Origin of the sequence: Metabacillus sp. cB07 (assembly GCF_016839225.1) — a bacterium.
In the GTDB taxonomy this organism is placed as follows: domain Bacteria; phylum Bacillota; class Bacilli; order Bacillales; family Bacillaceae; genus Bacillus_P; species Bacillus_P indicus.
The window spans coordinates 2911368-2969038 of the sequence record NZ_CP069296.1; the positions used below are offsets into that span (position 1 = coordinate 2911368).

53 protein-coding genes, 1 other RNA gene and 2 other annotated features (2 of these 56 cut by a window edge) are annotated in these 57671 nt (G+C 46.5%); of the genes, 6 read left to right on the forward strand and 48 right to left on the reverse strand.

The window, feature by feature from the left end:
* The 20 genes from JOJ89_RS15015 to JOJ89_RS15115 all read right to left on the reverse strand — a co-directional run.
* Window positions 1–1609 carry the 5' portion of a peptidoglycan D,D-transpeptidase FtsI family protein gene (locus tag JOJ89_RS15015; RefSeq protein WP_203288195.1) on the reverse strand. 134 nt of this gene lie to the left of the window's left edge, so 1609 of the gene's 1743 nt are visible here — the first part of the coding sequence; its start codon is at window positions 1607–1609; its stop codon lies off the left edge, out of view.
* Between the two features lie 57 nt (window positions 1610–1666).
* A complete protein-coding gene (gene greA / locus JOJ89_RS15020; RefSeq protein ID WP_029279487.1) occupies window positions 1667–2140 on the reverse strand; it encodes a transcription elongation factor GreA in 474 nt (157 codons plus the stop codon).
* Between the two features lie 277 nt (window positions 2141–2417).
* A complete protein-coding gene (gene udk / locus JOJ89_RS15025) occupies window positions 2418–3053 on the reverse strand; it encodes a uridine kinase (protein ID WP_029279486.1) in 636 nt (211 codons plus the stop codon).
* Window positions 3054–3057: 4 nt separating this feature from the next.
* Window positions 3058–4326 (reverse strand): peptidase U32 family protein, encoded by a 1269-nt coding sequence (locus tag JOJ89_RS15030; protein ID WP_029279484.1) that lies wholly within the window; start codon window positions 4324–4326, stop codon window positions 3058–3060.
* A gap of 33 nt (window positions 4327–4359) precedes the next feature.
* Window positions 4360–5289 (reverse strand): peptidase U32 family protein, encoded by a 930-nt coding sequence (locus tag JOJ89_RS15035; protein ID WP_203288197.1) that lies wholly within the window; start codon window positions 5287–5289, stop codon window positions 4360–4362.
* The gene (locus JOJ89_RS15040; RefSeq protein ID WP_203288199.1) at window positions 5282–5944 is read right to left on the reverse strand and encodes an O-methyltransferase; all 663 of its coding nucleotides are present in this window, start codon (window positions 5942–5944) and stop codon (window positions 5282–5284) included. Before JOJ89_RS15040 ends, JOJ89_RS15035 begins: the two co-directional genes overlap by 8 nt.
* Window positions 5945–6125: 181 nt before the next feature.
* Window positions 6126–7253 carry an endolytic transglycosylase MltG gene (gene mltG, locus JOJ89_RS15045; RefSeq protein WP_203288201.1) on the reverse strand — a complete coding sequence of 376 codons (1128 nt, stop codon included), beginning with the start codon at window positions 7251–7253 and terminating at the stop codon, window positions 6126–6128.
* 202 nt (window positions 7254–7455) lie between these two features.
* On the reverse strand, window positions 7456–7743 hold the full coding sequence (locus tag JOJ89_RS15050) for a DUF1292 domain-containing protein (RefSeq protein WP_029279476.1): 288 nt from the start codon (window positions 7741–7743) through the stop codon (window positions 7456–7458).
* Window positions 7744–7774: 31 nt separating this feature from the next.
* On the reverse strand, window positions 7775–8191 hold the full coding sequence (ruvX, locus tag JOJ89_RS15055; RefSeq protein ID WP_029279474.1) for a Holliday junction resolvase RuvX: 417 nt from the start codon (window positions 8189–8191) through the stop codon (window positions 7775–7777).
* Window position 8192: 1 nt separating this feature from the next.
* Window positions 8193–8459 (reverse strand): IreB family regulatory phosphoprotein, encoded by a 267-nt coding sequence (locus tag JOJ89_RS15060; RefSeq protein ID WP_029279472.1) that lies wholly within the window; start codon window positions 8457–8459, stop codon window positions 8193–8195.
* 112 nt (window positions 8460–8571) lie between these two features.
* Entirely contained in the window at window positions 8572–11205 is a 2634-nt protein-coding gene (gene alaS / locus JOJ89_RS15065; protein ID WP_203288203.1) for an alanine--tRNA ligase, read from the reverse strand.
* A gap of 68 nt (window positions 11206–11273) precedes the next feature.
* Window positions 11274–11482, reverse strand: a binding site (T-box leader).
* A gap of 45 nt (window positions 11483–11527) precedes the next feature.
* Window positions 11528–12589, reverse strand: coding sequence for an AI-2E family transporter (locus JOJ89_RS15070; RefSeq protein ID WP_203288205.1), 1062 nt, complete (start codon window positions 12587–12589; stop codon window positions 11528–11530).
* Window positions 12590–12870: 281 nt separating this feature from the next.
* Window positions 12871–13062, reverse strand: a complete 192-nt coding sequence (locus JOJ89_RS15080) for a hypothetical protein (RefSeq protein ID WP_029279465.1) — start codon at window positions 13060–13062, stop codon at window positions 12871–12873.
* Between the two features lie 14 nt (window positions 13063–13076).
* Window positions 13077–13577: a PRC-barrel domain-containing protein gene (locus JOJ89_RS15085; RefSeq protein ID WP_081414170.1), complete on the reverse strand. Its 501-nt coding sequence runs from the start codon at window positions 13575–13577 to the stop codon at window positions 13077–13079.
* 2 nt (window positions 13578–13579) lie between these two features.
* Window positions 13580–15955, reverse strand: a complete 2376-nt coding sequence (gene recD2, locus JOJ89_RS15090) for an SF1B family DNA helicase RecD2 (RefSeq protein WP_203288207.1) — start codon at window positions 15953–15955, stop codon at window positions 13580–13582.
* A gap of 15 nt (window positions 15956–15970) precedes the next feature.
* Window positions 15971–16624: a tetratricopeptide repeat protein gene (locus tag JOJ89_RS15095; RefSeq protein WP_203288217.1), complete on the reverse strand. Its 654-nt coding sequence runs from the start codon at window positions 16622–16624 to the stop codon at window positions 15971–15973.
* A gap of 69 nt (window positions 16625–16693) precedes the next feature.
* Window positions 16694–17809, reverse strand: a complete 1116-nt coding sequence (mnmA, locus tag JOJ89_RS15100; RefSeq protein WP_029279457.1) for a tRNA 2-thiouridine(34) synthase MnmA — start codon at window positions 17807–17809, stop codon at window positions 16694–16696.
* A 23-nt stretch (window positions 17810–17832) separates the two neighbouring features.
* On the reverse strand, window positions 17833–18972 hold the full coding sequence (locus tag JOJ89_RS15105) for a cysteine desulfurase family protein (protein WP_203288219.1): 1140 nt from the start codon (window positions 18970–18972) through the stop codon (window positions 17833–17835).
* Window positions 18973–18986: 14 nt separating this feature from the next.
* A complete protein-coding gene (gene cymR / locus JOJ89_RS15110; protein ID WP_029279454.1) occupies window positions 18987–19403 on the reverse strand; it encodes a cysteine metabolism transcriptional regulator CymR in 417 nt (138 codons plus the stop codon).
* An 18-nt stretch (window positions 19404–19421) separates the two neighbouring features.
* On the reverse strand, window positions 19422–20087 hold the full coding sequence (locus tag JOJ89_RS15115) for a YczE/YyaS/YitT family protein (RefSeq protein ID WP_203288222.1): 666 nt from the start codon (window positions 20085–20087) through the stop codon (window positions 19422–19424).
* Between the two features lie 166 nt (window positions 20088–20253).
* Between JOJ89_RS15115 and JOJ89_RS15120 the strand changes: the two genes are divergently transcribed.
* On the forward strand, window positions 20254–21516 hold the full coding sequence (locus JOJ89_RS15120; protein WP_203288224.1) for a replication-associated recombination protein A: 1263 nt from the start codon (window positions 20254–20256) through the stop codon (window positions 21514–21516).
* 47 nt (window positions 21517–21563) lie between these two features.
* On the opposite strand, the gene JOJ89_RS15125 is transcribed toward JOJ89_RS15120, so the two are convergent.
* The 5 genes from JOJ89_RS15125 to JOJ89_RS15145 form a co-directional block, all read right to left on the reverse strand.
* Window positions 21564–22328 (reverse strand): tRNA threonylcarbamoyladenosine dehydratase, encoded by a 765-nt coding sequence (locus JOJ89_RS15125; RefSeq protein WP_029279449.1) that lies wholly within the window; start codon window positions 22326–22328, stop codon window positions 21564–21566.
* A gap of 633 nt (window positions 22329–22961) precedes the next feature.
* Window positions 22962–23150, reverse strand: a non-coding RNA gene (ssrS, locus tag JOJ89_RS15130) — 6S RNA.
* Between the two features lie 62 nt (window positions 23151–23212).
* Window positions 23213–24991, reverse strand: coding sequence for an aspartate--tRNA ligase (aspS, locus tag JOJ89_RS15135; RefSeq protein ID WP_203290360.1), 1779 nt, complete (start codon window positions 24989–24991; stop codon window positions 23213–23215).
* A 19-nt stretch (window positions 24992–25010) separates the two neighbouring features.
* Window positions 25011–26273 (reverse strand): histidine--tRNA ligase, encoded by a 1263-nt coding sequence (gene hisS / locus JOJ89_RS15140; RefSeq protein ID WP_029566762.1) that lies wholly within the window; start codon window positions 26271–26273, stop codon window positions 25011–25013.
* A 56-nt stretch (window positions 26274–26329) separates the two neighbouring features.
* Window positions 26330–26563, reverse strand: a binding site (T-box leader).
* A gap of 56 nt (window positions 26564–26619) precedes the next feature.
* On the reverse strand, window positions 26620–26793 hold the full coding sequence (locus tag JOJ89_RS15145) for a hypothetical protein (RefSeq protein ID WP_203288226.1): 174 nt from the start codon (window positions 26791–26793) through the stop codon (window positions 26620–26622).
* A gap of 135 nt (window positions 26794–26928) precedes the next feature.
* Between JOJ89_RS15145 and JOJ89_RS15150 the strand changes: the two genes are divergently transcribed.
* Window positions 26929–28659 carry an N-acetylmuramoyl-L-alanine amidase family protein gene (locus JOJ89_RS15150; RefSeq protein WP_203288236.1) on the forward strand — a complete coding sequence of 577 codons (1731 nt, stop codon included), beginning with the start codon at window positions 26929–26931 and terminating at the stop codon, window positions 28657–28659.
* A gap of 73 nt (window positions 28660–28732) precedes the next feature.
* Here the strand turns inward: JOJ89_RS15150 and dtd are convergent, their stop codons facing one another.
* From dtd to JOJ89_RS15190, 8 genes are all read right to left on the reverse strand, one after another.
* The gene (gene dtd / locus JOJ89_RS15155; RefSeq protein ID WP_203288238.1) at window positions 28733–29176 is read right to left on the reverse strand and encodes a D-aminoacyl-tRNA deacylase; all 444 of its coding nucleotides are present in this window, start codon (window positions 29174–29176) and stop codon (window positions 28733–28735) included.
* A gap of 16 nt (window positions 29177–29192) precedes the next feature.
* Window positions 29193–31385: a RelA/SpoT family protein gene (locus JOJ89_RS15160; protein ID WP_029279436.1), complete on the reverse strand. Its 2193-nt coding sequence runs from the start codon at window positions 31383–31385 to the stop codon at window positions 29193–29195.
* A 164-nt stretch (window positions 31386–31549) separates the two neighbouring features.
* Window positions 31550–32062, reverse strand: coding sequence for an adenine phosphoribosyltransferase (locus tag JOJ89_RS15165; protein ID WP_029279434.1), 513 nt, complete (start codon window positions 32060–32062; stop codon window positions 31550–31552).
* A 16-nt stretch (window positions 32063–32078) separates the two neighbouring features.
* Window positions 32079–34421: a single-stranded-DNA-specific exonuclease RecJ gene (recJ, locus tag JOJ89_RS15170; RefSeq protein WP_203288239.1), complete on the reverse strand. Its 2343-nt coding sequence runs from the start codon at window positions 34419–34421 to the stop codon at window positions 32079–32081.
* A 597-nt stretch (window positions 34422–35018) separates the two neighbouring features.
* Window positions 35019–35363 carry a LapA family protein gene (locus JOJ89_RS15175; RefSeq protein ID WP_203288241.1) on the reverse strand — a complete coding sequence of 115 codons (345 nt, stop codon included), beginning with the start codon at window positions 35361–35363 and terminating at the stop codon, window positions 35019–35021.
* 189 nt (window positions 35364–35552) lie between these two features.
* Window positions 35553–35987: a cell wall hydrolase gene (locus tag JOJ89_RS15180; protein ID WP_029279428.1), complete on the reverse strand. Its 435-nt coding sequence runs from the start codon at window positions 35985–35987 to the stop codon at window positions 35553–35555.
* 112 nt (window positions 35988–36099) lie between these two features.
* Window positions 36100–38349 carry a protein translocase subunit SecDF gene (secDF, locus tag JOJ89_RS15185; RefSeq protein ID WP_203288243.1) on the reverse strand — a complete coding sequence of 750 codons (2250 nt, stop codon included), beginning with the start codon at window positions 38347–38349 and terminating at the stop codon, window positions 36100–36102.
* A gap of 37 nt (window positions 38350–38386) precedes the next feature.
* On the reverse strand, window positions 38387–38683 hold the full coding sequence (locus JOJ89_RS15190) for a post-transcriptional regulator (RefSeq protein ID WP_029279425.1): 297 nt from the start codon (window positions 38681–38683) through the stop codon (window positions 38387–38389).
* A 142-nt stretch (window positions 38684–38825) separates the two neighbouring features.
* Here JOJ89_RS15190 and spoVB point away from each other — a divergent pair, with 142 nt between their 5' ends.
* Window positions 38826–40388, forward strand: coding sequence for a stage V sporulation protein B (gene spoVB, locus JOJ89_RS15195; protein WP_203288245.1), 1563 nt, complete (start codon window positions 38826–38828; stop codon window positions 40386–40388).
* Between the two features lie 3 nt (window positions 40389–40391).
* Here the strand turns inward: spoVB and JOJ89_RS15200 are convergent, their stop codons facing one another.
* Window positions 40392–41042, reverse strand: coding sequence for a DUF421 domain-containing protein (locus JOJ89_RS15200; RefSeq protein WP_029279423.1), 651 nt, complete (start codon window positions 41040–41042; stop codon window positions 40392–40394).
* A gap of 151 nt (window positions 41043–41193) precedes the next feature.
* On the opposite strand from JOJ89_RS15200, the gene JOJ89_RS15205 reads away from it, so the two are divergent.
* Window positions 41194–41571, forward strand: a complete 378-nt coding sequence (locus JOJ89_RS15205; protein WP_029279421.1) for a TIGR04086 family membrane protein — start codon at window positions 41194–41196, stop codon at window positions 41569–41571.
* 51 nt (window positions 41572–41622) lie between these two features.
* On the opposite strand, the gene yajC is transcribed toward JOJ89_RS15205, so the two are convergent.
* The 11 genes from yajC to nadB all read right to left on the reverse strand — a co-directional run bounded on the left by yajC (window position 41623) and on the right by nadB (window position 53197).
* A complete protein-coding gene (gene yajC / locus JOJ89_RS15210) occupies window positions 41623–41907 on the reverse strand; it encodes a preprotein translocase subunit YajC (protein ID WP_029279419.1) in 285 nt (94 codons plus the stop codon).
* Between the two features lie 83 nt (window positions 41908–41990).
* Window positions 41991–43136, reverse strand: coding sequence for a tRNA guanosine(34) transglycosylase Tgt (tgt, locus tag JOJ89_RS15215; protein WP_029279418.1), 1146 nt, complete (start codon window positions 43134–43136; stop codon window positions 41991–41993).
* Between the two features lie 27 nt (window positions 43137–43163).
* Entirely contained in the window at window positions 43164–44192 is a 1029-nt protein-coding gene (queA, locus tag JOJ89_RS15220; RefSeq protein WP_203288247.1) for a tRNA preQ1(34) S-adenosylmethionine ribosyltransferase-isomerase QueA, read from the reverse strand.
* Window positions 44193–44222: 30 nt separating this feature from the next.
* Window positions 44223–45224: a Holliday junction branch migration DNA helicase RuvB gene (gene ruvB, locus JOJ89_RS15225; RefSeq protein ID WP_029279414.1), complete on the reverse strand. Its 1002-nt coding sequence runs from the start codon at window positions 45222–45224 to the stop codon at window positions 44223–44225.
* A gap of 11 nt (window positions 45225–45235) precedes the next feature.
* Complete coding sequence (ruvA, locus tag JOJ89_RS15230) at window positions 45236–45844, reverse strand: Holliday junction branch migration protein RuvA (RefSeq protein ID WP_029279412.1); 609 nt, start codon at window positions 45842–45844, stop codon at window positions 45236–45238.
* A gap of 133 nt (window positions 45845–45977) precedes the next feature.
* The gene (locus JOJ89_RS15235; RefSeq protein ID WP_051827304.1) at window positions 45978–46526 is read right to left on the reverse strand and encodes an intercompartmental signaling factor BofC; all 549 of its coding nucleotides are present in this window, start codon (window positions 46524–46526) and stop codon (window positions 45978–45980) included.
* A 396-nt stretch (window positions 46527–46922) separates the two neighbouring features.
* Window positions 46923–47654: a YhcN/YlaJ family sporulation lipoprotein gene (locus JOJ89_RS15240; protein WP_203288249.1), complete on the reverse strand. Its 732-nt coding sequence runs from the start codon at window positions 47652–47654 to the stop codon at window positions 46923–46925.
* A gap of 208 nt (window positions 47655–47862) precedes the next feature.
* Complete coding sequence (gene safA, locus JOJ89_RS21295; protein ID WP_277987830.1) at window positions 47863–49500, reverse strand: SafA/ExsA family spore coat assembly protein; 1638 nt, start codon at window positions 49498–49500, stop codon at window positions 47863–47865.
* A 183-nt stretch (window positions 49501–49683) separates the two neighbouring features.
* A complete protein-coding gene (nadA, locus tag JOJ89_RS15250) occupies window positions 49684–50793 on the reverse strand; it encodes a quinolinate synthase NadA (protein WP_203288251.1) in 1110 nt (369 codons plus the stop codon).
* 15 nt (window positions 50794–50808) lie between these two features.
* Window positions 50809–51639, reverse strand: coding sequence for a carboxylating nicotinate-nucleotide diphosphorylase (gene nadC / locus JOJ89_RS15255; protein ID WP_203288253.1), 831 nt, complete (start codon window positions 51637–51639; stop codon window positions 50809–50811).
* On the reverse strand, window positions 51626–53197 hold the full coding sequence (gene nadB, locus JOJ89_RS15260) for an L-aspartate oxidase (RefSeq protein ID WP_347401501.1): 1572 nt from the start codon (window positions 53195–53197) through the stop codon (window positions 51626–51628). The genes nadC and nadB overlap by 14 nt, the downstream gene beginning before the upstream one ends.
* 93 nt (window positions 53198–53290) lie before the next feature.
* Here nadB and JOJ89_RS15265 point away from each other — a divergent pair, with 93 nt between their 5' ends.
* Window positions 53291–54433: an IscS subfamily cysteine desulfurase gene (locus tag JOJ89_RS15265; RefSeq protein WP_029279399.1), complete on the forward strand. Its 1143-nt coding sequence runs from the start codon at window positions 53291–53293 to the stop codon at window positions 54431–54433.
* Between the two features lie 6 nt (window positions 54434–54439).
* Window positions 54440–54976: a transcription repressor NadR gene (locus JOJ89_RS15270; protein ID WP_203288257.1), complete on the forward strand. Its 537-nt coding sequence runs from the start codon at window positions 54440–54442 to the stop codon at window positions 54974–54976.
* Window positions 54977–55011: 35 nt separating this feature from the next.
* Here JOJ89_RS15270 and pheA read toward each other — a convergent pair whose 3' ends face one another.
* From pheA to obgE, 3 genes are all read right to left on the reverse strand, one after another.
* Window positions 55012–55869: a prephenate dehydratase gene (pheA, locus tag JOJ89_RS15275; protein WP_203288259.1), complete on the reverse strand. Its 858-nt coding sequence runs from the start codon at window positions 55867–55869 to the stop codon at window positions 55012–55014.
* A gap of 17 nt (window positions 55870–55886) precedes the next feature.
* Window positions 55887–56330, reverse strand: a complete 444-nt coding sequence (locus JOJ89_RS15280; protein ID WP_029279393.1) for an ACT domain-containing protein — start codon at window positions 56328–56330, stop codon at window positions 55887–55889.
* A 75-nt stretch (window positions 56331–56405) separates the two neighbouring features.
* A protein-coding gene (obgE, locus tag JOJ89_RS15285; protein ID WP_029279391.1) for a GTPase ObgE crosses the window boundary here: on the reverse strand, window positions 56406–57671 show its 3' portion. 21 nt of this gene lie beyond the right edge of the window; 1266 of the gene's 1287 nt are visible here — the last part of the coding sequence; its start codon lies off the right edge, out of view — the gene reads right to left on this strand; the stop codon is at window positions 56406–56408.

Below are 57671 nucleotides of genomic sequence, written 5' to 3' on the forward strand. Positions count from 1 at the left end.
AATACCCTGCAAACCATTTGTGGACAGTTTTATGTCCTGTTTCAGCCGTGCCTGACTTTCCCGAAACTTCAAATGGCAGCGACTGAAATCTTCTGCCGGTTCCGTCCTTATCTGTTACAACCAGCCTGAGCAAATGCTGCAGCTTGGAGGCTGTGTAAGGAGAGATCCCATCACCTTCCATATCCTGATCCGGAAATTCAAACATGGTTGTCCCGTTTTTATAAAGAATGCTGTCAGCAATCTTCACCTGCTTTTTTTCTCCTCCGCGCGCAATTGTCGCCATCATGTTCGCTGCAGCAAGCGGGGTTACGCGGACATTTTTCTGCCCGATTGCCGTCTGTGCCACAGCACGAAACGCTCCTTTATCTCGCGGGTCATCCCAAATGGAAGGAGACTTCTCTTCAGGAAACTGCCTGAACTGGTTATAATGAAACACATTTCCGCTCCAGCCATTTTTTTCAGTCAGGCCTAATTTCCCTGCAAATTCCTCAATGGTCTTTTTGTCTTTTTTAATCAATTCATCAGCTGTCGTTGTAAACGTGTAGTTGCAGCTTCTTGCAAAACTGCGTTCAAAGTTGAGGATTCCCATATCAGAATCATCGTCATGTTCACCATACATATCCAGCTGGCAATTATACGAATTTTTCAGCTTCAGCCCGCTTTCAATCGCAGCAGCGGCGATGACCGTTTTAAAAACGGAACCGGGAATTTGCGGAGTCAGCATATGGTTTGTGTGTGAACCGGAGTCAGACCTTTCAAGCGCCGGTTTGCTTACCATCGCCAGCACTTCACTCGTTTCAGCGTCCAGGAGCACAAGTCCTCCTTTTTTGATGCCGTATCTCGTGACGATTGCATCCGCCATTTTCTGAATTCTGCTGTCAATGGTCGTTTTGACGCTTACAGGATAAAAGGGATTTGCGTTTGCAATATACTTGACGTTTATGCCAAAGAGCGGATTTCCATCGCCGTCCACATGGTATAAAAGCTTTGTTTCTGCATCCGGAAGCAAAAATTCATCAAATGCTTTTTCAAGCCCGGTAAAGCCGACCTGCGTTTTGGAGGAAAGCTCCTTCTTATCAGGGTAGCGTTCTCTCAGTACATCCGGACTTTCTCCCGTGATGCCGATGATATGGTTTGCTGCTTCATCCTTCTTTTTTGCCTGCTGGTAAATGGCGAAAACCCCAGGGATCTCTAGGTCATTGATCGTATCCATTTGGGACTCAGTCAAGGTTATGCCCTCTGCAGAACCCATGATCAGCGGTTTGTCAGCATCCTCAAGCATGTTTTTAAGGGCAAAAGCAGAGTATCCGGTTATCTGCGCCAGTTTTTCTTTCGGCCACTCAATGTTTTTCAAAAACGGGAACAATACGAGTTTGGGTTCCTGAAAATTTCCGACAGGAAGGAGATTTCTGTCCACAAACCGGCCGCGGCCGTCGTCAATCATGACTTCCTGCGTTCTCTGTCCGACACTCTCTTCAATTAAATTGACATTTTCTCCCCCAAAGGACTCTGTGTTTATAAGCTGGATGTCTGCAAGCCTTGCAATCAGCACAAGCATGCATATAAAAATAAAAGCGCCCGTCCATTTCATTCTCTTCTTCATTATCATCAAAAAAACACCTCGCCTTTGACTAGTGTCGACGAGGTGTTTTCTTATTAAACCTTCTTACTTAACGTTTGTGATTCTTACTTGCATTTCTCCGCCCGGAGTCTGCACGTTTACTTCATCTCCAACCTGACGGCCCATGAGGCTCTTTGCGATTGGGGAATCATTAGAGATTTTGCCTTCAAATGGATCTGCCTCAGCGCTTCCGACGATTGTATATGTTTCTTCATCGCCGTTTGGAAGTTCAATAAATGAAATGGTTTTGCCGAGAGTGACAACATTTGAATTAGCATCATCCACAATGATTTTAGCATTGCGGATCATATTCTCAAGTGTTGTAACGCGTCCTTCAACAAAAGCCTGTTCTTCTTTGGCTGAATCATATTCCGAATTCTCAGACAGGTCTCCGAAGCTGCGTGCAATCTTGATTCTTTCTACTACTTCTTTACGTTTGACCGATTTTAAGTATTCAAGTTCCTGCTCGAGCTTTTCTTTACCTTCAAGTGTCATAGGAAATACTTTTTCTTGTGCCATGATCTCACTCCTTCTAGTATAACTGCCCCCAAAATCAATTGGTATGTAAGACTGCACTGTGATAACGGAGGAGCTAGATCTGCTCCCGCCCGGTTTATGCATATTATTTGCTTTATGTAGCTTAAAAGCAAGCCCTGGGCTTGCTTTTAAGACATCGTACTTTTCCCGATGAAGCTTTCTGAACATAAGAGTTTTAAATCCGGTTCATAAAAGCTGTGAGAAACTTTAACAGCCTATACATAATATGGTCACAGTACTCTTTATCTATGCTATGTTATTACAAAATTGCGTTTAGTTCAAGAATTGTTTGAATCTTTGTAACCATAAGGTCGATGGCCACATGGTTCTGGCCGCCTTCAGGTATGATAATATCCGCATAGCGCTTTGTCGGCTCAATGAACTGGTTATGCATTGGACGGACAACGGAAACATACTGCTCGATGACAGAGTCAATCGTTCTTCCGCGCTCTTTTATATCACGAAGCATGCGTCTGATAATCCTGATATCTGCATCTGTATCAACGTACAGCTTAATATCCATCAAATTTCGCAGTCTCTCGTCCTCAAGAACGAGAATGCCTTCAAGAATAATAACGTCTTTAGGCTCAACGAGCAGGACATCTTCAGAGCGGGTGTGAAGCTTGTAGTCATAGACAGGCTTGTTGATGGCTTCGTAATTTAAAAGCTGTTTAATATGCTCAATCAAAAGCGTGTTGTCAAAAGCAAGCGGGTGATCATAGTTTGTATTCAGCCTCTCCTCAAACGGAAGATGACTTTGATCTTTATAATAAAAGTCCTGCTCCAGCATTAAGATGGAATGGCCTTTAAAGTAATCATAAATAGACTTTGTCACACTGGTTTTTCCGGAGCCTGAGCCCCCGGCTACCCCAATGACAATGGGCTTTTTCCCCATCGGTTCACTTCCCCTTCCGCATCATGTTATTTGGGAAGACTTTTCGGTCTGCTTTAAACGTCACAATTTGCAGAGGGTGGCGGGCTGCATCAAGAACATTTCCGTCTTCATCCCACAGCTGCTCAATTTTTTGCGTGAAGTTTTCCATTTCAGGGCCAAAGAATTCAACTTCGTCTCCCGGCTTGAAATAGTTGCGCTGCTGCAGTGTAACCATTCCGGTCTCTTCATTGTAATCAAGAACAAGCCCAACGAAGTCAAACGTTGTTTTCTTGCCGTGAATGCCGAACATTTGCTCCTCTGTTCCTGGAACACCTTCAAAGAAAGCAGGAGCTGTGTCGCGGTTTGCACACTTATCAAGCTCATCAAGCCATTCTTTTTGGATAACAAAGTTTTCAGGATCAGCGCAATAGGCATCGATGACCTTGCGGTAAACACTGACAACCGTTGCAACATAGTGAATGGACTTCATGCGGCCTTCAATTTTCAGGCTGTCAATTCCAAGCTCGATCATTTTCGGAATCGACTGGATCAAATTTAAGTCTTTCGGACTCATGGCAAACGCAGCGTCATCCTGGTCGAACAAAGCTTCTTCACCATTACCTGAGAGCTTGTAAAGATCGTAGTCCCAGCGGCATGACTGACAGCATCCCCCGCGGTTTGAATCACGCGCAGTCATATGATTGCTCAGTACGCAGCGTCCTGAATACGCGATGCACATCGCTCCGTGGATAAAGGTTTCAATCTCAATATCAACTTTTTCTTTCATTTCTTTTATTTCTTCAGCGCTTGTTTCACGCGCAAGCACAACTCGCTCAAGTCCCTCTTCTTTCCAGAACTGAACAGCTTTCCAGTTTGAGAGAGACTGCTGTGTGCTTAGATGCACTTCAAGTTTCGGAGCTACTCTGCGGCATGTTTCGATAATCATCGGATCAGCCACGATAATGCCTGAAACGCCTGCTTCCTGAAGGCCCATAAGGTACTCTTCAAGCCCGTCCATGTTTTCGTTATGGGCAAAAATGTTGGTCGTAACATAAATTCTTGCACCGTATTTGTTTGCAAACTGCACTCCTTCAGCCATTTCTTCCAATGAGAAATTATCTGCATTAGAACGGAGGCCGAATTCTTTTCCGCCGATAAAAACGGCGTCTGCGCCGTAGTGAACGGCAATTTTCAATTTTTCGAGATTGCCTGCCGGTGCAAGCAATTCCGGTTTTTTCACAATGACGCGTTTGCCGTCTATGATTTGTGAAATGTTATCTGCAGCAGTCACCATCATTTATTCCTCCTTGTTTCTTGCAAGCTTCTATTAATAAACGGTTTCTTTAAAGAAAAATCCTGTATCGAGCGGTCGGTTTTCAGGCTGAATGTCTTCAATTTCTGAAAGAAGATCATCTTTTACATTTTCATACTCATCGCGGTCTTCCACGCAGAGATCGATTGCCTTGCGGTATTTTTTGGTTACCTCAATCAAATACTCAGACGTTTGAAGGACACCGTCAATTTTGAATGAGTCAATGCCGGCATCAACCATGTCAGAGAGCTCATCTATGATGCACATATCGTTCGGGCTCATGATGTGCGTGCCGTTTTCATCCTCATAAATCGGATATTTGTTGCTGCGTTCTTTGTCGTGCAGGAACATCGCTTTTTCGCTTTGGATGTTTTCGATTTTCATTGCTTTTCCCTGGTATTCGAAGTAGTTTCCGATGAGTGAACGCTTGGACTGGAACATGCATGTCATTCCGTGGACCTGAACTTCAATTTCCACTTCTGCCTGTTCTTTCGTGTCGATAATCGTTTCCATGCTTAACTCACGTGCAAGAACTGCCCGTTTTGCGCCTTTTCTTCCCCAATAATTGCATGTATACCAGTTTGTAGCCGTCGTTTCCGTATTCCAGTGAAGAGGAAGCTCAGGAGCAGCTTCTCTTGCCGCCATGAGAACGGCTGGATCTCCAAATAAAACAGCATCCACGTTGATTTCTTTCAGAAAACGAAGATAGTCATAAAGCTCTTCTACCTTTTCGTTATGAAAAATCGCATTCATAGCGGCGTACACTTTTACATTTTTCGAGTGGGCAATGGCGGTCGCCTCTCTCATTTGGTCACGGTTGAACTCACCTGCAAGTCTGAGCCCGAAGCGCTGTTCTCCGAGAACAAAAGCAGTGGCTCCTGCATCTGCAAGGGGGATTATATCTTCCATCTTGGTTGGTGTGACAATTAATTCCGGTTTATTCATCTTGTTCACCTCGTTTTATACTTACGGCCATTCCGTCTCCGACAGGAAAAATCGCTGTGTGATAGGAAGGATTTGACATCAGCCATTCATTATAGCTGCGGATTTTCCTGAGCAGCGCACGCCGTCTCCGGTGAAACGACATGTCCTCCTCTTCATTCGCAACAAGTCCTTTAAACAGGACGTTGTCCGTTATGATGCAGCCGCCTTCAGAGAGCATCGGCTCATACATTTCAAAAAATCTCATATACTGCCCCTTAGCGGCATCAATGAAAATCACGTCATACGGTCCTTTTTCTTCAATCTGCTCTTTCAGCTGGAGGGCGTCGCCGTGGAGAGCGGTTATTCTGTCACTGAGTCCGTTCTCCGTGATATTCTGGGATGCCTGTTTGTAGCGTTCTGCATTTCGCTCAGCCGTCACAATCTCCGCTTGCGGCAGCGCTCTGCACATGCGGATGGCAGAGTAGCCGATGGCTGTGCCGATTTCCAGTATTTTTCTTGGCTGTTTCAGCACAAGGAGACTGATCAGAACTTCGATCCCTGTCTTTTCCATAATCGGAACGACGTTTTGTTCTGCATATTCCTCCATCTTTCTGATGGATTCATCCTGCTCGGGAAGAAGGCTTTCTATATATGTTAAAATTGTATCGTTTTCCATTGTCTTCTCCTTTAAACGCCGCACTGGCGGGCGTTCAGGTCTATCTTATCTCATGAAAATAAGAGTTCTACCGAAGAACTCTTGGCTGTATTTATCGTTTTGTTTATCTCTGTCTTTGCAACTCGATATATTTTACCACAATAGAAAAGGGAATGCGAATTTTTTCGCCTTCCCCTGTTTCTTATTTATTCGTGATGTGTTCAGCTTTTGCTTTGTTATGTTCTGCAAGTGTTTTTGTGAAAATCACTTCGCCTTTTTTCGTTGCGAGGAAGTAGAGATAGTCCGTCTTGGCAGGCTCAATTGCCGCCTTAAGCGACTGGCTTCCCGGATTTGCAATCGGTCCCGGCGGAAGGCCCTGTACTTTGTACGTATTATAGGCTGATTCTACTTCTAGATCTTTGTAATACACGCGGTCTTTGTGCTCTCCAAGTGCATAAAGCACGGTAGGATCGGTCTGAAGCGGCATTTTTTTGCTGATGCGGTTATAAAAAACACTTGAAATCTTTTGCCTGTCAGCTGACTGGGTTGCTTCTTCTTCGATAAGAGATGCCATCGTCAAAAATCTGTGAACCGGCATGTTTTTTTCTTCCAGCTGGTCTGCATAAGGCTTGACCACTTCATCTGTTTTCTTGATCATTTCCTCTAAAATCAGATCAAGCGGTGGTTTTTCCTCATAAAACGGATAAGTTGCAGGATAGAAATAGCCTTCGAGCGGGTACTTAATATCCTGGCCGTAGATTTCTTTTGTCACGGTTTCCGGGTATTTTTTCTGCATAGCCGAAATAAATTCTTTGCTGTTCATTCTGTTCAGCACTTCTTTTTCAGGGTAGCCGGAGTGCTTGGCAACCTGTGCTGCAATCTGTGTGAGCTGAATGCCTTCAGGAACGGGAATCTGAAATACAACGTCTGTTATAACCCGGCCTGATTTGAGGCTTGCGATAATGTCTTCAAGTTCCATCGATGGGGTAAGTTTATAGTCACCCGCCTGAAAACCTGATTCGTTTTTAAATTTCACATAGTATTTGAAAACCCGTTTATCTTTAATAATCTTTTCTTCTTCCAGAATAGCCGCAATGGATGAGACAGATGAACCTATAGGTATCGTTACATTCACTGCTTTTTTATCTGTTTCATCAGCCGGCTCCAGCGCGGATTTGATATATAAATAGCCTCCGCCGATCAGCCCTGTCATAGCTATAAGCAGCACAGCGACAACAATCAGGACAATCTTCCGGATGACTCTTGCTTCCTGCTGTTTTTCCAGGAGTTTGTGCTGCAATGTATGTTTGTTCGAATCTCCCTCTGACATTATGGACGAGCTCCCCCTTTCATCATCATGATTATACTACATAATGACCATTTTTTCGCCAAATTCCACCACATTTTTACGGGAGCGCCTGTTCCATCCCGCAAAAACGGAAAATTTTCTCCTTTGAAGAGTGTTTCCTTTATACCGTATTAAAAGCAAAAAAAATAAACCGTCAAGTGACGGCTTATTCTCATCTGACGATTTAATTTTCTTCCTCTTCGTTGTCAAGGAATGTATTCAGCATTTCTTCTACAAGATCCCACTCTTCTTCTGTTTCGATCGGAGCAAGTTCCCCGTCCACGCCGTCTGCAGTAGGCTCAAAGCTGGATGCATGAATTTCAATTTCTTCTTCGTCATCTTGTTCGCCAAGCGGATAGTAAAGGACGTAAGACTTTCCGAACTCCTCAGAAGCGAAAGTGAAAAGAATTTCGCAAAGCTGCTCGTTGCCGTTTTCGTCTACTACTGTAATTTGTTTTTCTCCGTGTTCCATGTAAGTCACCTCATCTATAGTTTGCTGCCGGTTAGTTCAGGCTGTCAAGATAGCCCTGAAGGATCATGACGGCAGCCATTTTATCAATTACCTTTTTTCTCTTTTTTCTGCTGACATCCGCTGAGAGCAGAACACGTTCTGCAGCCATCGTGGATAATCGTTCATCCCAGAGGATGACCGGGATGCCGAAGGTTTTTTCAAGCTTTGAAGCAAACCTCTGGCTTGCTTCTCCCCTTGGTCCGACCGTTCCATTCATGTTCTTAGGAAAACCGAGGACAAATTTCTCTGCATGATGCTCATTTACAATCTGAGTCAGCCTGGGAAGTCCAAAATTCCCTGCTGTTTCATCAATTTTAATTGTCTCGATTCCCTGTGCTGTCCAGCCAAGTTCATCGCTGACAGCGACTCCGATTGTTTTGGAGCCATAGTCAAGCCCGATAATTCGCATATTAATCCTCTCTATGATGGTGTAAGTACGATTTGACCAATTCCTCAATGAGTTCATCGCGCTCAAGCTTGCGGATTAAGTTTCTTGCATCGCGATGCCGCGGAATATAAGCGGGATCTCCGGAGAGAAGGTAGCCGACAATCTGATTGATCGGGTTATACCCTTTTTCCTTTAAGGCATCATAAACAGTGAACAGCACTTCATTTACGTTCGTCTCCACTGCTTCCTCAGAAAAATTAAACTTCATTGTTTTGTCAAAGGAACTCATCACACGCACCTCTTTCCCAGATTCGTCTGTTTGAATCTGCTTGTCCATTCTTATTACCATTCTACACTAAGTATGGAAATTATAAAACGGATTTCCCTTACAGGAAGAAAAATCAGACGCTTTTCACCCATTCTGAAGCATATTCCAGGGCACTTTCCAGTTTTTCAGGGTCTTTTCCGCCTGCCTGAGCCATATCAGGACGTCCTCCGCCGCTTCCGCCGCAACGAGCCGCTACTTCTTTAATCAGTTTGCCGGAATGATAGCCTTTCTTAACTAGATCGCCTGTTACACCAGCTGCAAGACTGACTTTCCCGTCATGAGCTGCACCTAGAATAACAACCGCTGATCCAAGTTTCTGCTTCAGCTCATCCACCATAGAACGCAGGCTGTTCATGTCTTTTGCACTTACTTTGCTTGCAAGAAGAGTGACTCCGTCAATTTCCGCAGCCTGGCTCAGCAAGCTTCCAGCTTCTACGTTGCCCAGTTTTGCTGTCAGTGATTCATTCTCCCTTTGCAGAGCACGGACCTCTAATAGCAGTGAGTCAACCCGGCTTGCAGCATCTTTCGGGCTTGATTTAAGTTTACCTGCAACGTCTGAAAGGATAGAAAGCTGATCTTTAACAAGCTGGTATGCGCCTTGTCCTGTTACAGCTTCAATTCTTCGGGTTCCGGCGCCAATTCCTGATTCAGCCACAAGTTTAAACATGCCGATGGACGCTGTATTGTCAACATGGCAGCCTCCGCAAAGCTCAAGGCTGTAATCGCCGACTTGAACGACACGGACAATATCTCCGTATTTCTCGCCGAACAGAGCCATTGCACCCATTTCTTTCGCTTCAGCAATCGGCTTAAGCTCAATATTCACTCCGATGCTTTTCCAGATCTGTTCATTGACGATCTGTTCAATTTGCTCAAGTTCCTCAGGCTGCACCTGACCGAAATGAGAGAAGTCAAAGCGGAGTCTTTCTCCTGTTACAAGAGAGCCTGCCTGATTGACATGTCCTCCAAGGACATCTTTAAGAGCCTGGTGCAAAAGATGTGTCGCTGTATGATTTTTAATAACGGCACTGCGTGTTTTTTCATCAACAGAAGCTGTTACCTCGTCATTTGTTTTCACTGTCCCGCTAACAACAATGGCCGTATGAAGGTTCTGGCCGTTTGGAGCTTTTTGGACATGCTTGACCTGAAGCTTAACAGCTTCACTTTCAATTGTGCCCTCATCTGCAATCTGTCCGCCGCTCTCTGCATAAAACGGCGTTTCATTCAGAATCAGCTGAACTTCTTCTCCTTCATGCGCTTCACTGATGATCTCGCCGTTTTTCAAAAGAACGGAAACAGAAGCTTTTGCTGTAAGGCTGCTGTAGCCGACAAACGTGCTGTCTGCTTTAATTTCTCCGAGCACTCCGCCCTGAACCTGCATGGAATCAACATCCTGCCTTGCAGCACGTGCCCGCTCGCGCTGGCCTTCCATCTCTCTTTTGAAGCCTTCATGGTCGATTTCCATCTGCTCTTCCTGTGCATATTCCTCTGTTAATTCAACAGGGAATCCGTACGTATCGTAGAGACGGAATACATCCGCACCAGGAATGACTGAGCTGCCTTTAGCTTTTTGGACTTTGACCACTTCTGATAGAATTGCCAGGCCGTCATTCAGTGTTTCATGGAAACGTTCTTCTTCGTTTTTGATCACCTTTTGGATAAATTCTGTTTTCGCCTGCACTTCCGGATAAAAATCAACCATAATTTCTCCGACAACCGGAACGAGTTCATACATGAACGGGCGGTTGATGGAGAGCTTTTTAGCATACCTCACAGCACGGCGGAGAAGGCGTCTAAGTACATAGCCGCGGCCTTCGTTAGAAGGAAGCGCTCCGTCACCGACTGCGAATGTCACTGTCCGGATATGATCGGCAATCACTTTGAAGGCTTCATCTTTCTCAGCATCCACGCGGTATTTTTCGCCAGATGCGTTTTCTGTTGCACCAATGATCGGCATGAACAGATCTGTATCGAAGTTAGTCGGCACATCCTGAATGACCGAAACCATCCGCTCAAGGCCCATGCCTGTATCGATGTTTTTCTTAGGCAGCGGAGTATACGTTCCGTCTGAATTATGGTTGAACTCAGAGAACACCAGGTTCCACACTTCAAGATAGCGCTCATTTTCACCGCCAGGATAAAGCTCAGGGTCCTGCGGGTCATTTCCGTATGATTCTCCTCTATCGTAGAAAATCTCTGTATTCGGTCCGCTCGGGCCTTCTCCGATATCCCAGAAGTTGCCCTCCAAGCGGATAATACGCTCTTCCGGAACACCGATTTTGTCTTTCCAGATCAGGAACGCTTCATCATCTTCCGGATGAATTGTAACCGAAAGCTTCTCAGGGTCAAAACCGATCCAGTTCTTGTCCGTAAGAAATTCCCAAGCCCATTCAATCGCCTCTACTTTGAAGTAGTCGCCGATGGAAAAGTTGCCGAGCATTTCAAAAAACGTATGATGACGAGCCGTTTTTCCGACGTTTTCAATGTCATTTGTGCGGATTGATTTCTGGGCGTTGCAAATTCTCGGATTTGCAGGAATCACCCGGCCATCAAAGTATTTTTTTAATGTAGCAACCCCGCTGTTGATCCATAAAAGCGACGGATCTTCATGCGGCACGAGAGATGCACTTGGTTCCACTGCATGCCCTTTTTCTTTAAAGAAGTCCAAGAACATTTGGCGTACTTGCGCTGAGGTTAGTGTTTTCATCTTTGTTCCTCCTTTTAAATGTCTGCAAATAAAAAACTCCCGCCTCTGTGAAAATCACGCTTGATTTTCACAGGGACGAGAGATTGCTCGCGGTACCACCCTGATTATAGACATAATAGTCCATCACTTCATTAAAACCGTAACGTGGTTTCACCGGCAGGGTTTGCCTGCACTCCGGAATAGCCTTCTGTTTCCCTTCATCTCAGAGCTCTCTCAGCGTACAAGCCCCTCTCTTGTCAGATGGTCTGAAACATACTCGTTCCTTCATCGTTTTCCTATTTGCGCTTTATACGCTGAATTATAGTTTAACGCCAACCCATTGTCAATGCTGTCTTCTCAGCTGCATGAGATGCATGAGTGTGACTTTCAGCACCGCAAGCACCGGTACAGCCAGAATCAGCCCGACGATGCCGGCTATTTCACCGCCGGCAAGCAAAGCAAGCATAATCACAATCGGATGCATGTGAAGGCTTCTCCCGACGATCAGCGGACCGAGAATGTTCCCTTCAATAAACTGCAGCGTGAAAATAATGGCCGCAACAATCAAGACGGTGTTTACAGACATCGATGCAGCAATAATGACAGCCGGAATGGCTCCGATGACAGGCCCAAAATACGGGATGACATTCGTAACACCAATCAGAATTCCGATAACGAGCGGATACTTAATATCAAAAAACCAAAGAGAAACAAACGCAAGAAGTCCAATAATCACACAGACGAGCAGCTGTCCTCTTATATAGCTTCCAAGCGACTGATCCACATCTCTGACAAATACGGAAGCCTCCGCTCTCCATCTTTTAGGAGTCAAATACCAGGCTGCTTTTTTCAGCTGCTCATAATCCTTCAGCATATAAAAAACCAGAAATGGAATCAGCGCGAGAACCAGGACGTAATCAACAGCCTTGCCCAGACTGCTCAGAATTTTATCAATCCAGTATGAAAACCAGGCTTCAACATTCTGAAATCCCTCTTCAATCCTTGTGTGTATTTCATCAGGGAACCGGTCCGTCTGGGTGTGAACCATCTCAAGCCAGCCCTGGTATTTCTGCTCAAGCACAGGAAAACTGGCCGACAATTCCTTCAGCTGAATAATCATCACCGGAATGCCTTTATAGAGGCCGTAGCCGACACCGCCAAAGAACAGGGTGTAGATGATCAGGATGGAAAGTGTCCGCGGAACACCTGTAGAGTGGAGCTTTTCAATGACCGGATGCAGCAAGTATGTAATAAAGCCTGCAATTAAAAAAGGGATCAGGATGGCCTTTATCATCATGTACAAAGGATCCCACAGTACTCTCAGCTTCATAAAGAGAAAAACAGAAAGCAGGATCAGAAGGAATATTGCGATTCTAAGCAGCCATTTGACATATCGTTCTCTCAAGTTGCATCCCCTCCTCGTCTTTAGTTTGGTGATGGAGGGGGGAATTATTCATTTGCGGGGAAAGAAGAATGAGTGCTTATTATTAAGTGGTGCATCCACTGTACCCAAACTAAAAAGCAGCCAGGTCCCCTGACTGCTTTTCATCATGCGCGCATCAGAATAGTTTCTTGATGCGTTTTTTCATTTTTTTCATGTCCCGCTTAGAAACGGATACACGTCCAAGTAAATCTGTAAGCATTGAGGTCATTCGCCGGTTCATACTCATTTCCCCCTTGCTGCGTTTACATGCTGATTGTTCGGTCATCATCTGAGAAAAGATCATCAAGAGAACTGAGCGAACCGTCCTCTTCCACCTGGTGGGTGAAAATCTGTCCTTTAGATACAGACAGCTCTATGAAGCATCCCCAGCAGTAATACTGGTTTACGCCGATTTTGCCTATATCTTTGCTTTTGCAATTCGGGCATTTCAACAATTTGGTGCACCTCGCTAATGAATAAAATCCATGACGATTGCATCTTTGCTGATCGTTAAAGTCCCTGGAGGATCAAGTTTCTTCTTTCCCTCCATCATGTCTGCAAAGAATCCGTCCGTCAGTTCATATGCTACAATGGTGCCCAAATGTTCAGAAAAATATACATCTGCGAGAAGACCAAGCTTCTCACCCTCTGCAGAAAAAACCTCTTTGTATTGGATTCGGCGGCGTGATGTCAGGAAATAAGCTTCTCTGAATTCAGACAGCGATTTCAGCGTGCTTCTTCCTTTCATCATGATTCCGTCCTTGCCGATGGTGCAAATCGATTCACTCGGTACGATGCGCCCTTTTTTAAAAAAGCCTTTTTCATGCAGCAAAAGTCCGGTGAAACGGCCGTTTTTATCAAGGCATGCATCACATACATACCCTGCTATATACCCGTCTTCCAGATCGACTACAGGAAGGCCTCTGAGCTCTGTGAATGTCCGCAGGAGAAACTCCCCCTTTCCGAACACTCTTAGATTCTGCTGTCTTCCATAAAGTCATACGGGGTAATGCCTTCCATTCCGATCATGGCATCTGCCGCGCCGAATGGAAGCTCTGACTCGAGCTCCTGTTTTTCTTCCTGCTTTTGCGACAGCTTCATGCGAAGGGACGTCTGCCGGCTCAGATGATCGCGGTTTTCGATACCCCTGAGAAGCGCATCCTGCTCTCCGCAAAGAATCAGAAACTGCTTACTTCGGGTGATGGCCGTATAAATAAGGTTCCGCCTTAGCATCCGGTAGTAGCTCTTCACAACCGGCACAACCACAATAGGAAATTCGCTGCCCTGGGATTTATGGATGGAGCAGCAGAACGCATGCGTAAACTGAGTAAAATCTGATTTTGTATACGTCACTTCATTACCGTCAAAGGAAATGACGATCATATCTTCTTTTTCTGTGTTTTCCTTCGCATAAAAGATGGAGACAATCTCCCCGATATCCCCGTTGTACACATTGCTTTCAGGCTGATTGACGAGCTGAAGCACTTTATCTCCTGAACGGTACACCGTTTCTCCGAATTTCATTTCCCGTTTGCTGGGGGATTTGGGATTGAACAGCTCCTGCAGCATCACGTTCAGCTGGTCAATGCCTGCAGGACCTCTGTACATGGGGGCAAGTACCTGCACATCGCGTGCGGTATACCCTTTCTTAATAGCATTCGCAATAACCTTTTCCACCACTTCTTTTACCTGAGTGCCGCTGCACCTGATAAAGGACCGGTCTTTCGTCGGGGCGGAAAGGTTTTCAGGAAGCCTCCCTTTTTTGATATCATGGGCAAGCTCAATAATGGATGATCCCTCTGCCTGTCTGTAAATATCCGTCAGGCGCACTACTGGAACGGCCTCTGACTCAAGCAGATCCCGCAAAACCTGGCCGGGTCCAACAGAAGGCAGCTGATCTTCATCCCCTACCATAATCACCTGAATCTGTTCAGGCAGGGCTTTAAAAAGCTGATGGGCAATCCAGGTATCCACCATGGACATTTCATCCACAATCAGAAGCTTGGCCCCAATCGGGTTGTCCTCGCCGTGGTCAAAGCCCTCTGCCCCGTTCCATTTAAGCAGCCTGTGAATCGTGACGGCAGGAAGTCCCGTCGCTTCTGTCATCCGCTTTGCAGCACGACCGGTAGGCGCGACCAATGAAATTGGAAAAGGCTCTTCTTTTTTATAATCCTTTGGGTCAAGAGAACAGCCGTGCAGATCGGCATAAAGCTCGACAATCCCCTTGATCACGGTCGTTTTTCCTGTTCCGGGTCCTCCTGTAAGAAGAAGCATCGGCGACATCAAGGCTGTCTGAATCGCCTCTTTCTGACTGGAAGCATACTGAACGTTCATCCGTTCCTCCAGGTTTCCAAGTGACAGGAGAAACTCTGACTCGGGAAAAAGACTGTCATACTCCGTTTGAAGAAGGACCCGTTGAATGCTTTTCACAAGCCCCTGCTCCGCAAAATAGAGCGAAGGCAAGTACGTTCTGTCCTCTTCAATGATGATGCCTCTGTCTTCGGCAAGCTTAATAATCTGTGCTGAAATATCTGTTTCAATCACTCTCATGTCATTGGACTGATTCAGGAGATCCATTGCTTTTACAATAAGCTGTTCGGTTGAAACATATGTATGGCCTTCCTGAAGGCAAAGGTGCTCAATCGTGTAAAAGCAGGCTGCTTTGATTCGCTCTGGATGGTTTCCCCCAAGCCCCATGCGGCTTCCCAGTTCATCTGCCCGCACAAACCCGATGCCTTCAATATCCTTTACGAGCTGAAACGGGTTCTCCTGGATGATCTGTACCGTTCTGTCCTGATAGGCCTGATAAATTTTCATGGACAACTGCGGGCCAAATCCGAGCTGGTTCAGGATAATCATGGCCTGTTCAAGTCCCTGGTGCTCCTTCAGCTGATCGAGCAGCAGTTTCGCCTTGTCTTTGCCAAGTTTCGGGACCTTATCAAGAAGGGAGGGATCCTCCATCATTTTTGAAATGGCTCCTTCTCCAAGCTCGTCCACAATGGCTTCGGCCGTTTTTCTCCCAATACCTTTGAAAAGATCACTTGAGAGATACTGGATGACCCCGTCTCTCGTTTTAGGTATCTCTTTTCTGTAGTGCTCTGCCTGAAACTGCTGGCCGAATTTTGGATGCTGCGTGACCATCCCAAAGAAGGTGTACGTTTCATCTTCATGCAGAAGCGGAAAATAGCCTGTCACGGTTATCTCTTTTTGATCAATGTTTTCGCTCGTTTCAAGAACCTCCGTCTTCAGGACGGTGTAATGATTCTGCTCATTCTGAAAAATAACCGTGATGATTTTGCCTTTTAGAAACCGTTCCTGTTCCTGAAACAGATCCGCCTGTTGCTGCACAAGATCTCCTCCCCGCTACATCTCTTGCAATAATTGTTTCAGATTGGCAGCCATCGCGTGACCGGGCTGAATCTCAAGCGCGCGCTCAAGCATTTGGAGCGCTTTTTCAGGGTTTTCCTTAAAAGCGTAACCGACACCAAGATTGTAAAAAGCATCAGCATGTTCTGGGTCCTTCTCAGCGACAATGCCAAATTGCTTGATTGCTTCATCGAGCGCATCCTGCTGGGCAAGACAAAGAGCATACTGAAAACGTGCTTCTGTATCTTCTTCATTTAATTCTGCTGCTCTCTGCAAATAAGGAAGCGCCGGCAGCGGCTGTTCCGTCACCACATAGCTCATTCCCAGCATAAAGTAGACATCTGAATTGTCCATTCCTTTTTGTATCGCTTTTACGAACATGTTTTTCGCCTGCTCATAGCGTTCCTGATCGTAATAAACACTTCCTGCTCCGTAATAAGCCGTAGTTGCCTCTTCATCTAGCCCAATGGCTTTTTCAAAAAACGAAATCGCTTTTTCAGGTTCTCCCACAGCTGCAAGCAGGTTTCCAAAATTCACATAACAAACAGCATCATTCGGATTTTCTTCGATAGCTTCAGAAAAAAATCCTGCCGCTTTCTCAAAGTCGCCTTCCTGCATCGCTTCAATGCCCATTTTGTTTTTATCGCTCATCCTTGGCACTTCCTTTCTCTTTAAAAGAAAAACCTCAACCGTTGCTGTTGAGGTTTTCATAAGTCTGCATTATCCGACATACCAGATTTTATCATCTTTTTTAAACACTTCGTCTATGGTTCCGCCGCCAAGACACTCGTCTCCGTTATAAAAAACGACCGCCTGTCCTGGTGTAATGGCTCTTACCGGCTTATCAAAGATAACCTGTGCTGTTTCAGCATCCGTCATTTTAACTTGAACGGCATGATCTTCCTGACGGTATCTGAATTTCGCCGTGCATGTAACCGTGCCCTCAGGCATCTTTCCCGACACCCAGCTGATGCTTGTGGCAGTCAGAGAATCAGAATAAAGCAGATCATTGTCAAAGCCCTGATCAACGTAAAGAACATTTTTTTCGAGGTCTTTGCCGATGACAAACCACGGATCTCCGCTTCCGCCGATTCCAAGGCCGTGGCGCTGGCCGATTGTATAGTACATCAGCCCGTCATGCTTGCCTTTTACCTCTCCTGAAAGAGTCTGCATCAGGCCTGGCTGTGCAGGAAGGTATCCGCTCAGGAATTCCTTGAAGTTCCGTTCGCCGATAAAGCAGATTCCTGTGCTGTCTTTTTTGGACGCTGTCGCAAGGCCCGCTTCTTTTGCAATCTCGCGGACTTTGGATTTTGGAATATTTCCGATCGGGAACATCACTTTGGAAAGCTGATCCTGCGATAGCTGATTGAGGAAATACGTTTGATCTTTGTTTGCATCCGCGCCTCTCAGCATTTTATATTCGCCGTCCCGGAATTCAACCTGGGCGTAATGGCCTGTCGCAAGATAATCCGCTCCAAGAGAGATCGCATGCTCAAGAAACGCTTTGAATTTGATTTCCTTGTTGCACATGACATCAGGATTTGGCGTTCTTCCCGCTTTGTATTCATCGAGGAAATAGGTAAATACTTTGTCCCAATATTGCTTTTCAAAATTGACGGCATAATACGGAATACCGATCTGATTGCAGACCTGAATGACATCATCATAGTCTTCAGTTGCCGTGCAGACGCCGTTTTCATCCGTATCATCCCAGTTTTTCATAAAGATGCCGATCACATCGTATCCCTGTTGTTTTAAAAGCAATGCCGCAACGGAGGAATCAACTCCGCCTGACATCCCGACAACGACACGTGTGTCTTTAGGTGCTTTTTGCATCTTTTTCACCTCCATAGTTCCTTCTAAGCTGTAAGCCGCTTCACAATTCCTGCTGTAACGCGGGCCGTTTTTTCGATTTGATCAAGCGTATTCCCGTAACCGAAGCTGAACCTGATCGATGCTTTCGTCCGCTCATGATCGCCGTACATCGCAGTCAGCACATGAGAGGGTTCAATGGATCCTGCTGTGCAGGCAGAGCCGCTGGAAACGGCGATACCCGCAAGATCCATATTTACAAGCATTGCCTCTACATTTGTTCCCGGGAAATAAAGGTTCAGCACATGAGGAAGACTGCCTTCAAGTGTTCCGTTCACTTCAAACGAAACCTCTTCTTCCTTCAGTACTTCCATTAATTTCATTTTAAACTCTCTATATTGGGCAGCTTTTTCCTCTTTTGTTTTCAGAGCAAGTTCAGCTGCTGCCTTTAGTCCGTAAATGCCTGGAACATTTTCTGTTCCTGCGCGTCTTTTCAGTTCCTGCTCACCGCCGTAAGACTGCTGTTTAAGGGATATTCCTTCCCTCAGGTACAGAAATCCCGTGCCTTTCGGGCCGTTGATTTTGTGGCCGGAAGCAGAGAGCATATCAATTCCGCACTCTTTCACATCGAGGTCAAGAAGACCGTAAGCCTGAACAGCATCTGTGTGGAAAAGAGCAGGATGGTTTTTTAAAGCCATGCCAATCTCCTGAACCGGCTGAACCGATCCTGTCTCATTGTTTCCGTACATGATCGTCACTAGGATGGTTTCAGGCTTCAGTGCTTTTTTCAGTGCTTCGACAGATATGCTGCCGTCTGTGTCAACAGGCAGATAGGTAACCTCAAACCCCTGCTTCTCAAGGTTCTTGCATGTATTTAAAACGGCATGATGCTCAACCTGTGTTGTAATAATATGGTTCCCTTTATGGCGGTAAGCTGATGCAGCACCGAGGATTGCCATATTATCTGCTTCCGTGCCGCCGCTTGTGAAAATGATTTCTTTCGGTCTGGCATGAAGACTTGCCGCAATAACCAATCTTGCTTCATCAAGCAGCCTTCTGCTTTCACGCCCGAAACCGTGGATGCTTGAAGGATTTCCAAATACATTCTGCATATGCGGAACCATCTGCTCAATCACAGCGGGATGCATGGGTGATGTTGCAGCATGATCCAAATAAATTCTATCCACAGTAAACCCACCTTTTAAATATAAAACATGTAAGATTCCTGCTCATCATCCGTATAATTTGCAAGATCTTCAAGTGTTGTGCTGTCCAGTACATCTTTTACAGCATCTCGTATCCTTACCCATAAATGCCGCTTGGCAGGTTCTTCATCTTCCAGAACTTCAACAGGGCTTATAGGCCCTTCAAGCACGCGGATAATATCACCGGACGTAATAGCTGCCGGTTCATTGCCGAGCACATATCCCCCGTATGCTCCGCGGATGCTTTTAACAAGTCCCGCATTGCGCAGAGGTGCAATCAGCTGCTCAAGATAGTGTTCAGACAGGTCATGCGTCTGGGCAATGCTCTTTAATGATGTCGGCCCTTCGCCGTGTTTTTTTGCAAGCTCAATCATAATAGTAAGACCGTAGCGGCCTTTCGTTGAAATCTTCATTCTTCCACCCCTATTTATCTAACTGACTTGTTGAACCCTTTGTCTTTTTTCTGCTGTTCTCAAAAGCAGGGCATCGGTTGCCTTCTGGCAATACGGCAGAGTAAAACCGATAATATAGCCGATTGACAGCGTACAGACGATTGTGCCGAAAAAGACCGGGCCCCCAAGTGACCAGCCTATAAGCAAAACAATCACTTCGATGCTGCTTCTGATCCTTGAAACCTTCCATCCCGTTTTTTCAACTAGGGCAAGCATCAGCGTATCACGAGGTCCAGCCCCGCAGCCTGCTGAAATATATAACCCGATGCCATACCCCATGACCAGAATGCCGAGAAGCAGCATTCCGATTTTCCCGGCATAGCCGGCAGGCGTCTGCAAAAAGGGAATCATCATATATAAATCGATAAAAAGGCCAACAGTAATCATATTTACAAACGCACCGGCCTGAGGCATCTTTTTTGTAAAAATAGATGAAAGGAGAAGAATGCCCCCTCCTACAATAATTGCCCAAGATCCGATCGTTAAACCAAGCTGATAATACAATCCTATATGAAGAACATCCCACGGCGATGTGCCGAGGTCTGCTTTAATGGTCAGCACAATGCCGAAAGCCATGATGAGAAGTCCCGTGAAATAAATACTCCATCTCATTCTCAGCTCAGCAAGTGATTTCCCTGGACGCATACGTTCAAACGCCGCCTTTCAGTCAAGACCGTTTTCATTAAAATGAACCTAAGCCATTATAGCATATTTCCTATTACCCGAGCATTCAAATTGACTTATTAAGCATTTGGGAAGACAAATTGGTATACTGGAATGAAAGAGCTTGAACCACCCGGGAGTGATGGAAATGAAACCACTGGCATTCAGAATGAGGCCGGAATCAATTGATGAAATCATCGGACAGGAGCACCTGGTCGGAAAAGGCAAAATGATTGAGCGGATGGTTAAAGCACGGCACCTGAGCTCCATGATTTTGTACGGACCGCCCGGAATCGGCAAAACGTCCATAGCCACAGCCATAGCAGGAAGCACAAATACAGCTTTCAGAAAACTGAATGCTGTTGTTAATAATAAAAAAGACATGGAAATCGTTGCAGAAGAAGCCAAAATGTCAGGCAAAGTCATTTTGATTCTTGACGAGGTCCACCGCCTCGACAAAGCCAAACAGGATTTTCTCCTTCCCTATCTTGAGGACGGAAAAATCATTCTAATAGGAGCAACAACGAGCAACCCTTATCACGCCATTAATCCTGCCATCAGAAGCAGATGCCAAATCTTTGAGCTGAAGCCGCTCGAAGCGGACGATATTAAAAAAGCGCTGAACCGGGCCCTTCAGGATGATAAAAAGGGACTTGCCAAGTACAGGGCAGAAGTGGCAGATGACGCTCTCGATCATTTCGCCTCAAGCTGTGCAGGCGATGTAAGATCGGCATTAAATGCACTTGAACTGGCAGTCATTTCATCTGAGCCGGATGATGAGGGCATCATCCGCATTGATCTGAAAACTGCTGAGGAGTGCCTTCAGAAAAAGAGCTTTGTGCACGACAAGGACGGAGATGCGCACTACGACGTGCTCTCTGCTTTTCAAAAATCGATCAGAGGGTCTGATGTGAATGCAGCCCTTCATTATCTCGGAAGACAGATTGAAGCAGGCGACCTGATCAGCATTAACCGCAGACTGCTCGTCATCGCCTATGAAGATATCGGCCTTGCAAGCCCGCAGGCAGGAGCAAGGACACTTGCCGCCATTGAAGCAACAGAGCGCCTAGGCCTGCCTGAAGCAAGAATACCTCTTGCGAACGCAGTGATCGAGCTGTGCCTTTCGCCAAAGTCAAACTCTGCCTACAAAGCGCTTGATGCAGCCCTAGCCGATATCCGTTCAGGCAAAAGCGGAGAAGTGCCTGACCACTTAAAAGATGCCCACTATAAAGGTGCCGGTAAGCTGGGCCGGGGCATCGACTACAAATATCCGCATGACTATGAAAACGGGTGGGTCAAACAGCAGTACCTCCCCGACTCCTTAAAAAAGAAAAAATACTACGAGCCAAAACAGACAGGGAAATTTGAACTGTCACTTGCCCAGATATACGAAAAGCTGATGAGGAACTAAAAAAGCAGGCAGGAAAACAATGGTTTTCCTGCCTGCTTTCTTTTTGTCTATTTATCGTTTACACGAGAAATTTTAATATCTTTCAGAAGGTCCATGATGACATGACCGCCCATGATCAATCCTGCTACGGATGGTACCCATGCATTGGATGAAGGCGGCATTTTAGCCTTGCGGATCTCCGCAGCGTCATTTCCTACCTTTACCCGTACATCTTCGCGGATCACAATCGGACTTTCATCAGAAAACACCACTTTAATTCCTTTTCGGATGCCTTCTTTGCGGAGACGGGTGCGGATGACCTTCGCAATCGGGTCTGTGTGGGTTTTTGAAATGTCTTCAATTTTAAACCTTGTCGGATCGGTCTTATTTGCAGCGCCCATGCTTGAGATAATCGGAATCTCTCTTCTCAGGCACTCTTTCATTAGATGGATCTTGTACGAAATCGTATCAGAAGCATCAATCACATAATCCAGTCCGTGGCTGAAAAACTCTTCATACGTTTCTTCCGTATAAAACATCTTCAGTGCGATGACGTCACAATCAGGATTGATTTCTTTAATTCTGTCTCTCATCAGATCCGCTTTTGGCTTCCCTACAGTCGACACAAGCGCATGGATCTGGCGGTTTACATTCGTGATATCCACATCATCTTTATCAACAAGCACAATACGTCCCACTCCCGAACGCGCAAGAGCCTCTGCCGAAAACGATCCGACTCCGCCGATCCCAAGAACAGCAACTGTGCTGTTTTTTAAAATTTCAATACCTTCTTTTCCAATCGCAAGTTCATTGCGTGAAAATTGATTCAGCAATCCTCTCAACTCCATTTATAGAATCCATGTCAGTATTTTTCCTGAAAATGAATATATCATACTTTCGGTGAAAAACAAGAGGGAATTCTTGATTGGGCAATGATCAGCAGCAGCTCGCACATGGATAATGGTGTCATTAATGCACCGATCTCCTATTTGGATGACACTATCATGTTTTTCAGTGCCACCAATACGATCTTTTCCTTCCTTGGTGGTACTTATCTCGTTTTTGAGTTCCACCAAGTCGCTCTCTTCCTTCTTTGATGGCACTTATCTCGTTTTTCAGTACCACCAATTCGGTCTTCCCCTTCCTTGATGGCACTTATCTCGTTTTTCAGTACCACCAATTCGGTCTTCCCCTTCCTTGATGGCACTTATCTCGTTTTTCAGTACCACCAATTCGTTCTCCCCCTTCCTTGATGGCACTTATCTCGTTTTTCAGTACCACCAATTCGGTCTTCTCCTTCGTTGGTGGCATTTATCTCGTCTATAAGTTCCACCAAATCGACCTTCCCCATCCTTGGTGGCACTTATCTCGTTTTTCAAGTGCCACAGTGCCCTCAACTCCTTCGCAGAAAAAATAAAAAGCCCCCACAAGCAAAAGCTCATGAAGGCTGTACGTTCTTATTCGGCAGAAGTCCCAATTGTGCCGTCGCGGCTATCTTGGTTTTGAACCCGCTCACAGCAGGTGGGTGTCCTGTTCCACGGGTGATAAGTCCTCTGATCGAATGATGAGGCATTTACACCGCAATGGAAACTTGAACTCCCGGATCAAGTAATGTTGGATCAAAACTAAGTGTACGACGTACACATCAGGACTTCTATTTATCTTGTAAAAAGATTACCACATTGGAACGGTCTTTTCAAGCAATTCCAAGTAGGCATTATTCACCCTTTTTAAGCTTCAGGGCAAGGTTAAGGTCGGACAGCTGGGCGGTGCTGACTTCACTTGGCGCATGTGTGAGCAGGTCGCTTGCGCTTGCTGTTTTAGGGAAAGCAATCGTGTCGCGAAGGTTCGTTCTTCCTGCAAGCAGCATGACGAGACGGTCAAGACCGAGAGCGATTCCGCCATGCGGCGGCGTTCCGTATTCAAATGCTTCAAGCAGGAATCCGAATTGCTCCGTCGCTTCCTCTTCTGAGAAGCCGAGCATTTTGAACATTTTCTGCTGAACATCTCTTTCAAAAATACGGATGCTTCCTCCGCCAAGCTCATAGCCGTTGAGTACAAGGTCATAAGCCTGTGCTTTCATTGCAGCCGGATTGGTTTCAAACAGCTCCAGGTCCTCGCGTGCTGGCATTGTGAACGGGTGATGGGCTGCGAAATAGCGCTGTGCTTCTTCGTCGTACTCAAGCAGCGGCCAATCAATGACCCACAGGAAGTTGAATTTGCTTTCATCAATCAGGCCAAGCTCTCTTCCAAGTTTGAGGCGGAGGGCGCCAAGCGCATCTGCCACAACTGATTTCTTGTCGGCAACAAACAGCAGCAGATCTCCTGCTTCAGCTTCAGTTACCGTTCTTAGTGCCGCCTGCTCTTCTTCAGCAAAGAATTTTGAAATCGGGCCTTTCAGCTCCTGTTCTTCTGCTTTCAGCCATGCAAGTCCTTTTGCTCCGTACTGGGAAACGAACTCTGTTAAAGCATCAATGTCTTTGCGGGAATAAGAAGCTGCCGCGCCTTTTACATTGATGACCTTCACTTCTCCGCCGTTTGCGACAGCGCCGCTGAACACTTTAAAGCCGCTGTCTTTTACAAGCTCAGAAACATTTACGAGCTCAAGGCCGAAGCGTGTATCCGGTTTATCCGAACCATAGCGGCCCATCGCTTCGTCATACGTCATGCGCGGAAGGGGCAGGTCAAGTTCCACGCCTTTTGTTTCTCTCATGATGCGGGACATCATTTTTTCCATCAGTGCCATGATTTCGTCCTGGCTCATAAAGGACATTTCAATGTCCACCTGAGTGAATTCAGGCTGGCGGTCTGCACGCAGGTCTTCATCGCGGAAGCAGCGGGCAATCTGGTAATAACGGTCGAAGCCGGAAACCATTAACAGCTGTTTGAAAATTTGCGGCGACTGTGGAAGAGCGTAAAACTCTCCTTCATGTACACGGCTCGGAACAAGATAGTCACGTGCTCCTTCTGGCGTGCTTTTTGTCAGAATCGGTGTTTCAACGTCTAGGAATCCGTTCTCGTCCAGGAAATTGCGGATTGATTTGGACACATTGTGGCGCATTTTAAACGTATCAAGTAGTGCAGGTCTTCTAAGGTCCAGATAGCGGTATTTCAAGCGCACATCCTCTGAAACCTCTTCAGATTTATCTTCAATCAGGAAAGGCGGGTTTTTTGCTGCATTGATGATGGCAGCTTTCTCAACCATAATTTCAATTTTGCCTGTAGCAAGGTTTGGATTAACCGTTCCTTCAGAACGCGCTGCGACTGTTCCTTCGATGTCGAGGACGTATTCGCTGCGGGCTTTTTCTGCAATTTTCAGCGCTTCCTCTGAAACTTCAGGATTTACGACAATCTGCACGATGCCCGTTCTGTCTCTCAGATCAATAAAAATCAGGCCGCCAAGGTCGCGTCGTTTTTGCACCCATCCTTTAAGTGTTACTTTTTCTCCGATTGCTGCTTCTGTTACTTCGCCGCAATAATATGTTCGTCCAAACATCATTTCTCTCTCCTTTTGACTATCCTTTTATATACGCTGCAAGGTCCTGCAGGGAAATTTCTTTCTGTTCGCCTGATTCCATGTTTTTAACAGAAATCATGTTCTTTTCAAGCTCATCTTCTCCAAGCACGGCAACGTATCTTGCATTAAAACGGTCTGCCGCTTTAAATTGAGCCTTCATTTTTTTATCATCATAATCCTTTTCAGCTGTCAGTCCCGCTTTGCGCAGTTCATATACAAGAGACACAGAGCGGTCTTTCGGCTTGTCGCCAAGCGTTACGACAAAGCAGTCGATCGACTGGTCTACAGGCAGTTCTACGCCTTCTGCATCAAGAGCGGCGAGCAGGCGTTCAATACTTAGAGCAAATCCGATCCCTGGCGTTTCCGGCCCGCCGATTTCCTGGACGAGGCCGTTGTATCGTCCGCCGCCGCAAAGGGTCGTAATGGCGCCGAACCCTTCTGCATCGCTCATGATTTCAAACGCAGTGTGATTATAATAATCAAGACCGCGGACAAGATTCGGATCGACTGTAAAATCGATTCCAAGGTCTGTTAAGTATGCCTGAACCTTTTCAAAATAAGCGCGTGACTCATCGTTCAGATAATCCATAATGGATGGAGCAGTTTTCATCAGTTCATGATCGCGGTCTGTTTTGCAGTCAAGGATGCGAAGCGGATTTTGCGTCAGTCTTTTTTGGCAGTCTGAGCAAAACTCCCCGATTCTAGGCTCGAAGTGGGCAATTAATGCTTCCTTATGAGCTTTTCTGCTGTCTGCATCTCCAAGGCTGTTGATGATGAGCTTCAGTTTCTTCAGTCCAACAGAGCGGTAAAGCTCCATTGCAAGGGAAATGACTTCTGCATCCATTGCGGGATTGCTGCTGCCGAGAGCCTCCACCCCGAATTGCACAAACTGGCGGAAACGGCCGGTCTGAGGACGCTCGTATCTGAACATCGGTCCAATGTAATAGAGCTTTGTCGGCTGTGCAGGCTGTGCATACAGCTTTTTCTCAACGAATGCCCGGACTGTTGAAGCCGTTCCTTCAGGACGAAGCGTGATGTTTCTTCCTTTGCGGTCCTGGAACGTATACATTTCCTTTTGAACGATGTCCGTTGATTCGCCTACTCCCCTTTGGAACAGCTCAGTGTGTTCAAAAACTGGTGTGCGGATTTCCTTATATTGATACAATTTGCATATTTCACGTGCTGTATTTTCAATATACTGCCAGCGTTCAACTTCTCCAGGCAGAATATCCTGCGTGCCTCTCGGTATTTGAAATGCCATGTTAGATTCCTCCGATTTTTTCAAAAAATAAAAAAACTCCCGCCCCTACATAAAAATGTAGGGACGAGAGTTTGTATCCCGTGGTGCCACCCTAGTTGAAGCAAAAAGACTGCTCCCGCTCAAAGACAGTTAACGCCTGTCACGTTCTCCTCCTACTAGATGCAAGTCCGTTCAGAGGGAAACCTAGAGAGTGTTCTCTTCATCAAGTCATCATGGGAAAGCTTACAGCCAAGGCTTTCCTTCTCTGGTCATGTGTCATCCTGATTACTCTTCTCCGTCATCGGTTCTGATTATGTAATTCCAGTTAAGATTTATATACTATCATACGAATGTTCCGTGACTTGTGTCAAGAGCGATTTACCCGTTTTTTCAATTTCTTTGCTTCTTTTGCGTTCATACCGTACTCTCCCGCGAGTTCATACAGGTTGGAATGCTGATCCTTCGTCAGTTCCCGTGAGTTCACTCCGAAAATATCATGATTATTATAATGCGATCCTTCGCTTTTATCACTGTGCCTCATTTTTTTCTCCTTTACAGCAACTGTCTTTTCTCTAGTCTTTCCTGTTTAGCGAAAAAATATATCAAATGTCACAAGGGATATCCGATATAATAAAAGAATCTTTATAAGGTTAATCAAAAAAAGGAGGACCGGTCATTGTTTCGAAAAATTCTATATCCCGTCATTTGTGCACTGCTGCTTTTCAGCCAGCTGCCAATGATGCCGGGAACTGCGTCAGCTGAGCCGCAAAAAGCTGTAATCGCAGCGGACGGCCTAAACATCAGGAGCGGTCCGGGTTTAAGCTATCCGGTCATCGCAAGTGTAAAAAAAGGGGCTGTCTACAGCATTACGGACGAGAGCAAAGGCTGGTATGAACTGCAATTATCAGGCGGAAACAAAGGATGGGTTGCCTCATGGCTTGTTACCCTTCAGAATAAATCCGCAGCTTCAAAAGAAAGCAATTCAGACGGCACGGTCACATCGAATGCTGAGGATCTCAGAATCAGAAGCGGTCCCGGAACAAGCTTTCAAGTGACCGGCACCTTCGACAAAGGAAAAAAAGCATCATTCGTTCAGCAAAACGCCAATTGGGTTGAAATTTCCTTTAATGGAAAGCGCGGCTGGGTTTCAAGCCAGTTTGTCACCATCAGCAAGAAAACACAAACAGCTTCCCCGTCTCCATCAGGAACGAAATCAGGCAAGGTAAAGGCCACCTCACTCAACGTGCGGAATAAACCATCCACCTCGGCTTCTACTATTGGAAGCCTGAAGAAACATGCATCTGTTTCGATAACGGGAACCGATGGCGAGTGGCTGGAAATCCGTTTTAATGGACAAAAAGGTTGGGTACATAGCGATTTCATTTCAACTGAAACAGCAAAACAGCCAGAAAAAACAGGACAGACAGGAAAAGTTACGGCAAGCTCCCTGAATGTCAGAAGCAGCGGCAGCCTGAACGGAAAAGTGATCGGGTCTGTTGCAAAAAACACAGAGGTCACCATTCTTGAATCAGCAAACAGCTGGCTTCATATTCAATATTCAGGCAGCAAAAAAGGATGGGTTTCAAGCTCCTACGTTTCCCTCTCGTCAAAGGGAAAAACGGAAGAGAACAAAAGCGGCACATCAAAAGTCAGCATTCTGCAAAACGGTACGAATATCCGCAAAGGACCGTCCACAAATGAAAAAATTGTAAGACGGGCAAATGCAGGCGAGCAGTTTTCTGTTGTCAGTAAAGTTGGCGACTGGTATAAAATCCAGCTTTCCGGCAGCACAACAGGATATGTAGCGGGCTGGGTTGTGTCTTCATCAGGCAGCTCTGTATCAAGGCCCGGCGGAGATGTAACGTCTTATTTAAAAAACAAAACAGTCGTTCTTGACCCGGGTCACGGCGGACGTGATGGCGGAGCTATCGGAACGAGGGGCACCCTTGAGAAAGATTTAACAATGTCTACAGCAAAACTTGTGTACGATAAACTTAAAGCATCAGGTGCCGATGTTCATCTGACACGCAGCAGCGACAGCTACATCAGTCTCAGCTCACGGGTCAGCACCGCTCACTACCGGGATGCAGATGCATTCATCAGCCTTCATTTTGACAGCATCGAAAACCGGAGCGTACACGGAATGACAACTTATTATTACAGCTCATCAAAAGACAAGCCTCTTGCCTCTCCCGTTCATGATGAACTGCTGAAGCAGGCCCGGCTTAAAGACCGCGGCACGAAATTCGGAGACTATCACGTCATCCGTGAAAACAGACAGCCGGCAGTCCTGCTTGAACTTGGCTATGTGAGCAACAGCGCTGAAGAACTTACAGTCAGCTCAGGCTCCTACCAGGAACGGGTTGCACAGGGCATCTATTACGGATTGGCCCAGTACTTCAAATAACAGCAAAACACCACCCAGGCGTCCTGGGTGGTGTTTTTTTATTAGCAAATAAAATGCCGGGTCTCCCCGGCATTCAGCTTTTTGATTCTAATATTAGCGTGACCGGACCGACATTTGTAAATGCCACGTCCATCATGGCGCCAAACTCTCCGGTTTGAACGCTGATGCCCTTCTCGCGCAGCTTCTGGTTGAAATAATCATAGAGCGGCTGTGCGTGATCGGGTTTTGCTGCAGCCATAAAGTTCGGCCTTCTCCCTTTTCTGCAGTCACCGTAAAGCGTAAACTGCGAAATCGACAGGACCTCTCCGCCAACGTCAAGCAAAGAAAGATTCATTTTATCATCGTCATCTTCAAACACTCTGAGATTGGCTACTTTTTCTGCAAGGTAATCTGCATCCTGCTCATCATCGTCGTGTGTGACGCCGACAAGAAGCATAAACCCCTGTTCAATTTTTCCCACTGTTTCATTTTTGACTTTCACTTCTGCATCTTTAGCACACTGTAAAACAATTTTCAAACCGAACGAACCCTTTCTAGTTCATGATTCTTCTTACAGAATAGATATCTGAGATCTGCTTGATTCTCTCAACCACTTTATGAAGGTGGCTGATATTGGAGATGGCAATCGCCATATTGATCGTCGCCACTTTGTTGCGGTCAGACTTTCCTGCAACAGATGAGATGTTTGTTTTCGTTTCGTTGACAGCCTGGAGCACCTCGTTCAACAGGCCTCTTCTGTCGTAGCCGAGTATTTCAATTTCCACGTTATACTCTTTCCGTGCATCAAGCTGTGTTTCCCATTCAACCGGAATCAAACGGGCCTGTGCCTCGTCCGTGTGTACATTCGGACAATCATCCCTGTGAACGGAAACTCCCCGGCCCTTCGTGATGAATCCGACAATTTCGTCACCAGGTACCGGATTGCAGCACTTGGAAAGACGGATAAGAAGGTTGTCAATTCCTTTGACTCTTACCCCGCTGTCCCGCTTTTTGGACGGATACGGACGCACCTCGGAAATAACCTCTGAGATATCTTTTTCCTGTTCCATATCCCGCTTTTTGCGGAGCTTTTCCGTCAGTCTGTTCGCAACCTGGGCTGCAGTAATGCCGTTGTATCCAACAGCAGCATACATATCTTCCTCATTTGAGAAATTGAATTTCTCAGAAACGCGCTTCAGATTCTCCGTTGTCAGGATGTCCTTCAGTTCAAAGTCGAGATTTTTAATCTCTTTTTCAACCATTTCTTTTCCCTTATCAACGTTCTCTTCGCGGCGCTGCTTTTTGAAAAACTGGCGGATTTTATTTTTAGCCTGTGACGTCTGAGCCAGCTTGAGCCAGTCCTGGCTTGGGCCATATGAATGCTTGGACGTCATAATCTCGATAATATCGCCTGTTTTGAGTTTATAATCAAGGGTTACAATCTTTCCGTTCACTTTTGCCCCAATTGTTTTATTGCCTATTTCTGAGTGAATGCGATAGGCAAAATCGATCGGCACTGAGCCTGACGGCATTTCAATAACATCACCTTTTGGCGTGAAAATGAACACCATATCAGAGAACAGATCAATTTTAAGAGATTCCATAAACTCCTCGGCATTTGTCGTATCATCCTGGAACTCCAGAATTTCACGGAACCAGGTCAGCTTCTGCTCAAGTGTAGATTGCTCCTCTGTCTCTTTGCCTTCTTTATACGCCCAGTGTGCAGCAATCCCGTATTCTGCAATCGTGTGCATATCCTTTGTGCGGATCTGCACTTCAAGCGGATCGCCTTTTGGACCCATGACAGTCGTATGAAGGGACTGATACATATTTGCCTTCGGCATGGCAATGTAATCCTTAAATCTGCCGGGCATCGGCTTCCAGCACGTATGGATAATTCCAAGAACGGCATAGCAGTCTTTAATGCTGTTTACGATGATTCTGACGGCTAATAGGTCATAAATTTCATTAAACTGCTTGTTCTGCAGGGCCATTTTGCGGTAAATACTGTAAATGTGTTTCGGACGTCCCGAAAAATCCGCCTTAATGTTGACTTCCCCAACGCGGTTTTTCACTTCATCAATGACTTCGTCCAAGTAGGCCTCGCGTTCTGCCCGCTTTTTCTTCATCAGATTGACAATCCTGTAGTACTGCTGCGGATTCAAATAGCGGAGAGCCGTGTCTTCAAGCTCCCACTTAATTTTTGATATCCCCAGACGATGAGCGAGCGGCGCAAAAATTTCCAGCGTTTCATTTGAGATCCTGCGCTGCTTTTCCTGCGGCAGATGCTTCAGTGTGCGCATGTTGTGGAGGCGGTCGGCGAGTTTAATCAAAATCACACGAATGTCCTGTGCCATTGCGACAAACATTTTACGATGATTTTCAGCCTGCTGTTCTTCGTGTGATTTATATTTAATTTTTCCGAGCTTTGTCACTCCATCCACGAGCATGGCGACTTCATCATTAAATGTTTGTTTCAAGTCATCAAGTGTTACATCTGTATCTTCTACGACATCATGTAAAAATCCACCCGCGATTGTTGACGGATCCATGTCCAGGTCAACCAGTATCCCTGCGACCTGTATTGGATGAATGATATATGGTTCACCCGATTTCCGGTATTGTTCACGATGCGCCTCTTCTGCATAATCATAGGCTTTCTGGATAAAGACGAGGTCTTCTCCTGTTAAATAGCGCTTCGCCTTTTCTATGACCTGCTCGGCAGTCAGTACTTGTTCATTAGCCATGGAATCACCTTTACAATGAGAACTTTATTGTACCTATTATCAATAAAAACACAGAAGATGTAAAGAGGGAGACCGTCTTTTCTGTGCCAAGCTTTTGGCCGGTACTTTGCCTGCAGTTAAATAAGAGAAAAAGCACCCATTCCCGAGTGCTTTTTTCTATGTGATTAAAACGTCATTAAAGTTAAGATATCGTATTTATCAAGCTTGCTGCGTCCGTCAAGATAGCTGAGCTCAATCAGGAAAGCAATCCCTGCAACAACTCCGCCAAGCTCCTCAACCAATTGGATCGTAGCTTCGATGGTGCCGCCTGTAGCAAGAAGATCATCTGTGATGAGCACGCGCTGACCCGGCTTGATTGCATCCTTGTGCATAGTCAGTACGTCTTTTCCGTACTCAAGTCCGTATTCAACACGGACTACTTCGCGCGGAAGCTTGCCTTCTTTGCGGACTGGTGCAAAACCTACTCCAAGAGAATAAGCAACCGGACATCCGATAATAAATCCGCGTGCTTCCGGTCCTACAATTATATCAACGTTTTGTTTGCGTGCATAGTCAACAATTTGATCTGTTGCATAGCGGTATGCATCACCATTGTCCATCAACGTTGTAATATCTTTAAACTGGATTCCCGGCTTCGGGTAATCCGGAACGACTGTCACGTATTTCTTTAAATCCATATTAAGTTTGTCCTCCTCATGCATTGACAAGCGCCTTCGATTGTTTCATCCGATCATCAAACCACTTCTTCAAGTCCTGGTACGACGAATACAGCAGCGTATTCTCAAGCTCCAGCTGACTGAGTTTGGCAGAATACGAAGAAGATTCGGAGAGGTCTCTTTTTGGCGGCTGATGATTGACAGAAATAATGCCATTGTCTATTGTAGCAAATTCTAAGTCAAAAAACACCTGTGACATGAAATTGATTGTTTCACTTGACCATCCTTTGTGGCGTGCAAGGGCTTCTGCGTGCTTTTTTAAGTCAAATGTTTCTTTTTGCTTCAGAAAGCCATAGTACCATTTGAAGTGGTCTCTTGTCGGAATGGTGGCGAAAAAATGATCGGTATGCTGATGAAAAACTGCATAAATTCGTTCAGGAAATACATTTTCAAAAAGTGCGTCAAGACGTTCAATAGATGTTGGGGTATCAACTAAGGTGATGTACTTGCCTTTTATTTTTTCAGCAGAGCCCTCATCTTCGAGATAAACGATATCCTGCTCCGAATCCTTCAGCATTGACAGTGTCTCTTTTTGAAAAACAACATAAACGTTTTCCTTATCCTTCATCTTATCGAGCGTTTTATTCAGATCACGCGATCCTCTTGCATCAAACAGCTGCCACTCATTTACAGCAAGATCCTGAATCATCAGCTGCGGTTTTCTGAAATTGTTCCATTCATTTATGGACAATTCCCCGACAAGTGACACTTTTGCGAGCGGCGCCATGTGATCATGCAAATGCCCGAAACCGAACCCGATGCAGTCAAGCTGCTTTTGATCCTGCTCCACCGCAAGCTTTAAGTGGGTCTGGTCAGAACCGATTTTTCTCATGGACCCCACTTGTACAGACTCCAGCAAAAACAGCGGTTTTGGATTTCCCATGCCAAACGGGGCGAGCTTCGCTATTTTCTCAATCGACTCCACAGAAACGTCAGCAAGACTGCATGCGGCATCAATGGTTTTTATCGGAATAAAATCCTCTTCTTTCAGCGTAGCGGAGGCAAGATTATTTAATCTGTCTCTCAGCTGGTCGACATGCTGGAGCTCAAGCGTCATGCCTGCTGCCATTGGGTGACCGCCAAAGTGCGGCAGAATATCACGGCATTCTGAAAGATTGGCAAACAGATCAAACCCTGCGATGCTTCGGGCAGAACCTTTTGCCGTTCCTTTTTCAGGATCAATGCACAGAATAATGGTCGGTCTGTAGTATTTTTCCACTATCCTTGACGCTACAATTCCCACGACACCCGGATTCCAGTCTTCTTTCGCTAGGACGAGCACAGAATGCTGATCTGCTGGGTACAGGGTCTCAACCTGTTCGATCGCTTCGTCTGTAATCTGCGAAACAATTTTCTGTCTCTCTTTGTTTAAGCCGTCGATGTAAACGGCAAGCTCTGCCGCTTCCTCACTGTCCGCAGACATCAGGAGGCGGACAGCGGGATCTGCTGTTTCAAGGCGTCCGACTGCATTGATGCGGGGTCCGACCGCAAAACCGATGGTCTCCTCATTGACTTCTTTCCCGTCAGCCCCTGCTGCTTTTAGAAGTGCCTTTAATCCTGTCCGTTCTGTCCGATTCATCTGCTGGATACCCAATCTTGCAATAAGACGATTTTCCCCGTGAAGGGGCACAAGGTCAGCAATTGTACCGATGGCTGCTATCTCAAGCAGGTGTTCCGGAACAGTTCCTGAAAGCGCATGGGCAAGCTTAAAAGCAACCCCTACACCAGCAAGCTCCTTAAATGCATACGTGCAGCCAGGCTGCTTCGGATGGATGATGGCATACGCATCCGGAAGTACCGGCCCTGGTTCGTGATGATCGGTAATAATCAGATCGACTCCAAGCTCTTTTGCAAAAGCCGCTTCGTTAACAGCAGAAATTCCTGTATCAACCGTAATAATCAGCCCGTAGCCATTTTCACGGGCTTTGCGGAAAGCAGGTTCATTCGGACCGTAGCCCTCGGTGAACCGGTTTGGAATATAAAAATCGGCATTGGCTCCAAGTGAATGAAGCGTCTCAAGCATGACGACCGTCGAGCTTACGCCGTCCGCGTCATAATCTCCGAAAATCAGAATTTTTTCCCCATGCTCAATGGCGCTGTGAATACGCTGCACAGCTTTATCCATGCCGAGCAGTGTAAATGGATCGTGAAAGCCGTGCTTTTCTATGTGAAGAAACTGATCGGCCGCATCAGCCGATTCAATTCCCCGGTTAAGCAAAAGTGAAGCTACCAGAGGCGTAAGATTCAATGTACTCATCAATTCGTTCATTTTTTCGGGATGGTGTTCGTGAACATCCCATCTGTTCTTTGCTTTCAGCAAAAAAATCACCCCTCAACCACCCTATTATACTAGAGGCGGCATGGGGTGACAAACGAATATAAATGCCAGGTGCCGTGATTGGATTCTAATGAAGGATGCAGCTTTGCCGTGAAAGAGGAAGAGAGTTTTTTTATTTACTTACCCTCCGGTTCCTGTTTTTTGGCTTTGCTGGGTACGATTCAGTGGTTTGCTTACCCTCCACCACCTGGTTTTCGACTTTGCTGGGTACGATTCGCTCCTTTGCTTACCCTTCACCACCTGGTTTTCGGCTTGGCTGGGTACGATTCGCTCTTTTACTTACCCTCCACCACCTGGTTTTCGGCTTGGCTGGGTACGATTCGCTCCTTTGCTTACCCTCCACCACCTGGTTTTCGGCTTTGCTGGGTACGATTCGCTCTTTTACTTACCCTCCACCACCTGGTTTTCGGCTCTGCTGGGTACGATTCGCTCTTTTGCTTACCCTACAACTCCTGTTTTCCTGCTTTGCCGGGTATGATTTTACCACTTAATTTGTTACGGCGTTCTGCACAAAAAAACAGGCTCATCCGCCATAATAGCGAACAAGCCTGCCGTTTTCCCTAAGATTTATGAACAGCTCTACATCTCATCAGATGTCTGGCCAATTTGTTTTGCGCCATGAGAACTGCTTTTTGTTTCATCTGGAACGTGTTCCATTTTGAGCTTTTCATTTTCACTCAGCAGCTCGGCATTCTCTTTTTCAAGAGCCTTCACTCTCCGCTGCAGGGAAAAAATCCTGGTCAGTCCGGCAGAAGCAATCATCAGGCCGCCAAGCAGAACAGAGCCTAAAATAATCAGAATCAGAGGCCATCTGGCTTCTCCGAACAGATAATCCACCTCAACCGAATCCACGTTGATGACTGCAAAAACCGCTACAATAAGTGCAAATAGGATGGCAAAAAGAAAACTCCACTGTCTCTTCATCCTGTACTCCCCCTTTCTTTCGATTCTCTTTTATACCCGGATTTTCCAAACCGCAAAACATGGGGGCATAGAGAATCATTTTCCCATTCTACTATGATGTCCTTTTGTATGGAAAGCATGAATGTGTTCATCGGGTAAGGGGGAGCCTTCTGAAACTTGCAGCTTCAGCATCAATAACTGCTGTAAGCTTTAGTAAACACTCGCACATGTTCCTGCTTTAGGTTCATAATAACAATGTTTTTTGAATTGCCCTGAATGAGGCTGGCCGTACCACGTCGGCGGGCATGGCGCATATGGATTGAAATACCACAGAGCATATTTCGCCGGATGATCTCTCCAGGATTCCAAAGTTCTTCTGGCAAGCTTCTGTTCGGAGGATCTTGCTCTGTTGTAAAAGAGATTGCCTTTTTGAACCGCTTCAAACGAATAATTACCGCCCTGAACCTGGTAAATGACCTGCCTGATCGTTCTGACATCTTTAAAATCCAGACAATCTGCCACCGCCCGGTTGACAATGACATTGCCTACATACAGCATTCCCTGCTTCCCTTCCCCCTCTGCTTCTGCTCTCATCATTCTCGCCACTAAATCAACGTCTGCACTTGTGTATTTCACCCTTGGCATTTATATCACCCCATAATTAGTGTATGAGCAGGAGCCGCTTTGATGCTATTTGGGGCCTTTTCTGAAGCTGCCGCATAAAACAAAAACCGCGGAATAGTTTCCGCGGTTCCCGTTAAACAATCGGTTCTTCCTGATCCTGTACTTTTTTCGCTTTGCTTTTCTTCTGAATTTCTCTCCACTTCCACATCATCCACAGCTGTGATGCGATGAACAGGGACGAATAGGTTCCTGAAATCAAGCCGATCAGAAGAGCAATGGAGAAGTTCCGGATTGAATCGCTTCCGAAAACAAGTAATGCGATGACACAGAAAACAACGGTCAGGACCGTGTTGACAGATCGCGTAAACGTCTGCTGAAGGCTTCGGTTTACAATACTTTTCAGATCATCGTATGTTTTGACCTTGGTTTTCTTATAAAGCTCTCTGATCCGGTCAAATGTAACGATGGTATCGTTAATGGAATACCCCACGATCGTGAGTACAGCCGCGATAAACGTGATGTCCACTTCAAGCCTTGTAATGCTGAAAACTGCAATGATAAAGAAGGCATCATACAGCAGGGCAAGAACAGCAGCCACGGCCATTTTGTATTCGAATCTCAAGGATACATAGATAATGATTCCCAAAGAGGCGATAAGCACGCCGTACATCGCGTTTCTCGCCAGTTCTTTTCCTACTTCAGGAGATACCGTGCTGATGCTCGGTTCTTTGCCGTACTTTTCATTAAAGAAGTCTTTAACTTCAGCAATTTCCCCTTTATCAAGCACGCCTATGAACCTCGCAACCGCTGTCTGATTCTGACTGCCTGCAAACACGATATCTTTTGCTTCCAGATCAAGTGTTTCAAGATCTTTCTCTACTTCCTCGGCTGTAAGTGTCTTATCGGCTCCGATTTCAATGCGGGTACCGCTTGAAAAATCGATGCCAAGGTTCAGCCTGAAGATGATCAGCAGGACAAGACCCGCTGCAAGCAGGATGCCTGAAGCAGCAAAGAATTTTTTGCGGTGCTTTACAAAATCGACTTTATCAAATTTAGTCGGAGCATCCACATCTTCTGTTGATTTGCTCAGATCGATAATATCTTTCTTGTTCACGCCGAAATATCCCGGCTTTTTATCAAGCCATCTGCTTTCAACCAGTAATCCAAGCAGCAGTCTGCTTAAGAATACGGATGTCAGGAAACTCATTAAGATACTGAGAATAAGACTTGTCGCGAATCCTTTGACAGCACTCGTTCCAAAGAAGAACAGCACACCGCCTGCAAGCATCGTCGTAATGTTGGCATCGAAGATTGTAGCAAACGACCTTCTGCTGCCCGCTCTGTAGGCTGACCGGATTGATTTTCCGAGTTTGATTTCTTCTTTTATCCGTTCGTATGTAATGATGTTGGCATCAACAGCCATACCCACCCCAAGTATTAAAGCCGCAATACCCGGCAGTGTTAGAACAGCATTCATCCAGTCAAATACCTGCAGGACAAAAAACAGATAGGTTGAAAGAGTGACTACTGCGATAATCCCCGGCAAACGGTAGAAATACATCATGAACAGGAAAATAAACCCGATTCCAATGATGCCTGCAAGCACCGTTGTCTGAAGCGCTTCTTCTCCGAACTGTGCCCCTACTGAAGTCGAGTAGGTTTCAACCAGTTTAACCGGCAGTGATCCTGCATTAAGAAGGTTGGCAAGATCTTTTGCCTCTTCTACGCTGAATTGACCCGTAATCGTTACATCTGTCGTATCAAATACTTCATTTACGTTTGGATTTGAAATGAACTTCGGCGACTCTTTTGATACTTCCTCTTTATAGGAATCACCTTCAGCATAATCAAGCCAGATAACAAGCTGATTTTCAGGGGCCATCGCTGATATTTGTTCTGTGACTTTCTTGAATTTATCAGCGTCTTTCAGCTTTACAGCTACAATCGGCTCCTGTGTATCGGGGTCAAACGTCTGTTTAGACGCTCCCTCTACAAGGTCAGATCCATTCATCATCACCTTGTCATTCACGTCACGGAACGTCAGCTCAGCCTGTGTCGACAGAATCTCCCTCGCCTGATTCTGATCCTTTACACCCGCAAGCTGCACCCGGATCCGGTTTTCGCCTTCAATTTGAATGTTAGGCTCGCTTACACCCAGAACATTCGCTCTTTTTTGGAGGGCATTGACCGTACTGACAAGCGCGCTCCGGTCTATTTTATCCCCGTCATTAGCAGGCTCTACGTCATACAGGATTTCAAAGCCTCCCTGCAGATCAAGACCAAGGAGTATGTTCCCTGTTGCCTTGTTTCCAAAAGCACCAATTAAGCTTCCTACGCAAAGGACGAGTAAGAAAAAAACAATGATGCGTCCCTTTTTAACCATGTTGCATCCTCCTTAGAAAAAAACCGTTCAATATGTATTATTCTTTTGCCGTGCCTAGTTGTCTGCCTTCTTCACTGTCAAACCAGCTGCCCGATTTAAACGACTCGATCGTTGCAAACGTCATGAATTCACTTGGTTTTACAGCCATAATATCAGCTACCATTTCGTGAACCATCAGCTCGGTCTTCTTTTTCCACTTTTTATTTCTCAGGTAGTTCCATATCTCTGATTCTGTCACATCGCCGTAGTCAAGAATCTTAAACTCTTCTGCTTTGCTGACAAGAGCCGGTTTCACGTGGTGGCGGTATTTTTCAATTTCATCCTTTTGGGTCATGGCACGCTCCTCCATTCATTATGTATGCGTGATCGGGATTTTATCAGCGGCCATGCGCGAACATCTTGTCATGCTTGGCCAATCATAGCGCATATAGTTAATTGTATATGATTAGATGCTATTTGAGAAGGCGGGGAACGTGATGTCAAAGCAAACATTTTTACAGGGGACGCTCATTTTAATAGCCGCCGGCCTGATTACGCGTGTTCTAGGATTTATGAACCGGATTGTAGTCGCCCGATTTATAGGAGAAGAAGGCGTCGGACTTTATATGATGGCTATGCCGACACTTGTGCTGATCATCACCATTACTCAGTTTGGCCTGCCGGTGGCCATTTCCAAGCTTGTGGCAGAAGCAGAAGCGGAAGGAAATCAGAGGAAAATAAAAAAAATCCTGATTGTTTCTCTTGCAGTTACAGGCACTTTGAGCCTTTTATTTACACCGGCCATCCTTTTTCTGGCCCCGTATTTATCAAATTCGCTGCTGACCGATCCTAGAACGCTCTACCCGCTGCTTGCCATTGCACCGGTTGTCCCGATCATTGCGGTATCTTCTGTCCTCAGGGGATATTTTCAGGGCAAGCAGAATATGCGGCCGGCTGCGATATCACAAGTGCTTGAGCAGGTTGTGCGGATTTCTTTAATCGCCGTCTGCACGAAAACCTTTTTGCCTTACGGAATTGAATATGCGGCTGCAGGGGCGATGGCATCTGCTGTGGCAGGAGAGCTCATTTCCCTCTTGTATATGTTCTCCATGTTTAAAATGAAAAAGAAGTTCCGGGTACGCCGCAAGTTTTTCACTTCCCTGAAAGAAGGGAAAACAACCTTTCAGAACTTAATGAGCATCGCCCTTCCGACGACAGGAAGCCGCATGATCGGTTCGATCGCCTGGTTTTTCGAGCCGATCGTTGTGGCGCAGAGCCTTGCCATTGCAGGATTTACCGCCACAATGGCAACAAAGCAGTACGGAGAGCTGACAGGATATGCCCTGCCCCTTTTGATGCTCCCGTCATTTATTACGTATTCTCTCTCAACGGCTTTAGTTCCCGCGATAAGCGAAGCAATGGCCCAAAAAAAGCGGCACGTCGTTCAGCACAGGCTCCAGCAGGCCTTCAGGCTCTCTCTAGTAACCGGAGGATTTGCCGTCGTCATTCTGTACATCTATGCAGAACCGCTCATGAAAGCTATGTACGGCAGCAGCCATGCCGCTATTTTTGTTCAGGTCATGGCCCCGTTTTTTATCTTTTACTATTTCCAGGGTCCTCTCCAGGCAGTCCTGCAGGCCCTTAACCTGGCAAAGGCGGCCATGATCAACAGCTTCGTCGGCTCTGCGGTGAAAACCGCCCTGATCTTTCTGCTGGCGACAAGGCCGTCTCTTGGCATTATGGGAGCAGCGCTTGCCATTGTGGCAGGCATCATGCTTGTCACGCTGCTGCATTTGGCAACAGTGATGAAAGTGATTTCCCTGACCATTAAAGTGAGTGAATATATCAGATGCTTTTTAACGATGATCTTATCCGGCATTGCAGGCTATTTCTTTTTCAAGATTCTGCCGCTCGGTTTGGGAATGAACCTGATTTTATCGGTTTGCTTCACTTTTTCAGTATACTGCATCCTGCTTGTTGCCTTCAGGCTTGTAATGAAAGACGATGTCGGCAGACTGCCGTTTATCGGCGGTCATCTTTCAAAATTTGTGCCGCGGTAATGCCTACTTGTCATCAATCAGATCTATAAAAAAAGTCTGTTTGTTGTGGGTGCAAAGTGAGATATTCTTTACATCAAAGTACCCGAGCTTTCTCAGCTGCTGTCTCAGCCATAAGTTCGTTTTTCCGATCCGGTACAGGTTTTCCTCCTGAATCAGTCCGTCCACAATAAGCGGCAGCTGAAGCTCCTGATGCTCGCTGCCATTCTCTTTTTTTATAACAGAGAGCTTGCCGGACGGTTCAAGAATGGCAAAATCAACCTCGCTTATATCATTCACATCCTTTTCTCTAAGCTGGGTCATGAGGTCATCGAAATTATAGCGCTGGGTTTTCATGGCATGCTCATTGATTTTCCCTCTGTCAATGATGATGGTCGGTTTGCCGTCGATCCATGCACGCACCTTTTGATTTTTCAGCGAAAAGTAGGCAAGGCTGATTTGAATGCCGAGAAGAAGAAACATTGGAATGATGGTATGTATCAGCGGATCATTCGTGTCTTCTATCGCCATGACCGCCATTTCTGCAATCATCAGAAAGACCACAAGATCCAATATGCTGAGTTCCCCGATCTCCCGTTTGCCCATCAGTCTGAAAATAATCAGGATAAGCACGTACAGGAAAATGGTGCGTCCGATGATAATGAAATGCACTTCCATTTTTAAAGTCCTCCTTGCTGCATCGATACCTTTATTTTGAACGGATAAACCTTTTTCATGTAGAACAATTTCGATTCTATTTTTGCTTCATGTGAATAGGATGGTAGTAAGACGAGCGAAAACAAGCTAAGGAACAGAGGGGGAGATTAAAATGAATACACGCAGATGGGGAAAAGCCATCATGTATGGCTTATCAAGTATTTTAATCGCAGCGCTTGCTGTAAGCTTATTATTTTCTCTGCTGCTTAAATTCACTTCATTAACAGAGGATTCCATTAAGTGGGTTATTTTAGGCCTCTCATTTCTGGCTGTCTTTATAGGAGGATTTATAGCGGGCGGAAAAGGGAAAGAACGGGGATGGCTCGTTGGAGGCACAACAGCGCTTCTTTACACGCTGATTATTTTTTTCTTTCAGTTTTTGGGCTACGGCAAGACGTTTACAATGGAGCAGACGATGTACCACGGGGGATTTCTTGCGATCGCCATGCTTGGCGGCGTGATGGGAGTCAACTTGTCAGGCTCCAAATAGGCATAAAAAAAGAAGCGCCCGCGGGCTCTTCTTTTCTTTTTGCCGTATGTATTAGGCTTTTTCCATTGAGATGCCTTTTTGTTCAACAACGTCGCGGACTGCGCGGCGGTCAAATGTCAGACGGGATCCGTCTCCTGCTTTGATGACAACTTTCTCTTCATCGATTGAATCAACGATGCCATGCATTCCGCCGATTGTAACGACTTTGTCGCCTTTAGACAGACTGTCCTGCATTTCACGCACTTTTTTCTGCTGCTTCTGCTGCGGACGAATCAGCAAAAAGTAAAAAATCGCAAACATCAGAATCAGCGGTCCAACTGTAGTCAATAGTTCCATTTTTTTCACCCCTTTCAAGTCTCTCATCTGCAGTGCAGACACCGTATCTATGAAGCCGCCTGCATAGCAGGCAGCCGAACTAACTAGAAGTTTTTCGCGTTTGGTTTATTAAACCCGTACTGCTCGAAGAATTCATCTCTGAAATCCCCGAGGCGGTCTTCGCGGATTGCCTGTCTCACCTGCTCCATTAAGTTTAACAGAAAATGAAGGTTATGGTAAGAAGTTAATCGGATGCCGAATGTTTCATCACATTTCATGAGATGGCGGATATAGGCGCGGCTGTAATTGCGGCATGTATAGCAATCGCAATTCTCGTCAATCGGACCGTAGTCACGGGCAAATGCAGCGTTTTTGACGACCAGGCGGCCTTTGCTTGTCATAAGGGTTCCATTGCGCGCAATGCGTGTAGGAAGCACACAGTCAAACATATCAATCCCTCTTACCGCCCCGTCAATCAGTGAATCAGGCGAACCTACGCCCATCAAATAGCGCGGCTTATCAGAAGGCAATAGCGGTGTTGTAAACTCAAGTACGCGGTTCATCACATCTTTCGGCTCTCCGACTGACAGCCCTCCGACTGCGTAACCAGGGAAATCCATCGAAATCAGATCTCTTGCGCTCTGTTTCCTGAGCTCCTCATATTCTCCGCCCTGAACGATCCCGAAAAGACCCTGATCGTTTGGACGTTCATGTGCAGTCAGACAGCGCTCTGCCCATCTGCTTGTCCGCTCAACAGATTTTTTCATGTAATCATACTCAGCCGGGAACGGAGGGCATTCATCAAATGCCATCATTATATCTGATCCCAGGTCATTTTGGATCTGCATCGCTTTTTCAGGAGACAGGAAAAGCTTGTCTCCATTCAGATGGTTTCTGAAGTGGACGCCCTCTTCTTCGATCTTTCGGAATTCACTTAAACTGAAGACCTGGAAACCGCCTGAATCCGTCAAAATGGCGCGGTCCCAGTTCATAAACTTATGAAGGCCGCCCGCTTCTTTGACAATTTCATTTCCTGGACGAAGCCATAAATGATACGTATTGCTTAAAATAATGCCTGCTCCCATTTGAACAAGCTCTTCCGGAGACATCGTTTTAACCGTCGCAAGCGTTCCCACCGGCATAAAAACAGGCGTTTCAAATGACCCGTGCGGTGTATGGACCCGTCCGAGCCTAGCTCCTGTCTGCTTGCACGTTTTAATTAATTCATAGCGAATTGGTGGATATGACACCTTTTTTCCTCCTTCAAGGCAGTATTTCTAGATGATCAGCATGGCATCGCCAAAGCTGAAGAACCGGTATTTTTCCTTAACAGCCGTTTCGTAGGCATGCATGACGTGCTCTCTTGTTGCAAGAGCACTGACGAGCATAATCAGGGATGACTTCGGCAAGTGGAAATTGGTCACCATGCCGTCGATTGCCTTGAATTCATAGCCGGGATAAATGAAAATGCTGGTCCAGCCGCTGTCTTCCTTAAATGTACCGTTATTTGCCGACGCGATTGTTTCAAGAGTGCGGGTCGACGTCGTTCCGACAGAGATGATCCGGCCGCCTTTTTCCCTGACCTGATTTAGCAGCTGGGCAGTGCCTGCGCTCATCTGATAGAACTCGGCATGCATTTCGTGCTCTTCCACAACGTCAGCACTAACCGGACGGAATGTACCGAGGCCGACATGCAGCGTAATAAACGCAAGATGGACTCCTTTTTCTTTCAGAGCTTCAAGAATCTCTTCGGTAAAATGAAGACCGGCTGTCGGGGCTGCAGCAGACCCGACCTCTCTTGAGAATACCGTCTGATAACGTTCCTGATCATCAAGCTGTTCTTTAATGTACGGCGGCAATGGCATTTTACCGAGAGAGTCAAGCGCCTCATAAAAAATACCCTCGTACTTGAATTCAAGCATTCTGCCTCCGTGATCAGCCTCTCCTGTGCAGACCGCACGCAAAATGCCGTCGCCAAATACGATTTCAGTTCCGACTTTCACGCGTTTGGCAGGCTTCGCAAGAACTTCCCATAAATCTCCCTGTTCCTGTTTTAACAAGAGCAGTTCAATTTTGGCGCCTGTATCTTTTTTCTCGCCAATGAGTCTTGCAGGCAGAACACGTGTATTGTTTAAAACAAGACAGTCGCCTTCATGAAAATAATCAATAATCGACTTAAACTTGCCATGTTCCACCGATCCGGATTCTTTATCAAGCACCATCAGTCTTGACGCGTCCCGCTCGAGCAGCGGAACCTGCGCGATCAATTCTTCAGGCAAATCAAAATCAAACAAATCTACTTTCATTATTTCTCACCTTTTCCGTTATGCAAATCTCTAGTGTTTTGGAACTTCCATTTGAAAGTGATGATAAACTGCATCTGTTACCATTCTTCCCCTAGGAGTCCGCTGTATAAAACCAATCTGCAAAAGATATGGTTCATATACATCTTCAATCGTGTGCGATTCTTCGCCTATTGTAGCAGAAATCGTGTCGAGTCCCACGGGTCCGCCTTTAAATTTTTCAATAATGCCCATCAGCAGCTTGTGATCGATATGATCAAGGCCAAGTCTGTCCACCTGCAGCCTTTCAAGCGCTTCATTTGCGAGGCTGCCTGTAATGGCCGGTTTTCCGAGAACCTGTGCAAAGTCTCTTACCCTCCTGAGCAGCCTGTTGGCTATCCTCGGAGTCCCGCGTGACCGGCGCGCCAGTTCAAGAGATGCTTCTTTTTCGAGGCCAATGCCAAGAATATCCCCTGTCCGTTCGGCAATCAGGGAGAGCTGCTCTTCATTGTAGTACTCAAGACGGCTCAATACACCGAAACGGTCCCTGAGGGGGGCAGTCAGCAGGCCGACTCTTGTTGTAGCTCCAATGAGCGTAAACGGGGGCAGATCAAGACGCACGGACCGGGCTTGCGGTCCTTTTCCAATGACAATATCAAGACAGAAATCTTCCATTGCAGGATACAGCACTTCTTCAATGGAACGCTGAAGGCGGTGAATTTCATCAATAAATAAAACATCACCGGGTTCAAGGGCGGTCAGAATGGCGGCAAGGTCGCCCGGCCTTTCAATGGCCGGTCCTGAAGTCGTTCTGATATTTACGCCCATTTCATTTGCTATGATGGTGGCAAGGGTCGTTTTGCCAAGCCCGGGAGGCCCGTAAAGAAGCACGTGATCCAGTGTTTCGCTTCTCATCTTTGCTGCTTCAATAAACACCTTAAGATTATCCTTTACTTTATCCTGCCCAATGTACTGTGATAAAGTCCTCGGTCTCAGGGAGAGCTCAAGAGCTCCTTCATCAAGCTCCGCTTCGCCGGAAACAAGACGTTCGTCCATAAATGATCACCTTACTTTAATAGCTTTTGCAACGCTTTTTTCACATACTGGTCTGTGGAAAGCTCCTCTTCCATCAGAGCAGGAACAACTTTGCTGATTTCCCGTTCTGCATAACCTAGAACCTTCAGGGCTTCAAGTGCTTCACTCAGTGATTTGGAGGCTGTTTCTGTTGCAGCATGCTCTTCGTGGGTAAATAAGTCAGGAGCAAGCCCGCCTGCTATGTCTCCAAGCTTTCCTTTAAGATCGAGAATGATTTGTCTCGCCGTTTTTTTGCCTACGCCGGGAAATTTCACAAGGAATTTTTCATCCTCATTCTCTATGGCTCCGACTACTTGTGACGGATTCCCGGAAGCAAGTATCGCAAGAGCTCCTTTAGGACCAATGCCTGTCACATTTAAAAGCTTCATAAATAAGGCTTTTTCTTCTCTTGTATGAAAACCGTACAGCGCGAGGATATCTTCTCTGACATGCTGATACGTATAGATCGTCACTTCCGAGGAACGGCTGCGCTGGTAGCTGAATGGGTTAGGAGTGTGAACTTGATAGCCAATGCCCCCGCGGTCAATCACCACATACTCGGGAGTCACCAGATCAATGGTTCCTTTTATAAATTCGATCAAACTTTTCACCTCTTTATAACTGTACCTCATTGTAACATACTTTTTTTCTCTGACTGTAGTATTAAACAGCGGATTTTGACTAAAGAAAACAAAAAAATGCACCCGTTCAAAAGATCGGGCACACAAGACAGCTTCAGTTCACCTCTGCGGGTGACGAATAGGCTTTATAGGATTGTATGACTTTTAAGTAATGGTCTTTCGACTGGATGCGAATGCCGTGTCTCAGCTCGTCATGTTTCCGGGTCTCGAGCTTCCCTACATCAATCTGGAAGAAGGAATGGATGATCTCTGACGCATCATCAGGCTTGCCGTTAAAAATAGAAAATACCCCTTCTGATGAAAGGCCGAAATACCCGTTTGCTTTTAACAATGGGGAGATATCATCAACTTCTTTTTGAAAAATGATCTGATTATCATCCTGATCGACAAGCTGCCAGCCTTCATACTTAGCCCAGAAATCTTCCATCGCGAGGATGGTTTCTGTTTTAACCTCTTCGCTGATCTCCCCGTCAAGGTAGATCCTTTCAAGAACCACTGTCACAGTCAGGGGACCGCTGACTTCATAGGCCTGATCGTCATTGCCGGCTGCATCGTACGGTTCATGCACAGCAGGAAAAGAAAGAAAAAAGATTCCAATGAACGCAACTGCAGCTGTAAACAGGAAACGATGAGATGACATCATCTCTTACCCCCCCAATCCATTTACCGTTCTGGTAAAGAAATATTGATTCCTTACTAGTTTGACCATTATTAGCAGGTTTAACCATAGAAAAGCGGAATCAGCCGTTTAGCTCCGATAGGCAGATAAGAAATCACCGGAAAAGTCCGGTTTTGACTTTTTCGGGGATTTCGTTCTGGCGGAGGAGCTGGCTGATGGAGCTGGACACCATAGAAAAGCGGAAGCGCTCGTTTAGCTCCGGGAGTCAGATAAGGAAACAGCGGAAAAGGCGCTTTTTGCCTTTGCCGATGGTTCCGTTCTGACAGAGGAGCTGAGCGCTGGAGCTGGACACCATAGAAAAGTCCGAATCAAAATCGGACAAATTAAAAAGAGGCGCACTGAGGCACCTCTTTTCTGCCATTATCGGGCTTGCTGAACGGGTTTATTCATCATGTTCCCAATATCATCAAACAAATCGCGGATATCAGCATCGATGGACTTTTTATCCTGCCCATTTTCGATATTGTCGTTGATTGTTCTCATGCGGGAAAATGTTCCTTCATCTGTGACAACCTGTACGTCTTTTCCTTTGGCTGCAGGTTTGACGGCATCCATTACGGCATTTTTCACGTTTTTGTCGTTCTTGTCGTCCGTGTCAACTGCAACAAGGACCTGGTCTCCATTTACAAGGGTGCGGACGTCGTCAACGTTTTTCACATCTGCAGCCCGCTCAGAAACCTTTTTAGCCATAGCTTTCTCATTGTCATTGTAATAGCTGATCTGCTTTACCTGACCATGATAATTTTCATCGTTTCGGCTGAAACGATTATCTCTCTCAAGCATGCCGTCTTCATTTGAAAGCGGCGCAGTGGGATTATCCATTCTTCCATTATGAAAAGCAGTATCCCGATCGTTTACTTTTGTAAAGTAATTATCGTTCATATCGCCTTCCATCATTTCAGTCAGAGGTCCATCATTATCTACGTTGTCTGCATTGCCATTATTGCCTCGGTGCTCATTTGAATAATAGCCGATCGGTCTGGCATTATCATTGTAGCGCGTATCGAGCGCGCCTTCGTTGTTGTTGTTACATGCAGCGAGACCTGATGCAGCGACAGCAATTGCAGCAAAAGCAGTAAGTTTATGCCTCAATATAAAAACCCCCCTGATTTTTCTGATGCGAGCAAATCCGCTCTTGTATAGGTTGCTCGTTCAGGAGGGGATTAACCTGTTAGTTAAAGGTAAGTTCTTTAAATAATGGAGAGGAATTTTTACTTGTACCAGCTGCTGATTTTATTTTATTAACGCAGTTAAAAAGCATAAAAAAAAGAGACGAACAGATCCGTCTCTTCAGGCGACATTAGTCTTCTTCTTCTTCGTCAAATCTTGGCATGGCAAACTGATCACTCTGCCCGAACTGGCCAGGCATCCCGCCAAATTGCCCCTGACCGCCCGGCATTCCTCCGAATTGGCCCGGCATTCCGCCAAATTGTCCTTGACCAAACTGACCTGGCATTCCGCCAAATTGACCCGGCATGCCCATTCCGTACCCCGGCTGGCCTCCGAACCCAGGTCCAGGTCCTCCGCATCCGCAATCCTCTTTATCCATTGCAGGACTGACTTGAGGCGGCTGGTTGTTATCCGGCGCTCCGCCGTATGCCCCCATCACTTGACCTGGCATGTTTGGCGCTCCGCCATATGCACCCATTACTTGACCAGGCATGTTTGGCGCTCCGCCATATGCACCCATTATTTGACCAGGCATGTTTGGCGCTCCGCCGTATGCCCCCATTACCTGACCAGGCATAGGTCCGCCGCCATATCCTCCCTGTTGAGGATATCCGAAACCCGGTCCAGGCATGACTGGGGATACTGGTACACATCCAGGCGGATATCCATAGCCCGGTCCGCCGAATCCAGGTCCGCCAAATCCTGGTCCGCCTCCATACCCTGGGGCTCCTCCAAATCCTGGACCCCCAAATCCTGGTCCTCCGAATCCAGGTCCGCCAAATCCAGGTCCGCCAAATCCAGGCTGCTGCGGGCTGTATGCACCCATTACATCATCATCGTCATCGTCATCAAACGGCATTTGCTGCGGCATTCCCTGAGGCATTCCCTGCATTCCGCCATAAGGCTGCATTTGCGGGTATCCTCCAAATCCAGGGCCGCCGCCGAAACCAGGTCCGCCGAATCCCGGTCCGCCACCGAATCCCGGACCGCCAAACCCTGGTCCGCCAAATCCAGGTCCAGGCATGACCGGTGATACTGGATAACAGTCATCTCCTCCTGGTCCCTGCATCGCTCCGGCAACCATGCCTGGATTCTGGAACGGCGCTCCCTGCTGGCCTGGAAATCCTTGACCCTGACCCGGGAATCCCTGAGGGCTTTGCTGGCCGGGACCGCCCTGATAGGCACCCATTACCCCTTGCTGAGGCATGCTTGGTTTGTTTTCCATGTCTTTATCAGCCTCCTCTTTGCTTGCCGGCGATACATATTTCGGTTTTTCTTTTTCGGCAGGTTTCTCAGCCGGTTTTTCAGCCGGCTTCATCATTTCCGGCATGACATTTGACGGCTTAGGCGGCAGCTGAGGCTGAGGCGCCTGAGGCATCATCGCCATATTCAGCATGTAATAGTTGTTAATATCAAGCTCCGGATAAGCCGGCTGCTTCATATTCGGTACTGGCGGGACATAAGGGACAGATGGTTTTTCTTTAGGAACTTCTTTTGGTTTCGTATCCGCCTCACCCATGACTTGCTTCGGTTTTTCCTTTGAAAAAGGATGCTCTGATTTCGGCATTTCTTTTTTGCCTGAAAAATTAAGCTTCGTTTCGTTTTTCACAGGCACGCCGCCGGTTGGAACCTTTATTTTCATTCCCGGCATAATTAAATCAGGATTGCTGAGCTGAGAATTCATTTTTTTCACTTCTTCAAAGTCTACACCATATTTTTTGGCAATCTTCCAAAGGGTATCGCCTTTTTGAACAATGTGGATTTTCAACCTTTCCCCCTCCTATGCTTGAAACTTTATCGCATATGATTAGCAGGCAATGATGCCATTCTTCTTCATCACAACTTATGCTTGTGAAGACAAATATATGTTCAGGGGAAAAGAAAAAACTGACAAACCTAAGGCCTGCGCAAGCATCTCTGCTTACTCGGCCAAATGTCTGCCAGTTATGGGTTAGACGTGTTCAAGCATCCTCTCTAGAGCAAGAACAGCATCCTTTGCTGTATGTTCATCAACGCGAATCTGATTGACCGGTTTCCCTTCATCAATTCCCTCAAGAGACCAAAGCAGGTGCGGCAGATCAATTCGGTTCATTGTCAAACAAGGACACATGAACGGATTCAGCGAAACAATCTCTTTGTCAGGATGCTGATCAATGATCCTCTTAACAAGGTTCATCTCTGTTCCGACTGCCCATTTGCTTCCAGGCTCTGATGCCTCGATGACATCGATAATGTACTTGGTAGAGCCTGCAAGATCGCTTGCCGCCACAACTTCCCTGCTGCATTCAGGGTGAACAATAATGTTCATATCGGGCTTCGTACTTCTGATATGCTCAATGTTCTGCACGGTGAATTTCTCATGGACAGAGCAGTGGCCCTTCCATAGAATCACAATAACATCTTCGGGATTGCCGTCACATTCAAGCTCATTTGTATGAGGGTTCCAGACAGCCATTTTCTCAAGAGGAATGCCAAGGTTATAAGCTGTGTTTCTTCCAAGATGCTGATCAGGCAAAAAGAGAATTCTTTCCTTCTGCCCGAAAGCCCAGCTAAGCATTTTTTCCGCATTTGAGGATGTGACCGTTGCACCGCCATTTCGTCCGACAAACGCTTTAATGGCAGCCGTTGAATTCACATATGTCAGCGGAAGGATGGTGTCGCCAAACAATTCCTGAAGCTTGATCCATGCCTGCTCTGTCTGGCTGATATCCGCCATATCGGCCATCGAGCAGCCGGCCCTCATATCCGGCAAAAAGACCTTCTGCTGTTCAGTTGTCAGCATATCGGCTGTTTCAGCCATAAAATGCACGCCGCAAAAGACGATGTACTCTGCTTCTTTGTTGGCAGCTGCCGCCTGTGCAAGCTGCAGGGAATCACCCGTTATATCCGCAAACTGAATCACTTCATCTTTTTGATAATGATGGCCGGGAATCAGCAGTTTTTTCCCGTACCTTTCTTTAATTGCTTTCACTCGTTCAATCATTTCGTTTTCGCTTAGCTCTTTATAGTGCGGCGGCATTTTTTCATTTGTTTCAAATTGAAGCATATCCAAAACGTTCATGTCACGTTCCCCCTTCTATTCTACATTCATGCTCAAATCAAGCGCTTTTGCGGAATGAGTCAGCATACCGAGTGAAACATAATCCACTCCTGTGCGCCCGTAATCTGCTAAATTTTCAAGCGTTATGCCCCCTGATGCTTCTGTAATGATGGATTCAGGTGTGATGGCTGCAAATGCTGCCGCTTCATCCGGGGTCCGGTTATCAAACATAATGATATCTGCGCGTGCCGAGATGGCCTCGTGCAGCTGCTGTTCCGTTTCAATCTCAACCTCAATTTTGATCATATGACCGGCATGCCCTCTTGCTTTTTGAACCGCTTCAGCTATTGAACCCGCGCTTGCAATATGGTTATCTTTCAGCATGATGCCGTCATACAGTCCAAATCTGTGGTTGTACCCTCCTCCGCACCTGACTGCATATTTTTCAATCATTCTGAGGCCCGGGGTCGTTTTTCTTGTATCGCAGATTTTCGTATGATCTGAATTCAGCAGCTTTACCGCCTGATTGGTCAGCGTCGCAATTCCGCTCATCCGCTGCAGGAGATTCAGCACGACTCGCTCTCCTGTCAATATGGATGCAATCGGTCCGGTCAGGACAGCCGCCTTTTCGCCCCTGGAAATGGCCTCTCCGTCCCGCTTCAGAACCTGGACGGTAACCCGCGGGTCTAACACGGCATATCCGGCTTTCACCACATCTGCACCGGCGAAAATGCCATCTTCCTTCGCACGGATAACGGCAGAACCTGTCTGGCCTTCCGAAAAAATAAACGTGCTCGTTGCATCAAAATCTCCGATGTCTTCTGCAAAAAAACCTTCCAGCTGCTTTTTTAATTTAAGTAAATTCAATGATCTTCACCTCTGAATGTTGTTGATAGCTGCACCCATTTTTCGAAAGAAGAATTTGTTTTTTCAGCCAGAATGCATCATTTGAATCTGGAAAATCCAATCTGCAGTGACCCCCTCTGCTTTCAGTCCTCTGCAAAGCAGCAGATATAATCAGCCAGCCTGATGTCATCATGTTAAGACGTTCAGCATGATCATTTGTGAGGTCTTTCACATTAATAGCCCAATACGGCTTCAGCCATTTTTCAAACCAGTTCAAGGCTTTCGCAAGCTCTTCCTTCGTCCGTTCAATTCCCGCATATGCGGTCATAACCTGCTGAATGTCTTCCCGTTCCGGCAATTCGATGTCTGCAGGATATGAGAATACTTGTGTATCCATATTTAGATCAACTGTTTCCTGGATGCTCTGAATCTTGTTTGCCAGTCGCTTTCCGAAGACCAGACCTTCAAGCAGGGAGTTGCTCGCCAGCCTGTTTGCCCCATGAACCCCCGTGCACGCCGTTTCTCCTGCAGCATAAAGCCTGCTGACAGATGTCCGGCCATGCAGATCGGTCTTGATGCCGCCCATTAAAAAATGCATGCCCGGCGCCACCGGGAGCAGTCCGTTTTCCATTACTATGTTATATTTCCGGCACATCGCCGTAATGGTCGGAAACCGTTCTTCAAAGTTTAAAACCGGCAGGATGTTCAGATAAACGCTGCGCCCTTTTTTGATCTGCGAAAAGATAACGCGTGCAACGATGTCTCTCGGCGCAAGGTCTTTAAGAGGATGGATGCCTTCCATAATCCGTTCGCCCAAATCATTTTGAAGAAAGGCCCCTTCACCTCTTACTGCTTCAGAGATCAGTCCGGCACACCCTCCGCCTGCAAGCAGCATCGTCGGGTGAAACTGGGTAAATTCCATATCCGCAAGCACCGCGCCTGCTCTATATCCAAGCGCTAAACCGTCTCCTGTTATGCCGTCCGCATTGGACGAGTGCAGATACAGCTTTCCGCATCCGCCTGTCGCAAGAATTGTATGCTGTGCGGTGTGCCTGTTTACAAGTCCGTTCTGAGATCTTGAAACAGCACCGAGACATACTCCGTTTTCCACAATCAATTCAAGCACCATTTCATTTTCATGGATGACCGTGTTTTCATTCAGGCAAGACAAAAGAAACCGCATCATCGCTCTTCCTGTGGCATCTCCTCCTGCATGGAGAATTCGGCTGAAGCTGTGAGCGCCTTCCATGCCGAGAAGGAGCTCGCCTCTGCTGTCCCTGTCAAAAGGAAGCCCTTTTTCCGCCAGTGAAAGAACGTCTTTTGCTCCCTCCCTGACAAGCAGCTCAACTGCCTCTTCATCATTATGAAAATGGCCGGCATTAAGCGTATCCTCGGAATGGCTCTTGTAACTGTCATTCGCACGAATGGCTGCAGCAATCCCGCCTTGAGCAAGCATTGAATTGCTGCTGACTTTCGCCCCTTTGGTCAGGATGGTCACATGTTTCGTTTTTTGCAGCTGACAGGCTGCAGATATAGCTGCGATGCCGCTTCCAATGATTAATACGTCCGTTTGAGGCAAAAAAATAACCCCCATTCTTTACAAGTGTCTTGACACCTATATTTACACAAAACTAAACTAATGACAAGAGATTTTTTTGGAGGAGAGAATGGGATGATCTATCTTGATTACGCAGCAGCAGCTCCGCTCAGCGAAGAGGCTCTTCATGTTTTTTCTGAAGCGTCCAGGAAGGCGTTTGCCAACAGCAACAGTCTTCATGATGAGGGAGATCTGGCCGGTTCATTGCTTGAGGCATGCCGCAGCAAGCTCGCAGGACTTATCGGCGGTACGGCTAAGGGAATTTGCTTTACATCAGGCGGCAGCGAGTCAAATGTCCTTGCTGTTGACACTCTTTTAGCGAATGCGGAGGGAAAAAATCACATCATTGCATCCGCATTAGAGCATTCGTCGATCTATAACTATTTGATGTTTTTACAGGGGAAAGGCTATGAGGTAACATTTTTAATGCCGGACAATCATGGTAAACTACATGTGGACAGCATTAGAGAAGCACTGCGCGAGAACACCGCCCTAGTGACCGTTCAGCACGTAAATTCGGAAATAGGATGTATTCAGAATCTGCAGGAGATTGGTGAGTGGCTTTTAAAACAGCCGGTTTATTTTCACAGTGACTGTGTTCAGTCTTTCGGGAAGGTCTCTCTTAAGGCTGATGAATGGGGGCTTGATGCAGTGTCCCTTTCAAGCCATAAAATATACGGGCCAAAAGGGGTCGGCTGTTTATATTTAAATCCGAAACATGTTTTAAAACCGTACATTCACGGGGGAACACACGAAAATGGGTTCAGGGCAGGCACCGTAAACGTTCCCGGTATCGCAGCTTTTGCAGCTGCAGCTGAACAGGCATGTTCGGGTATGGAATCTGAATCTTTAAGGCTCAGCGAATTGCGGGACGTTTTTTTCGAGATGCTGAAGCCCTTTAGAGATCATGTGCACATCATCAATGAGCACAGCCCAGATCAGGTGCCGTCGATTATCGGCCTTCACATAAAAGGAATCGAAGGGCAGTACATGCTGCTTGAGAGCAACCGGAGAGGCGTGGCCATTTCAACAGGAACGGCCTGTCAAATCGGCATGCAGGAGCCTTCCAGAGCTCTTCTTTCCACCGGCTTGCCGCCTCAGGCTGCCCTGCAGTACATCAGGATCTCAACAGGTAAATATACCACGGCTGATGATCTGAAAAAAATGGCCGGCATTATCGGCCGGACGCTCAGCGAAAGACAGGCAGAAAGGACGTAAGAAAGAATGAAAATTCCGGGTAATGAAAGAAGAAATGTGATCCTTAACTGGCTGAAGGAAGCGGATGAACCTCTGAAGGGGAGTGAGATTGCGCAGCGGACCAATGTGAGCAGACAGGTCATTGTGCAGGATATCTCCCTTCTGAAAGCTCAAAATGAACCGATTCTTGCTACAAGTCAGGGCTATGTGTATGTTATGCAGGACAAAGAAGAGCTCCCTGTATACAAGCGGATCATCGCAAGCAGCCACGGCCCTGAAGCAACAGAAGATGAGCTGAACCTGATTGTGGACCACGGGGTAACAGTCAGGGATGTGATCATTGAACATCCTGTCTACGGGGAACTGACGGCCTCGATCATGGTCAGCAACCGCAAGGAAGTCAAAGATTTCATCAAAAAAATTGAAGACCGCAACGCCGCCTACTTGTCACAGCTGACAGAAGGCCTCCACCTTCACACCCTGGCAGCAGACAGGCAGGAAAAAATAGATGAAGCGTGCGCTGCACTGAAAGTGGAAGGATTTTTAGTGGATGAAGACGATTAAAAGTAAAAAACCGGCCTGAAGCACAGGCCGGTTTTTTAAATGGCATAAGCCGAATATGTCCCTAAAATCCTGACTCCGCAGCCAAGGGCTTCAAGCTCTGCCGTTGCACCCGGGATAAGGACTTCATCTAATTGCATATCAATGTCCACGATAAAAAAGTAATTGCCGAGGCCCGTTTTCATCGGCCGTGACTCAATCTTTGAGAGATTGAGCTTTCTCCATGAAAAGGCTGAGAGCACCTGATGCAGGGCTCCTGACTGATCGGACGGAAGGGTGATCATCAGGGTTGTTCGGTCAGTTACTTTCCTTAAATTTGTTCTGAAGGATGCTGCCTTGTCGGGATGAAGCACGGCAAAGCGCGTATGGTTATGAGGATAATCGTGTATATCCTTCCTGACCATTTTCAGTCCGTATTCCTCTGCTGCCAGCTCATTTGCAATGGCCGCAACTTTTTCTTCAGGATGTTCCTGTATGTATTTTGCAGCAGCACCTGTAGAGGTCGCATTTTCGTAGGCTGCATCTGGAAGCTCCCGGTGCAGAAATTTATGGCACTGGGCAATGGCGTGGGAGTGGGAGTATACTTTCTCCGTCTCTTCCCAGCAATGTTCTCTTTGGGGATGCACCAATAAATGCTGCTGGATCGGGGCAACAATTTCCCCTACAATCGGCAGCGGCTGTTCGTGCACGAGGTAATCCACTGTTAAATTAACAGATCCTTCAAGAGCATTCTCAAGCGGAACGACCGCCACATCGATTTCACCAGCCGCAACGGCATCTATGCATTTTGGTATATTCAAAAACGGAATCTGCTCTGCTTCATCTTCAAAATATTTCGTCACTGCAAGATGGGTAAATGTAGCTGCAGGCCCTAAATAGCCAACCTTAAAAGACATACTCCTAATCCTCTCCTCTAAGCTCCAGATCCTAATATCTCTACTTTCTCAACAAATTCAAGCCGTTTAAGCTTTGCCATGACACTGTTTATATCTTCTCTCATTCCATTTGTGTTCAGGGACAGCGTGACGTTAGCCCTCCCCTGAAGAGGAATGGTCTGGTGAATCGTCAGAACATTGCACCCTGCCGATGCGACAACTGCAAGCAGCTGGGACAATGTGCCGGAACGGTCCTCAAGATGGAAGAAAAGGGTAATAATCCGTTCATTCACCATGGTGTGAAACGGAAAAACGGCATCACGGTATTTATAATAGGCGCTTCTGCTCATATCCACACGCTGAACAGCTTCTGCAACCGATTCCGCTTTTTTCCGCTCAATGAGCTGCTTCACTTCTAGTGTTTTTCTCATGGCTTCCGGCAGAACATCTTCTCTTACTAAAAAAAAGGTTTCTTCTTTCATGACCTTCTCCTTTATGAAAACTGCACTTTTTTTCTTTTGAAAAAAGAAGAGCAGGCAATCGCTCTTCTTTCATGACTATTCAACAAATTCAAATTCAAAATCAAGCAGGCGCACAATATCGCCGTCTTTCGCTCCGCGCTGACGCAGGGCTTCATCGACACCAAGTCCGCGAAGCTGTCTTGCAAAGCGGCGGATGGATTCCTCGCGCTGGAAGTTTGTCATTTTGAAGAGATATTCAACTTTCTCCCCTGTAACATTAAACGTGCCGTCGCTGTCACGATTAATTTCAAACTCCGCTGCCTCTTTATCAAATTTATAAAGGACACGGTGATCAGACAGATCCTCTTCCTCATAAAGAGGGAACTCAGGCGTCTTCTCAATCGTATTCATCACTTCATAAAGCAGTTCGCGAACACCTTCGCGGGTAATGGCTGAAACAGGGAAAATCGGAAGGTCGTCCTCGAGCTTCTCTTTGAAGATCTTCAGATTTTCTTCTGACTCAGGCATGTCCATTTTGTTGGCGACAATAATCTGCGGTCTTTCAGTCAGGCGCAGGTTGTATTCTTTCAGCTCCGCATTGATCGTCAGATAATCCTCATAAGGATCACGGCCTTCGCCGCTCGACATGTCAATCACATGCACAATGACGCGTGTGCGCTCAATGTGGCGGAGGAACTGGTGACCAAGTCCAACACCTTCATGCGCCCCTTCGATCAGACCAGGAAGATCTGCCATAACGAAGCTGCGGCCATCGCCCGTTTCCACCACTCCAAGGTTTGGAACTAGCGTTGTAAAGTGGTATTCTGCAATTTTCGGCTTTGCCGAACTAACAACAGAAAGAAGCGTTGATTTTCCTACGCTCGGAAAACCGACCAGACCTACATCTGCAAGAAGCTTAAGCTCCATGATGATGTTGCGCTCCTGACCAGGCTCACCGTTTTCAGAAAGCTCCGGTGCCGGGTTGGCAGGAGTGGCAAAACGGCTGTTTCCGCGTCCTCCGCGTCCGCCTTTTGCAATAACAGCCTGCTGGCCGTGCTCTGTTAAATCAGCAATAACCGTTCTTGTTTCTTCTTCCATCACAACGGTGCCAGGCGGAACTTTGACAATCATCGCCTCCGCATTTCGCCCGTGCTGGTTTTTGGACATGCCGTGCTGTCCGCGGTCTGCTTTAAAGTGGCGCTGATAGCGGAAATCCATCAGTGTGCGCAGTCCTTCTTCCACCTGGAAAATGACATCTGCGCCTTTACCGCCGTCTCCGCCTGCAGGTCCGCCTTTCGGCACGTATTTTTCTCTGCGGAACGCGACAAGGCCATTGCCCCCGTCTCCGCCTTTCACATATAT

What these genes read in the sequence shown, in the direction of transcription:
- JOJ89_RS15050 (WP_029279476.1), bottom strand. Translation starts at nt 7,743, where the DNA reads ATGGAACACGGAGAAAAACAAATTACAGTAGTAGACGAAAACGGCAAC.
- mltG (WP_203288201.1), bottom strand. Translation starts at nt 7,253, where the DNA reads ATGTCAGAGGGAGATTCGAACAAACATACATTGCAGCACAAACTCCTG.
- JOJ89_RS15165 (WP_029279434.1), bottom strand. Translation starts at nt 32,062, where the DNA reads ATGGATTTAAAGAAATACGTGACAGTCGTTCCGGATTACCCGAAGCCG.
- queA (WP_203288247.1), bottom strand. Translation starts at nt 44,192, where the DNA reads ATGAAAGTAGATTTGTTTGATTTTGATTTGCCTGAAGAATTGATCGCG.
- yajC (WP_029279419.1), bottom strand. Translation starts at nt 41,907, where the DNA reads ATGGAACTATTGACTACAGTTGGACCGCTGATTCTGATGTTTGCGATT.
- JOJ89_RS15270 (WP_203288257.1), top strand. Translation starts at nt 54,440, where the DNA reads ATGAAAATTCCGGGTAATGAAAGAAGAAATGTGATCCTTAACTGGCTG.
- JOJ89_RS15205 (WP_029279421.1), top strand. Translation starts at nt 41,194, where the DNA reads ATGAATACACGCAGATGGGGAAAAGCCATCATGTATGGCTTATCAAGT.
- aspS (WP_203290360.1), bottom strand. Translation starts at nt 24,991, where the DNA reads ATGTTTGGACGAACATATTATTGCGGCGAAGTAACAGAAGCAGCAATC.
- JOJ89_RS15095 (WP_203288217.1), bottom strand. Translation starts at nt 16,624, where the DNA reads ATGAGCGATAAAAACAAAATGGGCATTGAAGCGATGCAGGAAGGCGAC.
- JOJ89_RS15115 (WP_203288222.1), bottom strand. Translation starts at nt 20,087, where the DNA reads ATGCGTCCAGGGAAATCACTTGCTGAGCTGAGAATGAGATGGAGTATT.
- JOJ89_RS15035 (WP_203288197.1), bottom strand. Translation starts at nt 5,289, where the DNA reads ATGAATAAACCGGAATTAATTGTCACACCAACCAAGATGGAAGATATA.
- JOJ89_RS15200 (WP_029279423.1), bottom strand. Translation starts at nt 41,042, where the DNA reads ATGGAAGTGCATTTCATTATCATCGGACGCACCATTTTCCTGTACGTG.
- JOJ89_RS15235 (WP_051827304.1), bottom strand. Translation starts at nt 46,526, where the DNA reads ATGATGTCATCTCATCGTTTCCTGTTTACAGCTGCAGTTGCGTTCATT.
- ruvB (WP_029279414.1), bottom strand. Translation starts at nt 45,224, where the DNA reads ATGGACGAACGTCTTGTTTCCGGCGAAGCGGAGCTTGATGAAGGAGCT.
- JOJ89_RS15180 (WP_029279428.1), bottom strand. Translation starts at nt 35,987, where the DNA reads ATGCCAAGGGTGAAATACACAAGTGCAGACGTTGATTTAGTGGCGAGA.
- JOJ89_RS15040 (WP_203288199.1), bottom strand. Translation starts at nt 5,944, where the DNA reads ATGGAAAACGATACAATTTTAACATATATAGAAAGCCTTCTTCCCGAG.
- alaS (WP_203288203.1), bottom strand. Translation starts at nt 11,205, where the DNA reads ATGAAAACACTAACCTCAGCGCAAGTACGCCAAATGTTCTTGGACTTC.
- mnmA (WP_029279457.1), bottom strand. Translation starts at nt 17,809, where the DNA reads ATGCAAAAAGCACCTAAAGACACACGTGTCGTTGTCGGGATGTCAGGC.
- hisS (WP_029566762.1), bottom strand. Translation starts at nt 26,273, where the DNA reads ATGGCATTTCAAATACCGAGAGGCACGCAGGATATTCTGCCTGGAGAA.
- secDF (WP_203288243.1), bottom strand. Translation starts at nt 38,349, where the DNA reads ATGGTTAAAAAGGGACGCATCATTGTTTTTTTCTTACTCGTCCTTTGC.
- JOJ89_RS15280 (WP_029279393.1), bottom strand. Translation starts at nt 56,330, where the DNA reads ATGAAAGAAGAAACCTTTTTTTTAGTAAGAGAAGATGTTCTGCCGGAA.
- JOJ89_RS15175 (WP_203288241.1), bottom strand. Translation starts at nt 35,363, where the DNA reads ATGAAGAGACAGTGGAGTTTTCTTTTTGCCATCCTATTTGCACTTATT.
- udk (WP_029279486.1), bottom strand. Translation starts at nt 3,053, where the DNA reads ATGGGGAAAAAGCCCATTGTCATTGGGGTAGCCGGGGGCTCAGGCTCC.
- JOJ89_RS15190 (WP_029279425.1), bottom strand. Translation starts at nt 38,683, where the DNA reads ATGACCCAAAAGGATGAAATTGAAAAATACCGCCACCACGTGAAACCG.
- JOJ89_RS15145 (WP_203288226.1), bottom strand. Translation starts at nt 26,793, where the DNA reads ATGAGGCACAGTGATAAAAGCGAAGGATCGCATTATAATAATCATGAT.
- JOJ89_RS15120 (WP_203288224.1), top strand. Translation starts at nt 20,254, where the DNA reads ATGAAACCACTGGCATTCAGAATGAGGCCGGAATCAATTGATGAAATC.
- nadA (WP_203288251.1), bottom strand. Translation starts at nt 50,793, where the DNA reads ATGAACGTTTTGGATATGCTTCAATTTGAAACAAATGAAAAAATGCCG.
- JOJ89_RS15160 (WP_029279436.1), bottom strand. Translation starts at nt 31,385, where the DNA reads ATGGCTAATGAACAAGTACTGACTGCCGAGCAGGTCATAGAAAAGGCG.
- ruvX (WP_029279474.1), bottom strand. Translation starts at nt 8,191, where the DNA reads ATGCGAATTATCGGGCTTGACTATGGCTCCAAAACAATCGGAGTCGCT.
- JOJ89_RS15030 (WP_029279484.1), bottom strand. Translation starts at nt 4,326, where the DNA reads ATGGTGACTGCTGCAGATAACATTTCACAAATCATAGACGGCAAACGC.
- cymR (WP_029279454.1), bottom strand. Translation starts at nt 19,403, where the DNA reads ATGAAGATTTCAACGAAAGGCCGCTACGGTCTTACTATTATGATTGAG.
- pheA (WP_203288259.1), bottom strand. Translation starts at nt 55,869, where the DNA reads ATGTCTTTTAAGGTTGGCTATTTAGGGCCTGCAGCTACATTTACCCAT.
- JOJ89_RS15265 (WP_029279399.1), top strand. Translation starts at nt 53,291, where the DNA reads ATGATCTATCTTGATTACGCAGCAGCAGCTCCGCTCAGCGAAGAGGCT.
- spoVB (WP_203288245.1), top strand. Translation starts at nt 38,826, where the DNA reads ATGTCAAAGCAAACATTTTTACAGGGGACGCTCATTTTAATAGCCGCC.
- JOJ89_RS15060 (WP_029279472.1), bottom strand. Translation starts at nt 8,459, where the DNA reads ATGAGTTCCTTTGACAAAACAATGAAGTTTAATTTTTCTGAGGAAGCA.
- greA (WP_029279487.1), bottom strand. Translation starts at nt 2,140, where the DNA reads ATGGCACAAGAAAAAGTATTTCCTATGACACTTGAAGGTAAAGAAAAG.